Source organism: Microbulbifer agarilyticus (genome assembly GCF_019800665.1).
GTDB classification, from domain to species: domain Bacteria; phylum Pseudomonadota; class Gammaproteobacteria; order Pseudomonadales; family Cellvibrionaceae; genus Microbulbifer; species Microbulbifer agarilyticus_C.
Genome location: NZ_JAHVKO010000009.1, coordinates 1 through 57,671, shown reverse-complemented (window position 1 = coordinate 57,671; position 57,671 = coordinate 1). Strand labels below are relative to the sequence as shown.

At 56.7% G+C, this 57,671-nt stretch carries 47 protein-coding genes, 1 tRNA gene and 1 other RNA gene; 35 read left to right on the top strand and 14 right to left on the bottom strand.

All coding sequences use genetic code 11. The annotated features are described in order from the left end of the window. The first annotated feature begins 394 nt into the window (after positions 1–394). From KUV22_RS16850 to KUV22_RS16835, 4 genes are all read left to right on the top strand, one after another. Positions 395–871: a LabA-like NYN domain-containing protein gene (locus KUV22_RS16850; RefSeq protein WP_222232947.1), complete on the top strand. Its 477-nt coding sequence runs from the start codon at positions 395–397 to the stop codon at positions 869–871. A 76-nt stretch (positions 872–947) separates the two neighbouring features. Next, positions 948–1,682 carry a hypothetical protein gene (locus KUV22_RS16845; protein WP_222232946.1) on the top strand — a complete coding sequence of 245 codons (735 nt, stop codon included), beginning with the start codon at positions 948–950 and terminating at the stop codon, positions 1,680–1,682. Between the two features lie 100 nt (positions 1,683–1,782). Then, entirely contained in the window at positions 1,783–2,307 is a 525-nt protein-coding gene (locus KUV22_RS16840; RefSeq protein ID WP_222232945.1) for a GNAT family N-acetyltransferase, read from the top strand. A gap of 433 nt (positions 2,308–2,740) precedes the next feature. After that, the gene (locus KUV22_RS16835) at positions 2,741–3,064 is read left to right on the top strand and encodes a hypothetical protein (protein ID WP_222232944.1); all 324 of its coding nucleotides are present in this window, start codon (positions 2,741–2,743) and stop codon (positions 3,062–3,064) included. 119 nt (positions 3,065–3,183) lie between these two features. Here KUV22_RS16835 and mnmH read toward each other — a convergent pair whose 3' ends face one another. Beyond that, positions 3,184–4,296, bottom strand: coding sequence for a tRNA 2-selenouridine(34) synthase MnmH (gene mnmH, locus KUV22_RS16830; protein ID WP_222232943.1), 1,113 nt, complete (start codon positions 4,294–4,296; stop codon positions 3,184–3,186). Further along, positions 4,293–5,360, bottom strand: a complete 1,068-nt coding sequence (gene selD, locus KUV22_RS16825; protein ID WP_222232942.1) for a selenide, water dikinase SelD — start codon at positions 5,358–5,360, stop codon at positions 4,293–4,295. Before selD ends, mnmH begins: the two co-directional genes overlap by 4 nt. A gap of 214 nt (positions 5,361–5,574) precedes the next feature. Between selD and KUV22_RS16820 the strand changes: the two genes are divergently transcribed. After that, entirely contained in the window at positions 5,575–7,662 is a 2,088-nt protein-coding gene (locus KUV22_RS16820; protein ID WP_222232941.1) for a protein-disulfide reductase DsbD family protein, read from the top strand. 49 nt (positions 7,663–7,711) lie between these two features. Then, complete coding sequence (locus KUV22_RS16815; RefSeq protein WP_261319667.1) at positions 7,712–8,329, top strand: thioredoxin family protein; 618 nt, start codon at positions 7,712–7,714, stop codon at positions 8,327–8,329. A 121-nt stretch (positions 8,330–8,450) separates the two neighbouring features. Here the strand turns inward: KUV22_RS16815 and bioA are convergent, their stop codons facing one another. The 3 genes from bioA to KUV22_RS16800 form a co-directional block, all read right to left on the bottom strand. After that, positions 8,451–9,722, bottom strand: coding sequence for an adenosylmethionine--8-amino-7-oxononanoate transaminase (gene bioA / locus KUV22_RS16810; RefSeq protein ID WP_222232940.1), 1,272 nt, complete (start codon positions 9,720–9,722; stop codon positions 8,451–8,453). Between the two features lie 195 nt (positions 9,723–9,917). Further along, positions 9,918–12,371, bottom strand: coding sequence for an ABC transporter permease (locus KUV22_RS16805; protein ID WP_222232939.1), 2,454 nt, complete (start codon positions 12,369–12,371; stop codon positions 9,918–9,920). Further along, on the bottom strand, positions 12,371–13,111 hold the full coding sequence (locus KUV22_RS16800) for an ABC transporter ATP-binding protein (RefSeq protein ID WP_222232938.1): 741 nt from the start codon (positions 13,109–13,111) through the stop codon (positions 12,371–12,373). Before KUV22_RS16800 ends, KUV22_RS16805 begins: the two co-directional genes overlap by 1 nt. Positions 13,112–13,168: 57 nt before the next feature. Here KUV22_RS16800 and KUV22_RS16795 point away from each other — a divergent pair, with 57 nt between their 5' ends. The 4 genes from KUV22_RS16795 (at position 13,169) to KUV22_RS16780 (ending at position 17,933) form a co-directional block, all read left to right on the top strand. Further along, the gene (locus tag KUV22_RS16795) at positions 13,169–13,870 is read left to right on the top strand and encodes an arylesterase (RefSeq protein ID WP_261319666.1); all 702 of its coding nucleotides are present in this window, start codon (positions 13,169–13,171) and stop codon (positions 13,868–13,870) included. Between the two features lie 261 nt (positions 13,871–14,131). Then, positions 14,132–15,088 carry a tRNA 2-thiocytidine(32) synthetase TtcA gene (gene ttcA, locus KUV22_RS16790; RefSeq protein ID WP_222232937.1) on the top strand — a complete coding sequence of 319 codons (957 nt, stop codon included), beginning with the start codon at positions 14,132–14,134 and terminating at the stop codon, positions 15,086–15,088. Between the two features lie 790 nt (positions 15,089–15,878). Next, positions 15,879–17,354 (top strand): sodium/proline symporter PutP, encoded by a 1,476-nt coding sequence (gene putP, locus KUV22_RS16785; protein WP_222232936.1) that lies wholly within the window; start codon positions 15,879–15,881, stop codon positions 17,352–17,354. A 66-nt stretch (positions 17,355–17,420) separates the two neighbouring features. Next, complete coding sequence (locus KUV22_RS16780; protein ID WP_222232935.1) at positions 17,421–17,933, top strand: macro domain-containing protein; 513 nt, start codon at positions 17,421–17,423, stop codon at positions 17,931–17,933. A gap of 163 nt (positions 17,934–18,096) precedes the next feature. Here the strand turns inward: KUV22_RS16780 and KUV22_RS16775 are convergent, their stop codons facing one another. Together KUV22_RS16775 and KUV22_RS16770 are read right to left on the bottom strand one after the other, a co-directional pair. Then, entirely contained in the window at positions 18,097–18,738 is a 642-nt protein-coding gene (locus KUV22_RS16775; protein WP_222232934.1) for a nucleotidyltransferase, read from the bottom strand. A gap of 13 nt (positions 18,739–18,751) precedes the next feature. Beyond that, a complete protein-coding gene (locus tag KUV22_RS16770) occupies positions 18,752–19,195 on the bottom strand; it encodes an HD domain-containing protein (RefSeq protein WP_222232933.1) in 444 nt (147 codons plus the stop codon). A 203-nt stretch (positions 19,196–19,398) separates the two neighbouring features. On the opposite strand from KUV22_RS16770, the gene KUV22_RS16765 reads away from it, so the two are divergent. Then, positions 19,399–19,863, top strand: a complete 465-nt coding sequence (locus KUV22_RS16765) for an Mpo1 family 2-hydroxy fatty acid dioxygenase (RefSeq protein WP_222232932.1) — start codon at positions 19,399–19,401, stop codon at positions 19,861–19,863. Between the two features lie 75 nt (positions 19,864–19,938). Here KUV22_RS16765 and KUV22_RS16760 read toward each other — a convergent pair whose 3' ends face one another. Further along, positions 19,939–20,424 (bottom strand): Lrp/AsnC ligand binding domain-containing protein, encoded by a 486-nt coding sequence (locus KUV22_RS16760; RefSeq protein ID WP_222232931.1) that lies wholly within the window; start codon positions 20,422–20,424, stop codon positions 19,939–19,941. A 252-nt stretch (positions 20,425–20,676) separates the two neighbouring features. Between KUV22_RS16760 and ald the strand changes: the two genes are divergently transcribed. Then, the gene (gene ald, locus KUV22_RS16755) at positions 20,677–21,822 is read left to right on the top strand and encodes an alanine dehydrogenase (protein ID WP_222232930.1); all 1,146 of its coding nucleotides are present in this window, start codon (positions 20,677–20,679) and stop codon (positions 21,820–21,822) included. A 236-nt stretch (positions 21,823–22,058) separates the two neighbouring features. Here ald and KUV22_RS16750 read toward each other — a convergent pair whose 3' ends face one another. Together KUV22_RS16750 and KUV22_RS16745 are read right to left on the bottom strand one after the other, a co-directional pair. Beyond that, positions 22,059–22,775 (bottom strand): 16S rRNA (uracil(1498)-N(3))-methyltransferase, encoded by a 717-nt coding sequence (locus KUV22_RS16750; RefSeq protein ID WP_222232929.1) that lies wholly within the window; start codon positions 22,773–22,775, stop codon positions 22,059–22,061. A 4-nt stretch (positions 22,776–22,779) separates the two neighbouring features. Then, complete coding sequence (locus KUV22_RS16745) at positions 22,780–23,634, bottom strand: 6-carboxytetrahydropterin synthase (protein WP_222232928.1); 855 nt, start codon at positions 23,632–23,634, stop codon at positions 22,780–22,782. A 315-nt stretch (positions 23,635–23,949) separates the two neighbouring features. Here KUV22_RS16745 and ffs point away from each other — a divergent pair. The 3 genes from ffs to KUV22_RS16730 all read left to right on the top strand — a co-directional run bounded on the left by ffs (position 23,950) and on the right by KUV22_RS16730 (position 26,972). Then, positions 23,950–24,046: signal recognition particle sRNA small type (gene ffs, locus KUV22_RS16740), an RNA gene on the top strand. A 269-nt stretch (positions 24,047–24,315) separates the two neighbouring features. Continuing rightward, the gene (locus KUV22_RS16735; RefSeq protein ID WP_222232927.1) at positions 24,316–26,253 is read left to right on the top strand and encodes a M2 family metallopeptidase; all 1,938 of its coding nucleotides are present in this window, start codon (positions 24,316–24,318) and stop codon (positions 26,251–26,253) included. A 248-nt stretch (positions 26,254–26,501) separates the two neighbouring features. Next, entirely contained in the window at positions 26,502–26,972 is a 471-nt protein-coding gene (locus tag KUV22_RS16730) for a Dps family protein (RefSeq protein ID WP_222232926.1), read from the top strand. 71 nt (positions 26,973–27,043) lie between these two features. On the opposite strand, the gene KUV22_RS16725 is transcribed toward KUV22_RS16730, so the two are convergent. Next, the gene (locus KUV22_RS16725; protein ID WP_222232925.1) at positions 27,044–27,958 is read right to left on the bottom strand and encodes a LysR family transcriptional regulator; all 915 of its coding nucleotides are present in this window, start codon (positions 27,956–27,958) and stop codon (positions 27,044–27,046) included. A 275-nt stretch (positions 27,959–28,233) separates the two neighbouring features. On the opposite strand from KUV22_RS16725, the gene KUV22_RS16720 reads away from it, so the two are divergent. Then, on the top strand, positions 28,234–30,207 hold the full coding sequence (locus KUV22_RS16720) for an acetoacetate--CoA ligase (protein ID WP_222232924.1): 1,974 nt from the start codon (positions 28,234–28,236) through the stop codon (positions 30,205–30,207). Positions 30,208–30,365: 158 nt separating this feature from the next. Here the strand turns inward: KUV22_RS16720 and KUV22_RS16715 are convergent, their stop codons facing one another. Further along, a complete protein-coding gene (locus KUV22_RS16715; RefSeq protein WP_222232923.1) occupies positions 30,366–30,521 on the bottom strand; it encodes a DUF3149 domain-containing protein in 156 nt (51 codons plus the stop codon). A 341-nt stretch (positions 30,522–30,862) separates the two neighbouring features. On the opposite strand from KUV22_RS16715, the gene KUV22_RS16710 reads away from it, so the two are divergent. From KUV22_RS16710 to KUV22_RS16695, 4 genes are all read left to right on the top strand, one after another. Continuing rightward, on the top strand, positions 30,863–31,249 hold the full coding sequence (locus KUV22_RS16710; protein WP_222232922.1) for a hypothetical protein: 387 nt from the start codon (positions 30,863–30,865) through the stop codon (positions 31,247–31,249). 254 nt (positions 31,250–31,503) lie between these two features. After that, the gene (locus tag KUV22_RS16705; protein WP_261319662.1) at positions 31,504–33,249 is read left to right on the top strand and encodes an autotransporter assembly complex protein TamA; all 1,746 of its coding nucleotides are present in this window, start codon (positions 31,504–31,506) and stop codon (positions 33,247–33,249) included. A gap of 3 nt (positions 33,250–33,252) precedes the next feature. Next, complete coding sequence (locus tag KUV22_RS16700) at positions 33,253–37,233, top strand: translocation/assembly module TamB domain-containing protein (protein ID WP_222232920.1); 3,981 nt, start codon at positions 33,253–33,255, stop codon at positions 37,231–37,233. Positions 37,234–37,279: 46 nt separating this feature from the next. Next, positions 37,280–37,945: a nucleotidyltransferase family protein gene (locus KUV22_RS16695; RefSeq protein WP_222232919.1), complete on the top strand. Its 666-nt coding sequence runs from the start codon at positions 37,280–37,282 to the stop codon at positions 37,943–37,945. Here the strand turns inward: KUV22_RS16695 and KUV22_RS16690 are convergent. Beyond that, on the bottom strand, positions 37,836–38,720 hold the full coding sequence (locus KUV22_RS16690) for a M90 family metallopeptidase (protein ID WP_222232918.1): 885 nt from the start codon (positions 38,718–38,720) through the stop codon (positions 37,836–37,838). The genes KUV22_RS16695 and KUV22_RS16690 overlap by 110 nt on opposite strands. Positions 38,721–38,850: 130 nt before the next feature. On the opposite strand from KUV22_RS16690, the gene KUV22_RS16685 reads away from it, so the two are divergent. The 15 genes from KUV22_RS16685 (at position 38,851) to KUV22_RS16615 (ending at position 57,200) form a co-directional block, all read left to right on the top strand. Then, positions 38,851–40,554, top strand: a complete 1,704-nt coding sequence (locus tag KUV22_RS16685; RefSeq protein WP_222232917.1) for a hypothetical protein — start codon at positions 38,851–38,853, stop codon at positions 40,552–40,554. Between the two features lie 61 nt (positions 40,555–40,615). Beyond that, positions 40,616–41,992 (top strand): SLC13 family permease, encoded by a 1,377-nt coding sequence (locus tag KUV22_RS16680; protein WP_222232916.1) that lies wholly within the window; start codon positions 40,616–40,618, stop codon positions 41,990–41,992. 209 nt (positions 41,993–42,201) lie between these two features. Continuing rightward, positions 42,202–44,364 (top strand): prolyl oligopeptidase family serine peptidase, encoded by a 2,163-nt coding sequence (locus KUV22_RS16675; protein WP_315857569.1) that lies wholly within the window; start codon positions 42,202–42,204, stop codon positions 44,362–44,364. Positions 44,365–44,506: 142 nt separating this feature from the next. Then, on the top strand, positions 44,507–45,448 hold the full coding sequence (locus KUV22_RS16670; protein ID WP_222232915.1) for a MaoC family dehydratase: 942 nt from the start codon (positions 44,507–44,509) through the stop codon (positions 45,446–45,448). 78 nt (positions 45,449–45,526) lie between these two features. Beyond that, positions 45,527–46,057, top strand: coding sequence for a CinA family protein (locus KUV22_RS16665; protein ID WP_222232914.1), 531 nt, complete (start codon positions 45,527–45,529; stop codon positions 46,055–46,057). A 177-nt stretch (positions 46,058–46,234) separates the two neighbouring features. Further along, positions 46,235–47,266 (top strand): recombinase RecA, encoded by a 1,032-nt coding sequence (gene recA / locus KUV22_RS16660; RefSeq protein WP_222232913.1) that lies wholly within the window; start codon positions 46,235–46,237, stop codon positions 47,264–47,266. 26 nt (positions 47,267–47,292) lie between these two features. Next, entirely contained in the window at positions 47,293–47,799 is a 507-nt protein-coding gene (locus KUV22_RS16655) for a regulatory protein RecX (RefSeq protein WP_222232912.1), read from the top strand. A gap of 205 nt (positions 47,800–48,004) precedes the next feature. After that, the gene (locus KUV22_RS16650; RefSeq protein ID WP_222232911.1) at positions 48,005–50,059 is read left to right on the top strand and encodes an amidohydrolase family protein; all 2,055 of its coding nucleotides are present in this window, start codon (positions 48,005–48,007) and stop codon (positions 50,057–50,059) included. A 25-nt stretch (positions 50,060–50,084) separates the two neighbouring features. Beyond that, positions 50,085–51,563, top strand: coding sequence for a glycerol kinase GlpK (gene glpK / locus KUV22_RS16645; protein ID WP_222232910.1), 1,479 nt, complete (start codon positions 50,085–50,087; stop codon positions 51,561–51,563). A gap of 177 nt (positions 51,564–51,740) precedes the next feature. Then, positions 51,741–51,926, top strand: a complete 186-nt coding sequence (locus tag KUV22_RS16640) for a Trm112 family protein (protein ID WP_010131836.1) — start codon at positions 51,741–51,743, stop codon at positions 51,924–51,926. 92 nt (positions 51,927–52,018) lie between these two features. Then, positions 52,019–52,381, top strand: coding sequence for a histidine triad nucleotide-binding protein (locus KUV22_RS16635; protein WP_222232909.1), 363 nt, complete (start codon positions 52,019–52,021; stop codon positions 52,379–52,381). A gap of 68 nt (positions 52,382–52,449) precedes the next feature. Continuing rightward, entirely contained in the window at positions 52,450–55,062 is a 2,613-nt protein-coding gene (gene alaS, locus KUV22_RS16630; RefSeq protein WP_222232908.1) for an alanine--tRNA ligase, read from the top strand. Between the two features lie 156 nt (positions 55,063–55,218). Then, the gene (locus KUV22_RS16625) at positions 55,219–56,457 is read left to right on the top strand and encodes an aspartate kinase (RefSeq protein WP_222232907.1); all 1,239 of its coding nucleotides are present in this window, start codon (positions 55,219–55,221) and stop codon (positions 56,455–56,457) included. Between the two features lie 215 nt (positions 56,458–56,672). After that, a complete protein-coding gene (gene csrA, locus KUV22_RS16620) occupies positions 56,673–56,867 on the top strand; it encodes a carbon storage regulator CsrA (RefSeq protein WP_010131831.1) in 195 nt (64 codons plus the stop codon). Between the two features lie 243 nt (positions 56,868–57,110). Then, positions 57,111–57,200, top strand: a tRNA-Ser gene (locus tag KUV22_RS16615). Positions 57,201–57,440: 240 nt separating this feature from the next. Here KUV22_RS16615 and KUV22_RS16610 read toward each other — a convergent pair. Beyond that, a partial coding sequence (locus KUV22_RS16610; RefSeq protein WP_222232906.1) for a hypothetical protein occupies positions 57,441–57,671 on the bottom strand: 231 nt, incomplete at its 5' end.

Sequence of the window (57,671 nt, the reverse complement as noted above, 5' to 3'; positions counted from 1 at the left end):
TGGAAGCTTTGGAGCGCGGCCGCCTTTCACAGTTACTGTGGTTAAAAAGGAGTTGGGATTTGCATCTACATGTGCGGATGCGGAGCACAATTGGCATCTATGTTGGGAGAGAAGAGCAGTTGATAGAGGCCTGCTAACGGAGCAGGAATTGAGAGATCTAGGTTACCCAATTTCTGCCAACTCTCCTCAATTCGAAATGAGCCCCTCATATCTGGAGAGGTTTCTAGAGCTGCTTCAAAAGCGCGGAGTGCAGGTCAAGTATGCGTAACCCCCAGCTATCACGCATAACAAGCGGTTGTAATCGCGCGAAAGACGCGGCTGGGACGGCCTTCGCTACGCTCCAGCCGCCCCTAAACCGAGCGTTATGCATTACCTACCTGAGAGCTACGTATCGATGGAATCAGTATCAATATTGGTAGACGTACAAAACGTTTATTACACGACCAGGCAAACATATGGTCAAAATTTCGACTACAACAAGTTTTGGTCCAAGGTTACGGGCAACCGGAAGATCGTGCATGCTACGGCTTATGCCATTGATCGTTCAGATGAAAAGCAAAAGCAGTTTCAAAATATACTCCGCGCAATTGGCTTTGAGGTTAAATTAAAGCCCTACATTCAAAGGTCTGATGGCTCTGCAAAGGGCGATTGGGATGTAGGGATTACGTTGGATGCAATGGAATATGCGAAATCAAGCGATACAATCGTTCTCGTATCAGGAGACGGTGACTTTGATTTGCTGGTAGAAAGAATTATCGCGACCCATAATTCCTCTGTTGAAGTTTATGGAGTCGAGGCCTTAACTGCCAAATCATTAATGTCTGCTGCCACCACGTTCATTCCAATAGGGCCAGACTTACTTCTAAATTGAAATCCGAATACATAAAATACGTAAAGACATCGACGCTTCGGGCCTAGGGCTCGTCCTTAATAATAAGGAATTTGAAATGGAGCAGGTTCAGAAAGGGGGTGTGGTTGGAAGTAAGGACAGTGCAGTCGTAGGCTTTGAGAGGGGGCCTATATATGGAAAATTTTCCATATTTTTGCTGGGCGTTATTTTTATAACAGTAATGCCTCATTACTCTAAGATTTCAAGTCCGTCTGAAGCCGTATCCCTTAATTTTATTGTACACGCTGCCCTGTATTTGGGGTGGTACATTTTACTCAGTGTGCAATGTAACTTTGTGCAATCGGGAAGGCTAAATTTTCATAGAAAGCTTGGCTATGCGAGTATCGTTTTCTTTGTCTTGCTCCAGGTTAGCGGCATCGAAATGTTAATCGATGTAATGCGCAGTAATAATCAGTTCAAGCTGAGCCTCATATGGGGAATACTGCATACAATACTATTCTTTTCCGCGTTTTATCTTGCGGCTCTAATTGCTAGAAAAGATGTTCATGCACATAAACGTCTTATGCTTCTGGCATCATTAAGCATGATTTCTGCCTCCGTGACTCGCGTTGCCTATCTGCCAGGCGTTCCGATTGATGGAACCGCTCTCGTTTTACTCAGCACATATGGATTGTTGGTTGCCCCTGTGTTGATGGATCGTTTCAAGTTTGGTGCTGTGCACCCGGTTTTTAAATGGGGTATTCCGCTCTACATCAGTACCCAGATAATTTGTATCGCTATAATGCCAGGGACCGAGCTGGGCAAGTTGATTGCATTCCCCTTCTCTTCATGAGTAGCGGGAATGTTGGATGACCTGAATGTGTGTATTGGTTTTAGATTATGAGTGATATGACTTCTCGTCTATTCATGTTTTGTGTCACTAAGAGTTATGCATGGAAGTTAGATTGGTCGCTATTGATGACGCCGCTCGGTTATCCAAGTTCTATGAGGCAAACGAGACGCATCTGCAAGCTTGGGAGCCGAGTAAGTCAGAGGGTCACCATTCTGAAGCTGCCTGGAAGGCGCGATTGCAAGAGTGGTGCTCCCCAGTCGAAGACGTCAATTCATTTCACTTCATTTCAATCGAGCCCGGCAGCGATGAAGTCGTTGCTATGTGCTCGCTCACGAATGTCGTAAAAGGCCCGTTCAGGGCATGTTATATGGGGTACGCGGTTGATCATCGATACGAGGGTAGAGGTGTCATGAAGGCACTTTGTCAGCGCGTCATCGATTATGCGTTTACGGACCTGTCGTTAAATCGAGTTATGGCAAACTACATGCCGAGAAACGACAGGTCGGCGATGCTCCTCAAGAGCCTTGGTTTTGTCAAAGAGGGTGAGGCGAAGCGGTATTTGAAAATTAATGGGGTTTGGGAAGATCACATTCTAACGTCACTGCTGAATCCAGCGAGTACCTGACAGGGGCGGATAAGCCTGTGTTGGATCCGTCGAGATTAATTTTGAAAATTTTTTGGCTATGTATATTGCCTGTAGCTGTGCTGTATCAGGCGGCTTGGTATTTATACTTTCAGTATGCACCCAGATCTTTCTGGGTTGATGGGGCGTCACATCAGGTCATCGCGGCAAAGTTGATCGGGGAGCTGGTTCTATACTCGGTCGCAGTTTGGCTCGTTGCAGGGTACCGTTCACCTAAATACCGCCTTTTTAATTGGCTGACCTGCCTTATTATACTGTTGGTAATCGGGCTCACGGTACGGGCTCTAATTAGCGAACTTGCTTATTTGTGAAAATCAGGCGTGAGGAATCCGTACCTTGAGGTCACTGAGCTATTTGGCATTATCGCTGCTGTTCAGGCCTGTGTTTGTCAGGGGTAAGGAGTGGAGTCGGTACTATGAGTCAACAAGCGTTTATTGGTCCTTTAATGCTCATTCTTCTAGGCGCGATTCCACTTATAGCATTTGGCTATGCGATAGCTGTTAAGAAGAAGTATCACTTGATTGTTGGCTGGAAAGAGGGTGATAAGCCAAAGAATCCGGAGTTGCCGGATACCGTTGGGCGGTCCCTGATTTATGCCGGTCTTGCAGTACTATTGGCGGCAGCAGGCAGCTATCTTGGGTTGATTAGCGATATTTGGCTGGTGGCGATTTGCGTGGCTGCAGGTCTGTATGTCGTTATTCGATCGGTATATGCCGGGGTCAGGTTTTCGAAGAAGTGATCTTTAAAAGGTAAAAATCACAAGGTTGCAGCTTCCGGTTGTCGAATATGGTCGGCGAATCATAGTAATACGCACTTTCGATGGGGTGAACCACCCTGCAGACCGCAAGTGAGCGGTCACTACGCGGATGCTTGCTCTCGGAGATACTCCACCACTTCCTGTTGCTTGCCGCGAAATATAATGCGCTCAGCATTTTTTTCGATTTGATAGTCGTACATCGGGTCATAGTAATCTTGTAGCAGGCTGCTAATCCAGTCCCGGTGCCGCTCGACATTGCCGCTGGTCAGCTGCTGCTCCAGAGCCTGATCCATCATTTTGGCTAGCTGCCGGTATCGTTCACCGCCGAGGCGTTTGGTGATATTGGCGAGGTTTTGCTTGAGTGACGTGGCAAATATTTCCGGGCCCTGTTCTAGGCCGTGTTCTTTGACGAATTCCGCACACAGGTCGATGACATAGTCCCTGAGGATACGCTCCACACGGTTTTCGAATGCATCATCCAGCCATACAAGCTGGTAGCTGCGCATTTGCTGGTGTAATGAAAGGGGTACCGAACAGCGACCGATCAGGCGGCTTTCGTCCTCCAGCACGAAGTGGTGCTGGCCTGTGGCGCGACGTTTTAAAAAGTCGATAGCCAGGGCATTCTCGAACCCGATCTGCGACGGTTGTGGTGTAGCGCGTTTACCAAAGGTGGATCCGCGGTGGTTTGCGTGCTTCTCGAGATCTACCGCGTTGGCGAGCACGTTGAGCACTTCGGTTTTGCCAGTGCCGGTCATTCCGCCCACGAGGGTAAACTGGCATTCACTGACGGCACTTTCTATTTCATTCAACAGGAAAGTGCGCATGGCTTTGTAGCCACCCTGTATCCGAGGGTAATCGACGCCTGCCTCATGCAGCCACTGCTGGCTAATCTGTGAGCGCAGGCCACCTCGGAAGCAAAACAGGTAGCCCTGCGGATGTTTGCGGGCGAATTCGGCCCAAGCGTTTACCCGCTCTTCTTTGGTCGCGCCGCTGACCAGCTGGTGCCCCAGCTTTATGGCGGCGTCCTGGCCCTGTTGTTTATAACAGGTGCCAACCTTTTGCCGTTCTGCGTCGGTCATCAACGGCAGGCTGGTGGCGTAGGGGAAGGAGCCCTTGTTGAATTCAAGCGGGGCACGGGTGTCGATCAGTGGCCGATCATTGAGAAAGATTTCCCGGTAGTCCGTGCTATCGGGTCTGCTGCCGGCGCCACTCATTCCACAATCACCGCAGGGCCTTGCTCTGCACCCTCAGGGTGTGGCGCTACCAGTTCGCCGATCGGTTGCAGTTCCAGCCCAAATTCCGCGGCCGCTGCGAGAAACTCTGCTTCCTGCTGGGGCGCAACCGCAACTAACAAACCACCGCTGGTTTGTGGGTCGGCGAGTAGCTGTTTTTGATCGTCGCTCGACAGGCTCACCCTGTGCCCGTAACTGTCAAAGTTTCGACCAGTACCGCCGGGCACACAGCCCTGCTGCAGGTAGTGGTCGACCCCATTGATACGCGGCACTGCATCAAAGCGAATACGCGCGGTGAGACCACTGCCATCGGCCATTTCTACCAGGTGCCCGAGCAGGCCAAAGCCGGTAACGTCGGTCATTGCACTGACGGCGTCCATACGTGCGAAGCGGCTGCCTGGGCGGTTCAGGGTGCACATGAGGTCGCGCGCAGTGCCGGCATCTTCGGGGCGCAGCTTTTCCTGCTTTTCAGCGGTGGTCAGGATGCCAATGCCCAGGGGTTTGGTGAGGAACAGTTTATCGCCGGCGCGCGCACTATCGTTGCGCTTCAGGCGCTGCTTTTCCACCACGCCAGTTACTGCCAAACCGAAGATGGGTTCTGGGGCATCGATGGAGTGGCCGCCTGCCAGGGGGATGCCGGCGTCGGCGCAAACCGCGCGGCCGCCGCGAATTACCTCGCGGGCTACCTCAGGCGGCAACAGATTTACCGGCCAGCCGAGGATGGCGATGGCCATCAGTGGGTCGGCACCCATGGCGTAGATGTCACTGATCGCATTGGTCGCGGCGATACGCCCGAAATCGTAGGGGTCATCTACGATGGGCATAAAGAAATCGGTGGTGGAAACCACGCCCAGCTGCTCATCCAGGCCGTATACGGCCGCGTCGTCCCGGGAGTGGTTGCCAACCCATAGGTTCGGGTCCATTTGCGGCGCATCGCTATCGGCGAGAATCTTGTCGAGCACCGCAGGCGAGATCTTGCAGCCGCAACCAGCGCCGTGGCTGTACTGGGTGAGACGTACTGGGGTTGATGGTGTGGAATCGCTCATGGGGGCTCCGGGAATTGCGTGGCGGCAATTTTACCAGCCGCGGCCTACGGAAGCATGTGTCGCCGTTGAACTTCTCATCTTGGTCCTTTCTTAGACGCCTTCTGTCGAGACTGAGCGTCAGGGACTTGCGGAGGTGTGGGCAATCCATTTAGATAGTTGGTCAGTATAAAAAGGATCCGGTCCGCCGGATTACCACGGCAAGTTGGAGTCGCATTTGTTGCTTTCGATTTTTAACCGCACTGTTTTTCTGGCCTCTGTACTGCTGATGGCCTGTTGGAGCGGTTTGTCTGCTGCTCAGGAAACCGCCAGTGGCGACCACGTCAAGGTGCGCTGGCTGGTGCCCGATACCTTCGGCCCGGGTGCCGAAACCATTGGTTTTTACTTTGAGGTAGACCCTGGCTGGCACGTGTACTGGCGCAATGCCGGGGATTCCGGTGCCGCGCCGCGCTTTGATTTTGCCGGTGCCACCGGCGAGGTGGGGCCTATCCAGTGGCCTTTCCCGGTGCGCCTGCCCATCGAGCACCTGACCAACCTCGGCTACGAGGGCGATGTCGCCTATTTGTTTGAGGTGACCCCGGACGCTGCGGCGATGGATATTGTGGTGAACCTGGAGTGGCTGGTGTGCAAGGTGGATTGCATTCCCGGTTACGGCATCATGACCCTGTCGCGGCCCGTGGACGAAGCTGCGAGCTGGCAGCCACAGGATGTGCAGCTGCGCGATCGCTTCCTGGCGATGGTCCCGGCTGAGGCCACTGCAGAGAACTTTCTCTGGCAGGTAGCGGCGGTCGCCGCTTCGCCACAGGCGGGCACCCTTCAGTTTGAGCTGGCGCCGCGAGAAGCAGGAGTGGAGTTATCCACACCGGATGTTTTCCCCCTCGACGGCGGATTGCTGACGGCAAAAGCGCCAGAGGTGGCGCAGGCTGGTGAAAACATCCGCTATACCTTTGAGCGGGTTCCCGGCGCACCTATGCCACCGTCCACCGGCTTTGTGGTGAGTGACGGCGAGCGGGCCTGGCAGCTGGACGATCAAGAAATTCAGGCCGGTGCGGCGAGTGCGGCTGGTGCTGCCGTAACTATGGCTTCCGCGACAGGGCCAGCGAGTACTCAGCCGTTGTGGCTGCTGATTCTGGCCGCCATTGCCGGCGGTGCAATCCTGAACCTGATGCCGTGCGTATTCCCGGTACTTTCGATCAAGCTGTTCAGTTTGGCCGGGCACGACGGACAGGCTGCGCATCGCGTGAAGGAAGGGCTGCGCTATGCTGCTGGGGTGCTGGTGACCTTTGCCGCACTCGGTGCACTGTTGCTGGTGTTGCGCGCAGGCGGTTCTGCCATTGGCTGGGGTTTCCAGCTGCAATCGGCGCCGGTGGTGCTCGGGTTGATTCTGTTGTTCTGGGTGATGGCATTGTCCTTCAGTGGCCTGTATGAATTTGGCCATCACCTGATGAATGTGGCGGGGCGCAGCCGCGGCGGCAGTTTTGCCACCGGCGTGCTGGCGGTGTTTGTCGCAGCCCCCTGTACCGGTCCCTTTATGGGCGCGGCCCTGGGCGCCGCTACCTTGTTGCCGGCATACAGTGCCATGGCGATCTTCCTCGGCCTGGGTATCGGCCTGGCGTTGCCATTTGTGCTGCTGTGTGTGTTCCCGGCGCTGCTGAACCGCTTACCTGCGCCGGGCCCATGGATGGAAACTCTGCGCCAGGCCTTGGCCTTCCCACTGTACGCAACAGTGATCTGGCTGCTGTGGGTGCTGGGGCGTTTGGTGGGCGAGAGTGGCTGGCTAATCGGCGCGATGCTGATGCTGGTGATCGTGTTTGCCTTCTGGTTAGGGCGCCACGGGTTCCGCGGTAGCCGCTGGCTGGCCTGGGGATTGGTGCTGGCAGCGCTCGTGGCAAGCTTCAGCGCGGCCAACCGCCTGCAGGAGCAGGGCGTTGCCAATGGTAGCGTGCAGCAGCAGGAGGCAGCGGCAGGCTGGCAGCCTTATGACCGCAATGCCATTGCGCAGGCGCTGGCCAGTGGGCAGGCGGTATTTATTGATTACACCGCAGCCTGGTGTATTACCTGTCAGGTGAACAAAAAACTGGTGCTGGATACGGCAGAAGTTGCAGATCTATTCCGCGATAACGATGTCTATATGGTGCGCGCCGACTGGACCAATCAGGACCCGGAAATTACCCGCGCGCTGGGTGAGCTGGGGCGCAATTCGGTACCTGTGTATGCCTGGTACCCGGCGGGTGAGCGGACGCCGGTACTGCTGCCGCAAATTTTGCAGGTCAGCATGATTAAAGATTTATTTAGTGAGAAGTAACCCAGAACACTGTAACCAAAGAGGATGCACTGTCGTGATGAAACAAGGTATGCGTAGTAAACGTTCGATTGCTAAATTCCTGGGCAGCGCCGTGCTGTTTGCTCTGCCAACCCTGGCCATGGCGGCCGCGGTACCGGGTGAGAAAGCCCCGGCATTTAGTGAAGTGGATGCTGCCGGCAAAACCCACAACCTGAAGGACTATGAGGGCCAGTGGCTGGTGCTGGAGTGGTTTAACAAAGACTGCCCCTACGTAAAAAAGCACTACGGTAGCGGCAACATGCAGGCACTGCAGAAAAAGTATGCCGACGCGGATATCAATTGGCTGACCGTGATTTCTTCTGCGAAGGGAAAGCAGGGTTATCTGGAGCCGGCCGAGGCGCTGGACGTGGCGAAGAACCACAAGCTGCAAGCCAGCGCGCCGTTCCTGCTCGATAGCGATGGCAGTATGGGCCGTGCCTATGGCGCCAAGACCACGCCGCATATGTTTATCATCAATCCGAAAGGTGAAGTAGTGTACGCCGGTGCCATCGATGATAACGATTCAGCGAACCCGGCAGTGATCCCGGACTCCGCCAACTACGTTGCGGCAGCTCTGGATGCGTCACTGGCAGGCAAGGCCATTGAGGTAGCTTCCTCGCGTGCGTATGGCTGCAGTGTGAAATATTGATTTACCGCCGTAGCTCGTAGCTAGAAAAAAGGCGCTGCCGGATTCCGGGAGCGCCTTTTTTATGCGGATTTTATGCGGATTTTATGCGGATTTTATGCGGACTAAATGTTTGCGGCGCGGCTTACAGTGCGGAAAGCGATTTGTTCATGGCGTCGGTCAACTGCGTGAGGTCTTCTGAACTGATCACGTAAGGCGGCATGGTGTAAACCAGCTTGCCGAACGGGCGCAACCACACGCCCTGCTCGATCAGGCTCTCTTGCAACGTCTTGTTATCCACAGGCTGTTTCATTTCCACCACGCCAATTGCGCCGAGTGTGCGCACGTCGGCAACGCCTGGTGCATCTTTTAACGGCGCGAGCTCATTTTGCAGCTGTTGTTCAATGTCGCTGACGCGCCGCTTCCAGTCGCTTTTAAGCAGCAGGTCGATATTTGCATTGGCCACGGCGCAGGCCATGGGGTTACCCATAAACGTGGGGCCGTGCATAAATACGCCGGCTTCTCCGGTGCAAATGCCGTTGGCGACTTTGTCGGTGCACACGGTGGCGGCCAGGGTGAGTACACCACCGGTCAGGGTTTTACCCAGGGTGAGGATGTCGGGTGAGATCTCTGCGTGTTCACAGGCAAACAGTTTGCCGGTGCGGCCGAAGCCGGTGGCAATTTCGTCGGCGATCAGCAGTACATCGTACTGGTCGCACAGTGCGCGGACGCGTTGCAGGTATTCTGGCGAATAGAAACGCATGCCGCCTGCGCCCTGCACGATGGGTTCGAGAATGACGGCCGCGAGGTTCTCATGATTCTGTTCAATCAGCTGTTGAATTTCTGCAGTGTCACTGTCGGCACATTGCTCGCCGAATTTTGGTGTTGGTGCGGGAGCAAACAGGTGCTGCGGTAGCAGCTTGGCAAACATATGGTGCATGCCGGTGACCGGGTCGCAGATGGCCATGGCACCGAAGGTGTCGCCGTGGTAGCCGTTGCGCAGTGCCAGTAATTTACTTTTTTCTGGCTTGCCCTGGGAGTGCCAGTATTGCAGGGCCATTTTGATGGCGACTTCGACGGAGACGGAACCGGAGTCTGACAGGAAGACTTTTTGCAGTGGCTCCGGGGTGAGCGCCACGAGCTTTTTACACAGTTCGATTGCGGGCTCGTGGGTAAGGCCACCAAACATGACGTGGCTCATTTTTTCCATCTGGGCCTGTATGGCGGCGTTCAGTTCGGGAACATTGTAGCCGTGCAGGGTGCTCCACCAGGAACTCATTCCATCGATTAATCCGCGGCCGTCTTCCAGATAAATGCGGACGCCTTCGGCGCGAGCGATGGGGTAGACGGGTGGTGGGTTGATCAGGGACGAGTAGGGGTGCCAGACGTGCTGCTTGTCGAATTCGAGATCAATCATATTGCGGTAGGGGTTCTTTAAACCTTTCGGTGGCGGTGAGACCCCGGGTGTTCGTTTTCGGAACCGCTGTGAATACATCCCTGTAAGCTGCGTCGGCGACGTCCATGTCGCCGACGCTTCCGAAAACGAACACCCGGAGCCTCACCTTCAATTCTGGCTAATGCGTTTTTAATCCGAGCGCTGTTGCCTTTGCGATCAAGCCAATTCGCGCAAGACCTTAAGCGGAGGCTGACTGACTGCACTTCTACATGCCAGCGTGCCCGCAGTACCGACCAGCAATGCGCCGGCCAGTGGTCCAATCACCCATAGCCCCGGATGGAACTGGAAGGGCATGTCGAATACCCGTTGGGTGAGCACAGCCAGTGTGGCTTCGGTGCCGATGGATGCCAGCAGTCCAGCGGCAACGCCGAGCAGGCCAAACTCGATCATCAGGCTGCGAATCAGCAGCTGGCGACGGCCGCCCAGTGTGCGGATTACCGCGGCTTCCTGCAAGCGCTCGGCGATACTGGCGCGCACGCCGGCAACCAGTACCAGTACGCCGGCAACCAGCATCAGTGCGAGTACGGATTCCACTGCAATGGCCACCTGGCCGATGGTTTCGCGGATGTTTTCGAGAATCTTATCCAGTTCGATGATGCTGACACTGGGGAAGTTTTTCACCAGTTCGTTGACGAACAGTTTGTCTTCCGGCGGCAGGTAGAAGCTCTGGATGTAGGTGGCCGGGAAGGTGTCCAGGCTGCCGGGGGCAAACAGCATAAAGAAGTTGGGGCGCATGCTGTTCCAGTCGAGTGTGCGCAGGCTGGTGATGGTGGCTTCGGTTTCGAGGCCGCCAATGGAGAATCGCAGCACGTCGCCCAAGCTCAGGCCCAGTCGCGCGGCGACTTCCACTTCTACGGATACGCCTTCGTTCAGGTCTTCGCTCCACCATTCACCGGCAACAATTTTATTGTCCGCAGGAACTGTATCTGTCCAGCTCAGGTTGAGCTCGCGGCGGATTGAGCCGTCTTTCTGGTCGCGTTCGTTCACCGGGGTGCCGTTCACCGCGATCAGGCGGCCGCGCACCATGGGGTAGAACTCGGTGCCCTCGAGGTTTTTGCCTTCAACTTTTTGCTTTACGCCGTCCAGTTCGTAGGGCGCGATATTGACCAGGAAATGGTTGGGGGCGTTTTCCGGCAACTGCATCTGCCATTCGTCGATCAGTGCGGTGCGCGCGTAGAACATGGCGAGCATGGCCAGCAGGCCGGTGCCGAAGGCGGCAATCAGCAGGGTATTGAAGCCGGCGCGGCGCTGCAGGCTGCCGAGCGCAATGCGCCAGCTACCGCCCAAGGAGGCGAGGCGACCGCGTACCAGCAGTCGGTTCACCACGGCAGCACCGGCAATCAGCAGGCCGAGACCGGCGAGCAGGGCAAGGGTGATGGCGAGGCTGCCGGACAACCACCAGATCAGCAGTAACATCGATAGCGGGCCGGGAATCAGGCCGAGCCATTCGCGTTTGTCCGGGTTGCTCCAGTCCTGACGCAGGGTCTGCATGGGATCGGTCTGGGCCAGGCGGAACAGTGGCGGCATAGCGAATCCGATTACACAGGCGACGCCGGTAGCGAGGCCAACCCACAGCGGCTGAATACCACTGGGGGGCGGCGCAACCGGGAAGAAGCCTTCCAGCAGGTTGACTGCCTGGGACTGAATCAGCGAGCCGATGGCCAGGCCGATGGCGGTGGCAATCAGTGCGAGCGCGGTCATCTGGCCGATATAAATACCGAGGATCTTATTTTTGCCGGCACCGAGGCTTTTCATCACTGCCACATAGTTGGCGTGGCGCAGGCTGTAGCGGCGCGCGGCGAGGCCCACGGCAACGCTGGCGAGTAGCACCGCGAGGCTGGCGGCGAGGAACAGGAAACTCTCGGCGCGATCCAGGGTGCGTGCGACGCGTGGCTGGCCTTCTTCCAGGTCAATAACGCGCTGGTGTTCGGTGAGCTGCGGTTTCAGCCAGTTGAAGTAGCTGTTGAGCGCGGCGTCATCGCCGGAAAACAGGTAGCGATAGGTCACGCGGCTGCCGGGCTGCAGGATATTGGTTTCTGCGAGATCCGACTGGTGCATCATCAGGCGCGCGCCCATGGAGAAGAGGCTGGCGCCGCGATCCGGCTCGTGGTCGAGGATGCCGGTAATCGCAAAGTCACCATCGCCCAGCTGTAGCTGGTCGCCGATTTGCAGGTCCATCAGCGGCAGCAAACGGGCTTCCAGCCACACCTCGCCGGGAGCCGGGCCCTGTTGTACTGTGCGCGGTTCATCGCTGGCGTTGCCGCGCATTTCCAGGTGGCCAACCAGCGGGTAGTCGTCGGTGACGGCTTTCACCGAGGCAAACTGGAATTCATCGCCGGCGGACAGCATCGAGGCAAACACGGTGGTTTGTGCCTGCTCCAGACCCAGTTCGTCGGCTTTGCTCAACCATTCCTGTGGCACCACCTTGCTGCTCTGCACTACCCGTTCTGCCGCCAGAAAGCTTTGCGACTGGATGTACATGGCGCGGGTGAGGCGATCGGAGAAGTGCGCGATCGCGGTTACGCAGCTAACGGCGAGGACCAGGGCGGTGGCGATCAGGGCCAGTTCGCCCCCGCGCCAGTCGCGGCCCAGTAGTTTCAGCGGCAGCATCAGACAGACACCTCCGCCTGGTCGCCCAGGTAGTTGTCGGGAATGTCGGCGGTGGTGATTTCGCCGGCGGCCATACGCAGGTGCGCGCCGCAGCGCTCCGCCAGGCGCTGTTCGTGAGTGACCAATACCAGCGTGGTGTTGGTCTCTTCATTCAGTTTGAACAGCAGGTCAATCACCTTTTCGCCGTTGTGGGCATCCAGGCTGCCGGTGGGTTCGTCGGCGAACAAAATACCGTTATCGGCGGTCGAAGAGTCATTGGCGATACTGCAGAACGCTCTGGCGATGGCGACGCGCTGCTGTTCGCCGCCGGAGAGCTGGCGCGGATAGTGGTGCAAGCGGTGACCGAGACCAACGCGCTCAAGGAACTCCTGCGCACGCTTGCCGGCGTTGCGTTCACCGCGCAGTTCACTGGGCAGCATGACGTTTTCCTGTGCGGTGAGACCGGGCAGCAGCTGGAAGGTCTGGAACACGAAGCCGACACAGCGGGCGCGCAGCGCCGCACGCTGTTCTTCGTCCATGGCGGTGATTTCTTGGCCGGCCAGCCAGATCTTGCCTTCGGTGGGGCGGTCGAGCCCGGCCAGCAGGCCCAGCAGCGTCGATTTGCCGGAACCGGAGGCACCGGTGATGGCTAGGCTCTGGCCGGTGGGGAGTTGCAAGGAAATGTCGTTTAGCAGGGTCAGTGGGCCCTCACTTGTGCTGACTCGGTGGTGTAGGTTTTCGGCTTTTAGCATCACTGACATGGCAAGTCCCTGGAATTTCTGCAAAATGCGCTTTAGATGAATAGTGGAGAGTATGACATGGCGGCGGTTTTTTTCCGGAGTCTTGTGCCCGGTTTCATCTCGCGTGGCCTGCTGTTGATCGTTTTAGTTTACGCGGCAGCAGTCAAAGCGGATGAGCGAGGTGCGATTGAGACAGGCACTTTGTTGGTGCTTGGAGACAGTATTAGCGCGGCCTACGGCATTGATGAGCGCGATGGCTGGGTGCAGCTGTTGCGCGACCGCCTGGCGGAGCAGGATCTGGCGGTGAAGGTGGTGAATGCCAGTGTGAGCGGCGAGACTTCTGCGGGCGGCCTGGCGCGTTTGCCGCGACTGTTGAGTGAGCACGGGCCTGACTGGCTGGTGCTGGAGCTGGGTGGTAACGATGGTTTGCGCGGTTATCCGCCGCGGATGCTGAAGCAGAACCTGGTGCGCATGGTGGAGATGGCGCGGGAGCAGGGTGCCGAGGTGCTGCTGCTGGGTATGCAAATGCCACCGAATTACGGCAAGGCGTATACCAAGGCGTTTGCCGAAGTTTTTCCGAAGGTAGCGGCGGAGCAGAAGGTGCCGCTGGTGCCGTTCTTTCTGGAGACGGTGGCGTTGCTAGATGGTGCTATGCAGACCGATGGTATCCATCCCACAGCGAAAGCACAGCCTGCGCTACTGGACCATGTGTGGCCCTGCCTGGAAATTCTCTTGAAGGGCAATGTGGACACGCGGTCCGATAGTTTGTGCACTTCTTGATCGGAAAGCGTACAATCGCGGCCTGATTTTCGTCGGGCCCTGCTTTGGTAGTGGGGCTCCGTAGATGGTTCCGGGGCGGCACTGCCACCGGGGAAGCCACTGCGGGACACGCTACGAGTTCATCCATGAACGCTCGGCTGTGGCCATCCCTGGCCACAGACGGTCCCGCACTGGCTTCCCCGGTGTCAGCGCCTGCGCATGCAAGTATTCACTTCTGTCTGTTCCCCGGGTAATACCGCACGTTATTTTCGAGATTTACCGATGTCTGACCTGGAAAACCGCCGCGACCGGCTGGAATTCAACAAGCTGCAAAAGCGCCTGCGCCGCAATGTGGGCAAGGCGATCGCCGACTTCAATATGATTGAAGAGGGCGACAAGGTGATGGTGTGCCTGTCCGGTGGTAAGGATTCCTACGCGATGCTGGAAATCCTGATGAACCTGCAGAAGACCGCGCCGGTGCACTTTGAGCTGGTGGCGGTGAATATGGATCAGAAGCAGCCGGGCTTCCCCGAGCACATCCTGCCGGAGTACCTGCAGTCCATCGGCGTGCCGTATCACATCGTAAACAAAGACACCTACAGTGTGGTGAAGGAAGTGGTGCCGGAAGGCAAAACGACCTGTGGCCTGTGTTCGCGCTTGCGCCGTGGCACTTTGTACGGTTTTGCCGAAGAAATCGGTGCGACCAAGGTGGCGCTCGGTCACCACAAGGACGACATTGTTGAAACGCTGTTTTTGAATATGTTTTATGGTGGCCGCCTGAAAGCGATGCCGCCGAAACTGCGCGCAGACGACGGCCGTAATATTGTGATTCGCCCGCTGGCGTATTGCCGCGAGACGGACCTAATTGCCTTTGCCGACCACAAGCAGTTCCCGATTATTCCGTGCAACCTGTGTGGTAGTCAGGAAAACCTGCAGCGTCAGGCGATCAAGGGCATGCTGAATGAGTGGGATAAGAAATATCCCGGTCGCAGCGACAACATTTTTGCTGCGTTAACCCGGGTATCTCCATCCCAGTTGGCGGATCGCGATCTGTACGATTTTGAGAGCCTGGAACTGGACCGCTCTAAACCCGCGCCTGCGGTGGACGCGCGCGCGATTGAGCAGTATGTGGATTCCTGGATTCCTGAAGACGCTCGCGATGAGGAGCCGGAAGTTTCTCCAGCAGCTTCTCAGGAGGAGCCGGCGCAGCCGCTGTATATTGAGGCGCGGAATCTGTAGGCGATTCGTCCTCGATCAGTAGCGTATCGGTTTTTTGAGCAGCCGCGGTTTGTACCGCGGCTGTTTCGTTTTCGGGTTCCGGTTCTAGTTCTGGTAGGGCATTTTCTGAAGGTCTAACCAGCTTGGCGTAGCTGTCGACGAAGTCCCGCAAGCGGGCGCTGGGGCCGTGGTGAAAGTGTTTTTTCCACAGTTTGGCCATGCGCGGTAAATCGGAGGTTTCCACGCGTTCGACGCCTGCCGCGCGATAAATCAGCCATGCGATGGCGGTGGCATAGCGCAAGTTGGTGGCGAGTTCCGTGTGGGGGTGCTGCAAAAAGTCGCGCTGGCTGGCGAGGCCGCGCACCTTGGAGGCGAGCGGCGGAAAGTTGATCAGATATTTATCCCAGATCTGGCGGTGCGTGCTCGGCAGAATCTGGAAAATACCCATGCCGTGGCGACGCCCCTGCTTGAGGTGAAAGCCGAGCTGGGATTCCTGAGCGGCGGTGCCCAGCAACAACGCTTCCATCCCGGGGGACCAGGCACGAAGCTGCTTTAATGTGGGACGAACGACGAATAAACGCAGTTCATCCAGGCAAATACCCATAGTGTTTAATTTTTCCCTGTGTACTCAGTCTGAAACCACCGTCCGTGGTAGTTTGCACAAGCTGTACATATCCATGGTTTAGTTTGCGGATTGAGTAACCGCCAGTGAATGGGTAGATTTACGCGCAATAAAGACCAATAACGACGGAATCAGCCTAATCTTTCACCAAATAAGGCTGGATCTGCCAAATCTGACGGGGAATTCCACATGTCTGGACAATGGCTTGTCGCCCTTACCTTCATTGCTTATCTGGTTCTCATTCTTGCGATCGGTGTCTACGCCTACCGTCGTACCAAGGATGCGAGCGATTACTTTCTCGGTGGGCGTTCCCTACCGCCAGCGGTGGCGGCGCTGAGCGCCGGTGCCTCCGATATGAGTGGCTGGTTGCTGCTCGGGTTGCCCGGTGCGGCTTATGCCAGTGGCCTGTCTTCCGCGTGGATCGCGTTTGGTCTGTTCGGCGGAATTGTGCTGAGCTGGACCATCATGGCGCGGCGCCTGCGCATATACAGTTTTGCGCTGGATGATGCGTTGACGGTGCCGTCTTATCTGCATCGGCGTTTCGATCTGAATACGCCGTGGCTGCGCACCGTGTGTGCGTTTTTCATTTTGCTGTTTTTCCTTTTCTACGTGGCGTCTGGATTGATTGCCGGCGGCAAGCTGTTTGAAACGGTGTTCGGCTGGGATTACCAGTGGGCGGTGGTGATCGGTGCGATCGCGGTGATCTCGTACACCCTGTTTGGTGGCTTTCTCGCGGTGTCCTGGACCGATGTGTTTCAGGGACTGTTGATGAGCCTGGCGCTGCTGATCGTGCCCATCATGATTATTTCCGACGAGGGCGGAGTAGGTGGAGCCTGGGCGCAGATGCAGGCGCAACACCCGGAATTGATGCACCTGATGGTGGACAAGTCTGGAACAGCACTGGGTTTGGCCGCAATTCTGAGCTCACTGGCTTGGGGGCTGGGGTATTTCGGCCAGCCGCATATCCTGGCGCGCTTCAAGGCGTTGCGTCATCCGGATGATATGCCGGCGGCGGCGACGGTTGCTGCAATTTGGTCGCTCGCGGGTTTCCTTGGTGCCCTGAGTGTTGGCCTGTTTGGGCATTTGGAACTTACCCAGGCGCTGCCCGATGGCGAGCGTATTTTTATGGCCTTGGTGGAAGCCCTGTTCCATCCGCTGATTGCCGGCATTCTGCTCGCGGCAATTCTGTCGGCGATTATGAGTACCGCAGACTCGCAGTTGCTGGTGTCCTCCGCGGCCCTGGCGGAGGATATCTACCACGTCTGGTTCGGTAAGAAGGTTTCCTCTGAGCATCTGGTAGTCGTGGGCCGCTGGGCGGTGGTGGCGCTGTCGCTGATTGCGATCGGTGTGGCCATGGACCCGGATTCCAAAGTGCTGGATGTGGTCGCCTATGCCTGGGCTGGCCTCGGGGCTGCGTTTGGTCCTGCAGTACTCATTAGCTTGTATTGGTCGCGTATGACCGGCGCGGGTGCCATCGCCGGGGTGCTTGTTGGAGGTATAACCGTATTGGTTTGGAAACACCTCTCTGGTGGCATCTTCGATATATACGAGCTTTTACCGGGTTTTGTCCTCTCCGCAGCTGCTATTGTTTTAGTAAGTGCCGTGACGCATTGCCCCGAAGGAATTTCAACGCGCCACCGTCAAATACTGGGGCAAAAGCAGTAGTTCGATTGCGGTACAAGTGCAACGTTGCACTTATTGATCGGTGGTGCCGCGGCTGGAGTAGTTAGAGTGATCGAAGTACACCTCGGTGATATCACTCGGTTGCATGTGGATGTAATCGTCAATGCAGCCAACCAGAGGCTCCTGGGTGGAGGCGGCGTCGATGGCGCCATACATCGCGCGGCCGGTCCGGCACTACTGGAGGCCTGCCGTGTTATCGGCGGGTGTCCGGTTGGCGAAGTACGCGCCACGCAAGGTTACGGTCTTCCGGTCAAACGCATTTATCACACGGTAGGACCCGTGTGGCGCGGCGGTAATTTGGGCGAGCCAGAGCTACTGGCCAGTTGTTATCGTCAGTGCCTCAATCTCGCTCGCCGTGAAAACGCCCACTCGCTCGCCTTTCCCGCCATCAGTTGCGGTGTTTATGACTATCCCCCTGAACTCGCTGTCGAAGTTGCCGTGGAGCAGGCACAGCAGCACCTCGACCGCGACGGCGGTCCACGCCATGTGATTTTCTGTTGCTTTGACGAAGATATGGCCGAGTTGTATCGCATGCAGCTGGATGCCTGCGTGCGTCGTTAGCCATGACTGCCAAGCTGAATTAGTCAGTGAGCTTGCCAATTCTCTCTGGACCTTCTTCTCAGCGTGATGCCCGGCTTTGCCGGGCTGCACATGTTTCTTGGCGGTACCTCTCGGTACCGTTTTTCCCTCCGGTTCTTACTCTTTAAGAAGCTAACTCATCGGACTATTCCAGTTGGCCATCTTGTCGAAGGTAGTCTTCCCAGTGTTCATCTGTAATCAATTGGCGAACCTTGCCTGCGTTCAATCGTCGTATTGGTTTGCCGTCGGTACTCGATCTGCCAACCACGCGTATTTCCCGCTCAGGGTAGATAGATAGCTCCACAGGAAACTCGAAGTCTAGGTGGATGTGTTGGTACTCGATCAATTTGCCGTTTGCACGAATACACACTGTATCGCGATCAAACTGCCAGTCGAGAGCATGCAAATGATGTTCAAGTACCTCAATTTCATCGGTAAAAACATGTAGGTCGATATCACTTCCTTTCCGGATCCGACCGGTACTTACTGAGCCAATTAGGCGAGGGGAGAAGGGCTGCAGTCGCTCCATTACCTCTAGTGCGAGTAAACGCATACGAAATAGCAGTTGTTGGTGGCTTGCAGGATCTGCTGCTTGTCCGAGCGCATGGACTGCGTCAGAAATTTCGCCGTTTGAGGGCAAATACTTCGGGTTGTATTTGTACTGTTTACCAATGATGCGCCTGGCGGCGATACGTTTTGCATCGAAGTACTGGTTTACTCCTTCATGCACCATTAGGCGGGCTGCCTCCTGTTTGATCAGGTGGCGGAATCTTTCTTCCTTTTTCATGAATCAGGCGACGTTAGGCCGCGATTAGGGAATCGTAAGGCTTTAAAATTGTGAGTGCCTCTTCGGGAGTGATGACGTTTGCCTTCGGGTCTCTTCCCTCTACGTCGAATCGGCGGAGTTGTTGCAGTCGAGAGAAGCGGGGCTGGCCCACGTACTTGTGCCGGGTGTGCCGTGGGGCTCTCATTAGATCTAAATGGTGTTGTACAAGCCAAATTACTTCGTCACACACAACTCCGCCCAGCATTTCTGCCCCAATTCGTTCGTGACCGCGGGTATCTACTGCTTTGCCAACATCGTGCAATAGTGCGGCTGTCCAGAGAATTGGGCTGGTTGAGTTTCGGTAGGCTAGATCGAAGGTTTGGAGTGAGTGAAATAGGGCGTCGCCCTCTGGATGATACTTTGGGTTTTGCTGGACGCCATCGAGGTCGTCGAGCAGGGATAGGAGATAATCGTACAAAAGGTGTCCAGTCGGTGCTGGCTGTCAGGAGTTGAAGCCTGAGCTGTGTGTCAGGCGATTGGAGTTTAGATCACCGAAGTATGCTGGGCAAAATATTTGCCTGCACTTCTTACAGCTCTCCCTGTGACCGTTTGGTCTCATTGAGTTCTGATGTACCATCTCTGAAAAGCCAATCCTTATAACAACCAAGGCGAGGGAAAACGATGCGTACAGCACAGCAATGGTTCAGCGAATACGGCGAGAGCCATCAGAACTCCACCAACAAGGCCATCCACTGGATCGCAGTGCCGGTCATTTACTTCACCGTTGTGGGCCTGCTTTGGGCCATACCCCAGCCGGATTGGATGGCAGCGCTGCCCTGGTTGAACTGGGCGGTGGTGGCGATGGTGCCCGCCATGCTGTTTTATGTGCTGATGTCATTCCCGGTGGCACTGGGCATGATCGCACTTTCACTGATTTGCTTAGGTATTTGCAGCGGGCTGGAAAGAGCCGGTCTGAGCGTGCTCTGGTGGTCTGTGGGACTGTTTGTGGTGATGTGGGTGTTCCAGTTTATCGGTCACCATATCGAGGGCAAAAAGCCGTCTTTCTTTAAAGATCTGCAGTTCCTGTTGATTGGCCCTGCGTGGGTAATCGGTTTCCTGTATCGCAAGCTCGGCATCAAGTACTGAGTTTTGCCGGCGAGCACCGCGGTCAACCGGGTGCTCGCTTGCCGTCTCCTCGACTTTCTCTCTTCCGTTTGTCGTTTACCGGTTGTAGTGCACCGGTACCTCCAACGTCTCTTTTACCTCTTCCATAACCACGTAGCTGGTACATTCCTGTACTTCCGGCAGTGTCAGAAGGGTTTCCCCATAGAATTTTCGGTACGCGCCCATATCGGCCACCCGGGCTTTGATCAGGTAGTCAAAGCTGCCCGAGACCAGATAGCATTCCTGCACCTCCGGTAGCTCCGCAACGGCGTTGCGAAATGCTTCAAAGGCATCCTGGGCGGAGCGATTCAGGCGGATTTGCACGAACACCACCAGCGCGGCATCCAGGTACTCCGGATTGATCAGCGTGGTGTAGCCCTGAATCACCCCATCACTTTCCATCTTCTTGACCCGCTCGACGCAAGGGGTCGCCGTAAGGCCGACCTGACGGGCCAGTTCTGCGTAGCTGGTGCGACCGTCTTTCTGCAGTACACGCAGAATATTGCGGTCAATGGTGCTGAGTTCGCCGGCGCGTCTCTTCATCTGAATCTCTCGAAAATTGCCCGATCTTGCCTGCTGCGGCACGGGAACTAGGTGGGCTTGACTTGGCCACTGGTTAAAAAGTGGTTCTGGCTGGCTGAAAAGTAGCCTTTCATCAGTTTTTGCAGTGGATTCCACTAATCATAATTAAATAAGTATAAAAATCCACTTCATATAGGTGCCTATACTGCGGGAATCCAACAAGAACGTAATGCGCACTCGCTGGCGCTGACAGAGTAATTGAGGAGATTCGCTATGTTGATCGGTGTCCCAAAAGAGATTAAGAACCACGAATACCGCATTGGCCTGACGCCTTCGAGTGTTCGCGAACTGATTGGTCATGGTCACGAAGTGATCGTGCAGAAAGACGGTGGTGCTTCCATCGGCTTTACTGATGAAATGTATGTACATGCCGGCGCCAAGATCATCGATACTCCGGAAGAGATCTTTGCCACTGCCGACATGATCGTGAAGGTAAAAGAGCCTCAGCCGCACGAGTGCGAAATGCTGCGTCCTGGCCAGCTGCTGTACACCTACCTGCACCTCGCCCCAGACCCCAAGCAGACCGAACTGCTGGTGAAGTCCGGTGCAACCTGTATTGCTTACGAAACCGTAACCGACCGTTTTGGCGCACTGCCGCTGCTGGCTCCGATGTCTGAAGTTGCCGGCCGTATGTCCGTGCAATGTGGCGCACACCACCTGGAAAAAGCTCAGGGTGGCCTGGGTGTGCTGCTGGGCGGCGTACCGGGTGTAGCTCCGGCCAAAGTACTGATTATCGGTGGTGGTGTAGTAGGTACCAACGCAGCCAAGATGGCGCTGGGTATGGGTGCCGACGTAACCATTCTGGATCGCTCCCTGCCGCGTCTGCGTCAGCTGGACGACATTTTCGGTGGCGCGGTACGTACCGAGTACTCTACCGATGACGCGATTGAATCCCACGCGCTGGAAGCGGACCTGGTTGTAGGTGCGGTTCTGATTCCGGGCGCTGCTGCGCCGAAACTGCTGACCCGCGACATCATCAGCCGCATGAAGAAAGGCGCGGTTGTGGTAGACGTGGCGATTGACCAGGGCGGTTGTTTCGAAACCTCCAAGGCAACCACGCATCAGGAGCCGACCTACGTAGTCGATGGCGTTGTGCACTACTGTGTTGCCAACATGCCGGGCGGCGTTGCGCGTACCTCCACCATGGCACTGAACAACGCAACTCTGCCGTTCGCGGTTGCTCTGGCGAACAAGGGTGCCAAACAGGCGCTGCTGGACGACGCCAACCTGCTGGAAGGCCTGAACGTGCACGCCGGTATGGTGACTTACAAGGCTGTTGCCGACGTACTGGGCTACGAATACGTAGATCCGAAGCTGGCACTGCAGAAGTCTGCCGTTGACGCAGGTGTTGCCGCCTAAGCCAATTTGTTCATCGTCACGTGATGGAAATGACTGGAACGGGGCGCGAGATTTCAAATTAGGGAAGTCTCTGCCTCGCTCCGCAAATGGTTCTCTTCTGGGGCTGCTTCACGCCCCGCTCTGTGAGACCCCGGCAGTTTTGTCACTGCCGTTATGGCCGCGCTGATTAGCGCGGCTTTTTTATGCCCGTAAGTTGAGGATTGAGAGCTGAGGTGGGGCGTTTGCCCGCTGTAATACTAGCGAGCGGGAAACAGGCGGCTCAGCAGTACCGGCAAAGCGGTTTCGACACGCAAAATGCGCGGCCCCAGGTGAACCGACTGAAACCCGGCTTCCTGCAGCTTTTCCACTTCATAGGGGATAAACCCGCCCTCGGGGCCGACGGCGAGCGTCGTTTGCTGCTCGATATCCACCGGGCAGGGCGCGTCCGTCACCGGGTGTGCAACCAGCTTGAGAGACTGATTGGCGATTTCGGGGAGTTCGTCTTCGACGAAGGGCTTGAAGCGCTTGCGTAATTGTATTTCCGGCATGGCGGTATCCACGGCCTGCTCGAGCCCGAGCACACACTGTTCCCGCAGCTTTTCTTCAGCCAGCCAGGGGCTTTGCCAGTAGGACTTTTCTACGCGGTAGGCGTTGATCAGATAGAGCTTTTTTACCCCCAGTGCGGTGGCGTGCTGAATCGTACGCTTGAGCATTTTGGGGCGGGGCAGGGCGAGAATCAGGGTCAGTGGCAGTGCCGCCGGAGGTTCTGCCACAAGTGACACCGTCATGGCGATGTGATTTTCGCTGCGCTCGGTGATTTCGCCTGCACCGATTTGACCATTCACCACGCCAACTTTCAGGCGGTCGCCAACTTCGGCACGCTGTACTTCCACCATATGCTGGAAGCGACGGCCGCGCAGCATCACCTGGCTGGAGGATTGAAAATCCTCGGGCTCCAGTAAGATCAGATTCATGGGGTTAGCGCCCGGCGAACGCTACCGCGCCTTTGCCGATGCCTTCATAGGCGCGCACGGTAATTTGTTTGCCGGCGTTTTCCGCCGCGAGTACATCGGCGATGTACTGCGCGAGCTGCTCCACAGTGGTGTCGCAGTCGAGAATCTCACAGCGGTTCGCTGGAATCGTCAGAGTAAAATCACCCTGTTGAGCCTTGTAAGCAAAGTGCAATTGTGTGGTTTGGCCCTGCGTATCCTCGCCGGTGAGGTCCTCTCTGGTGCCGAGGTAGATGTCCGCCCAGCGTTCCGCCCACTGGGATTCCAGCGCAGGGCTGCGCTCGCTATCGATGTCGATGCGAATGCGGGAACGGTGGCCGTGGGCAATACGCTGACAGTTACCATCGTGCTTTTTCAGGCCGTGACTGTAGTGGTAGAACGGACTGTCGATGGGCTCTACGCTAAAGCTCAGGCTGAGTTTGTCCACGCTGGTGGGGAAAATCCCATCCAGTTCATTTACACACCAGGCCGCTACCGACTCCGGGGTGATGGACTCCACCGCAACCAGGGCGAAGGCCTGCGCCGGACCGCCCACAGTGATGTGCTCGCCGTCGGGCAGGGCCCATGTCAGCTGAATCTGCTCGCCATCCTGCTGCATGCTCAGGTGCGGTGAGCGCGTCGGTACCAGCAAGCGGTGGTCCAGCTCGTGATCCAGCCAGTTGCGCAGGGTCTTCTTGACGATGCCAAAGTCACACACCATGCCCTGGTGGTCGAGTGCACCGTCGAGGGCGGCATTGGCCAGCCAGGTTTCACCGACAACACCGCGGGTGTGGTGGAGATAGCTGAAATCCACATTGGTGAGACTGTCGACGAACAGGTGCATAGGAGACTCGGTAATTTCGCTTGAGTAATCGCTAGATTAGGGTAATCGCTGGAAATGGGCCCGGATCGGGCGCGGCATATTATAGCTTTTTTATGCACGCAATTTGACCTGTCCCTGGCACAAAATGACGCGCGGCTATCAAGGGTGAAGGCAAAGGTGAAAGCAGAGGCGAAAACAAAGCCGAAAATAGGGGCTGGAACCTGGCGGCAGGAGTCTCTATAATCGCGCCCTCTTCGAGCGCAGTGGTGTGTATTTGCGATTCTTGCAGTCACAACCGCCAGTGCTAATCTGAGTGCTCGAACGTTGTGGCGGCCCTTCCGGTCTCCTCGCAATGATCAGCTGTGAACCCCGCCAGGCCCGGAAGGGAGCAACGGTAGCAGTGACATCATGTGCCGGGGGTGTGCTGGTTGGGCTGCCTCCATTTCTCCTCCGCTCCTATCTGCTTCCCAGTCCTGCTTTCTAGCCTTGCATCCCGGTTTTCTCACCGCTTGCTACTGCAATATTTTTCTCTGTTTCTGCGGTTCTTTGGGGAATTTGGTGCCGTTGTGTTGTGCGACGCGCGCGCTGAACCTAATTCGTGGCTGGGTGTGTGCTATAAAACGACGACAATCTTTGCTTCATTCCACTCGCTTGGCCGGGTAGAGATCCCAAATAACACCATAAAATGATCCGAGGAAGTCGATGAAAAAGCTCGCGCTAATAATCGCTGCTGCCACTTTCACCCTGGCAGGCTGTGACCGTGACTCTACTGAAACCGGGGCGGCAGTCTCTGAGAGTGCCACTTCTGAAACCGTGCAGGGTGCGGCGGAAAACACAGCGGCCGCCAATGCGGAGATGAACACCGCCGACAGTAATGGGCAACCGAGCGCGGAGGATGCCAAGGCATTCCTGGCTGACGCCCAGGCCCGCCTGGAAAAAATGGCCCAGGAAGCGAGCCATGCGAGCTGGGTAGCCTCTACTTATATCAATCTGGATTCCCAGTACACCGAAGCTCTGGCGATGGAGCGCTATACCGCGCTTGCGGTCGAGCTGGCCGGAGAGGCGGCCAAGTTCGATAACGTCGATCTCGACCCCGAAACCCGCCGCATGCTGACCATGCTCAAGCAGGGCCTGGTTTTCCCCGCCCCGAATGACCCGGAAATGACCGCGGAGCTTGCGCAAATCGGTTCCAAAATGCAGGGCATGTACGGTGCCGGTAAGTACTGCCCCGAGGAAACCGCGGGACTGGATCCTACTGTCAAGGAAGAGGGCAAATGCTTCACCCTGACGGAAATGGGCCAGATGATGGCCAACAGCCGCGATCCGAAACTGCTGAAAGATCTCTGGGTTGGCTGGCGCAAGGTTGCGCCGCCGATGAAGCCTCTTTACGAACGCCAGGTTGAGATCGGTAATGCCGGTGCCAAGGATTTGGGCTACGACAACCTCAGTGTGATGTGGCGCTCCAAATACGATATGCCGGCGGACGAATTTGCCGCGGACATGGACAACCAATGGAACAAGGTGAAGCCCCTGTACAAGGCGCTCCACTGCCACGTACGCGCAAAACTGAACGAGCACTATGGCGATAAAGTAGCGCCGGCAAGCGGCAAAATTCCGGCGCACTTGCTCGGCAATATGTGGGCGCAGGAGTGGGGCAATATTTACGATATCGTCAAAGATGACGATATGGAGGCACCCTACGATCTCACCGAGCTGGTGGTAAATTCCGGCATGACCGAACAGGATATGGTGAAGACTGGGGAGAAGTTTTTTACTTCACTCGGTTTTAAACCGCTACCGGATACCTTCTGGGAGCGCTCTCAGTTTGTCCAGCCAAAAGACCGCGATGTGGTTTGCCATGCGAGTGCCTGGAACCTGGATGGCCAGGACGATATCCGCATCAAGATGTGCATCAACAAGACCGGCGAAGACCTGATCACCGTCCACCACGAGTTGGGGCACAACTTCTACCAGCGCATCTACAACCAGCAGCCGTTCCTGTACAAAGAGGGCGCCAATGACGGCTTCCACGAGGCGGTGGGGGATACCATCGCGTTGTCTATCACGCCCAAGTACCTGAAAGAAATCGGCCTGATGGATGAGATCCCCGGTGAAGACAAGGATCTCGGTTATCTGATGCAGCAGGCACTGGATAAGATTGCATTCCTGCCGTTCGGTCTGCTGGTGGATAAATGGCGCTGGCAGGTGTTCAACGGCGAAGTTGCCCCCGGTGATTACAACAAGGCGTGGTGGCAACTGCGTGAAGAGTATCAGGGCATTACCCCGCCGGTAGAGCGCAGCGAAGCGAACTTCGATCCGGGTGCCAAGTACCATATTCCAGGAAACACGCCATACGCCCGCTACTTTTTAGCGCGTATTCAGCAGTTCCAGTTCCACCGCGCGCTCTGCGAGGCCGCCGGTGAAACCGGACCGCTGCACCGCTGCTCCATTTACAAAAATAAAGCGGCCGGAGAAAAGCTGCGCAACATGTTGGCCATGGGCGCAAGCAAGCCGTGGCCGGATGCCATGGAGGCGCTCACCGGTGAGCGCGAACTGGATGCCACGGCGATTGTGGATTATTTCCAACCGCTGATGGTGTATCTGGAAGAGCAAAATAAAGATCGCGACTGTGGTTGGTAATCGGCAGTACGCGCTGGTCTCTCCTGTTGCCTGACTCTATTGCCTAGCCCTATTGGCCGCTTAGAAATTGCCAATGGGGTTAGGGGTTTGAATCAGAATTTGTGACCTTAGAATGAGTCAAGATTTGTTGTAAGTCGGGTGGGGTGCTTTTGCCTGCAATCTATCCGGCCCGGTAACCGCGATCGTTCATTCGAAGCGCTTTACCGGCTTAAACGGAATGTAATCGATTCACACAAACGAGGTTGCTAATGAGCAATATTGATATCGGTATCGGTGAAAAGGATCGCGAAAAAGTAGCAGAGGGTTTGAAACGCCTTTTGGCAGATTCCTACACGCTTTATCTGCAAACCCATAACTTTCACTGGAATGTTACCGGGCGCCTGTTCAGGGAACTGCACCTGATGTTCGAGGAGCATTACACCGAATTGGCGACAGCGGTGGACGACATCGCGGAGCGCATTCGTACGCTGGACGTCATCGCCCCCGCTACCTATAAAGCGTTTGCGGAACTGAGCTCGGTTAAGGAGGTAGAAGACGTACCTGCAGCAGAGGAGATGGTACGAATCCTTACCCAGGGGCACGAACAGGTGGTGAAAACCTGCCGCGATGTATTGAAGGCCGCGCAGGATGCGGATGATGAATCCACTGCGGCGCTGGTCAGCGACCGTATGCGTGTGCATGAGAAAACCGCGTGGATGTTGCGCGCCACCTCGCAGTGACCTCTGTACGTTTTCGAAAAACCGGCCTATGGCCGGTTTTTTTATGTCTGCGGTTTATGTGCTTGTGCGGACTAATCTGCGCTCGGTCGCTGGTGTTCGCTTAACGCAATGGATACAAACGCCTGGGCCGGCGCCGAGAGTGCGCCCACTTCCCGCGCAAGAATGCCCACCGGGTGGCAGACCACCGGCTCTGCGAGTGGTTTGCATACCAGCCCATAGGATTGCATCTGTCCGATACACAGGCTGGGTGCGGCACTGACGCCGAGCCCGCTTTTTACCAGCCGGCCGATGGTGCTGAGTTGGTAGGCTTCACATAGTAATCGCGGGGCCGCGTCGCCGGCGGCTCCGCTTTGCGAGAACGCGGCGTCGGTCCAGCGGCGAACTGCCGACCCCCGGTTCATTGCGATAAATGGCTCCCGTGCCAGATCTTGCCAGCGCACCAGGTCGTTGTTTTCCAGCGGGTGCCCTTTGGGTAGCACGGCGACAAACCGATCATCGCCGATGGGCGTAAATGTGAGACTGCCGAGATCATCTGGACGAAAGCTGAACCCTAGCTCGGCGCGGCCTTCCTGCACGGCGCTGATTACCCGTTCCATCACAATATCCTCCAGCACGATATTGATATCCGGATAGCGTTGGTGGAACTCGCGCAGTAGTTCCGGCATGTGATTCAAGGCAAAGGCAGGGATGGCGGCAATCGACAGTTGCCCCTGCTGCAGGCGGAAGCGTTGCTGCACTGCGTCCAGGGTGTTATCCCAGTTGTGCAGCAGCTGCTGTGCGCGTTCGACAAAGGCGGCGCCCTCCGGTGTAAGTACAAGCTGGCGACCATCGCGACTGAACAGGGTGCCACCCAGGGATTCCTCCAGGCTGCGGATTGCAATGGATATGGCCGGCTGCGACACATGCAGCTGGGCGCTTGCTTCCGCCAGGCTGTGGGTTGTGGCCACGGCGACGAATGCGCGCAGTTGTTTGATGGTCGTGCTCATGGGTAGCCGGGCTTACGTCAAATATAAGTAAAATTTAATAAATATTAATAAGTTTAAATTAGTTTAAAGTGTTAGACCAAGGCATGATTGTGTACATGGCGAGACCGCGAATAATGGTCAACCATTCATACGGGCGCTGAAAGCGCGCGCGAGCTTCGCAATACAGCCCTGTAACTTAACCCCGTATCTTGGCCCCGTATCAAGGCCCCGAACCCACACCTGTGGATAGGGGTGAAGCAGAACGTCGGAATAGAACAACGAGAGAAACCGCCGCAATGAGTAATCCCGTGCAACCCCTTTGGCAGCCCACCGCAGAAGCGATTGCCGCTACGCAGATGGACCAGTTTCGCCGTCAGGTAAACGAACTGCACCAGCAGTCGCTGCCGGATTACCACGCCCTGCATCAGTGGTCTGTGGATAACCGCGAAGCCTTCTGGAACCAGCTGTGGGACTTTGGCGAGGTGATCGCCAGTGAGCGCGGTGACCGCGTCCTGGGTAAAGACACCATGCCCGGTGCGGAATGGTTCCCCGACGCGCGCCTGAACTTTGCCGAGAACTTGCTGCGCTTCCGCGACGACAAGGCGGCGCTGGTTGAGCGCCTGGAAAATGGTCGTCGCCGCGAGCTGAGCTATGGCGAGCTGTTTGCCGAGGTGGAGAAGCTGGCTGCGGCGCTGGCCAATGCGGGTGTGGGCAAGGGGGATCGTGTTGCTGGCTTTATGCCGAATATTATCGATACCGCGGTGGCCATGCTTGCCACCACCAGCCTGGGTGCCATCTGGACCTCCTGCTCGCCGGACTTTGGTATCAACGGTGTGCTGGACCGCTTCGGCCAGGTGGGCCCCAAGGTACTGTTTGCCTGTGAGGGCTATTTCTACAACGGCAAAACCATCGATTCGCTGCCGCGTCTTGAGCAGATCGTCGACCAGATCGAATCAATCCAGCAGCTGGTAGTGGTGCCGGTGGCCCGCTCGCCAGAGCAAACAGAAGCTGATATTTCCGGTTTGGATCGCGCAGTCAGCCTGCGCGCATTTGTGGAAAACGCGCCCGCGCGACCACTTACCTTCGAGCAGACCGAGTTTAATCACCCGCTGTACATCATGTACTCCTCTGGTACCACCGGTGTGCCCAAGTGCATTGTGCATGGGGTGGGTGGCACACTGCTGCAACACATTAAAGAGCATCGCCTGCACACCGATATTTCCCGCAACGACACGCTGTTCTACTTCACCACCTGTGGCTGGATGATGTGGAACTGGCTGATTAGCGGACTGGCTTGTGGCGCGACCCTGGTGCTGTACGATGGTTCGCCGTTCTACCCGGCGGCTGAGTGCCTGTGGGACATGGCCGATGAAGAAAGCATCAGTGTGTTTGGCACCAGCGCCAAATATATTGCCGCACTGGAGAAGGCCGGGTACAAACCCCGCGAGAGCCACAAGCTGGAGCGCCTGCGCGCGGTGTTGTCCACCGGCTCACCGCTGGCCCACGAAGGCTTCCGCTACGTGTATCGCGACATCAAATCCGACCTGTGCCTGAGCTCGATCTCTGGCGGCACCGATATCATTTCCTGTTTTGCGCTGGGCAACCCGACGTTGCCGGTTTACCCGGGGGAACTGCAGTGCCGCGGCCTGGGTATGGCGGTACAGGTGTGGAGTGACGACGGCAAGCCGGTGCTGGAAGAGAAGGGCGAGTTGGTATGTGCGACTTCCTTCCCCTGTATGCCGATCGGCTTCTGGAACGACCCGGATGGGAGTAAGTACCACGGCGCTTACTTTGACAGCTGGCCGGGTGTCTGGGCCCACGGTGACTATGCAGAAATCACCGAGCACGGCGGCGTGATTATTTACGGGCGTTCCGATGCGGTGCTGAACCCCGGTGGCGTGCGTATCGGCACCGCGGAAATCTACCGTCAGGTGGAGAAGGTCGAAGAGGTACTGGATAGCATCTGTATTGGCCAGGAGTGGCGCGACGATGTGCGTGTGGTGTTGTTCGTGGTGTTGCGCGAGGGGCTCACGCTGGATGACGACCTGATCCAGAAAATCCGTACCACCATCCGCGCCAATACCACGCCGCGCCATGTACCGGCAAAGGTGATTCAGGTGGCGGATATCCCGCGCACCATCAGTGGCAAGATTGTCGAGCTGGCAGTGCGCAACGTGGTGCACGGTAAGCCGGTAAAAAATCAGGAAGCGCTGGCGAACCCGGAAGCACTCAAACTCTACGAAGATCTTGAGGCGCTGGCCGGCGAGTAACTGAGATCGGCGAGATATGTGAGATAGGCGAGGCAAGCGAACAAGGAGGCGCACTATACAGCGTTCTCTCCGCTAGCCGAATTTCAAACAGCACGTTGCCGGGCTAAAGGATATTGGCCCGGCATTTTTTTGCTGGTCATGAGCAGGCAGGTATGGGATCAGGCCGCTTGCTGTTCCGCCTGCTGCGCGAGTTCCTGATCCATTTTGCGAAACGCCATACGGGTGAAGTAACCGCCCATCAGGCACACAAAACCGATAATGCCGAGGCTCAGTAGGCCAGAAAAGCTGGTGAACAGGTCGATCAGTGCGTCCATTTTCTACTCCTATTGCATTGCTGCTCTCTCTTGATTGATTCCAGTGTATGCAGGTGCCCAAACGGGTACTTGATTTGGATCAACCGCCCCGCAGGTTCCGGTTTTTACTGCTCTTTTGGGCGGGCATCGCAACAAACCCCTGAAATAACCCATCCACGCAGTGAATTCTCCCGCCGCGATGCACCGTGGATTCTTAGTTTTCGTGTCTCCTCGGTATCGGCTCTTTCGCTGCCCGCGTATTCAGCCAGGGCTTGCCCCGGACATGTCTGATCCGCCAAACTGCGCTACCCTGTGGGGTAGTGATTCCCCGCTAATAAACCATAAATTCACGGAAGATCTGCATGATTACCTATCTGTATTGGGCCGCAGTGATCGCACTGGTGGTCTTGAGCTTGTTTGCCGGTGGGCGCCTGGGCAGCCTCAGCAAAGGCGCGATTGTCGCAGCCATCATTTTTCTGGTGGGTTGGCTCGCCTATTACTTCCATTTCGAGCAGGTATTTGTAAAGCGCTTTGGCGGCGTGATGTATATCAGCGTGCCGTCTGGGCAGCGGCATCTCGGGGCCACCTGGAAGGATGACAACCTGTGGGTTGAGAATTACGACCCCGAATCCAATGAGTGTATTTTTACCGAGTACTCCAAAGGCAACCTGCTGGAAGGCCGTGTGGTTATCAAAAATTGCAATCCATTGATCGAGGCGAAAGAGCGCCCGACGATCCCTGCCCGCTAGAAAATGTATGTGGCGGTGTTTGGAGAGTATTGAAAGGGGAGGACTCATCGCCCGGGGCAGGATGCGCCCGGGTATTAAATAGTTAGGTTGCGGTAAACACCGCAGACGCCGTTGAGACGGAAGCAACTTTTTTCGTTTCGCGGCGTCGCAGTAGGAGTGGTTAGCAAACGGATTTGGTCTTGCGCGATTCTCTTCCCGCTCGCGGAGCGGCATTTTTTCGATACATCTCTGTTGTTCTGTTGTCGGCACTTTTTTTGTTGCCGCACCCCACTGCTGCACTCCCGTTTTTTGACCGTCTTCCCAAGTTCAAAGTGCGTGTGCTGGAAAACGCCGAACTGCAGGAGTGGTTGAAAGATCAACTCAACGAGCAGCGTAAATCCAGTAGCGTACTCAAGTCTTACGACGATCCTCAGGATGTGGCGCGCTATGAGCGCGGCACCCTGGAAAAGTTGCTGCGCTCCCGGGGCTATTACGACGGTCGGGTTCGACAAACGGTCGACAATGGCGAGATTTTGTATCGGGTGGTCCCGGGGCAGGTATTTCGAATCAAGTCGCTGGAAATCGATATGCCCGCCAGGCTTAAACCCGATTTTCCGGGTGTCGGGCTACAGGTAGGTGACCCTTTGGAGGCGGTTAAGGTCACCGAGGGCGTCAAGAAAATAGAAACCTACCTGGCGGAAAATGCGTGTCTGCTCGAACTGGATGTGGACTACAAAGCCACGGTTATCCACAGCGAACACGCCGCACGCCTGGAGTACCGGGTTGCGCCCAGCCCAGAGGTCCGCATCGGGCAGCTGTATGTGGAAGGCGTCACCAGTATTAACGAGCCCTACCTGCGCAAGCGCCTGCAGTTATCGACGGGCGATTGTTTCAATCGCGCAAAACTCGATGCCGCCAAATTGCGGCTGTTGCGCACCAACCTGATTGCAGGGGTGAATACCGAGGTCTCAGAGCCCTATGACGGTACGGTTGATATCACCTTCCTGCTGACCGAGCGCAAACACCGCACCGTGCGTCTCGGCGTGGGGTATACCTCCGACGAGGGCGCTGGTGTTTCTGCCGGATGGGAGCACCGCAATATCCTCGGCCGCGGGGAAAAGATCGAGGTAGAAACCCGCGTCAACGAGGTCAAACAGTCGATCAAGACCGAAATCCTGGTGCCGCGTTTCTTCCGTGACGATCAGAACTTCTCGGCCAAGGCCGAAGCGTCCAATGAAGAGCGCGACTCCTACGACGCCGAGTCCGTCACCATCGGCGGCACCATCTCTCGCCGGCATACCAAGCACCGCACCTTCAGTATCGGCAGTGAGCTGAAATTCAGTGAGGTGCAGGAGGAGGGCGAGGAAAGTGAAAACTACAATCTGCTGTCGTTCCCTCTCGGCCTGAAGATCGATACCACCGATAACCTGCTGGATGCCCGCCGCGGCGCCACCGTCGCGTTTGAGGTGAAGCCCTATTTTGACCTCCGCAATAGCGGCACCCGCTTCGTCAAAAATACGCTGGTCGCCACCGGCTATCTCACCGGCGACGACGTGCGTTTTGACCCGACGCTCGCGTTGCGCATTAAGGCCGGTGTCATCAATGGTATCGACAACCTGGAGATACCCGCTGATGAACGTTTTTATGCGGGCGGTGGCGGCTCGGTGCGGGGCTACAGCTATCAGGCGCTTGGCCCGCGTCGTCTGATCCCATCGACGGTGGCGGGAGAACCCCCAACGCTTTCTGACCCTATCGGTGGCCGGGCGCTCAGTGAAATTTCACTCGAGGGGCGGTTTCGTTTTACCGAGTCCTGGGGTGGGGTGCTGTTTGTGGATGGCGGTAATGCCTATGAAGACCCGCAGCCAAGCTTTGACGACCTCTTCTGGGGCGTCGGGCTGGGGGTACGTTACATGACCTCGTTTGCCCCATTACGGTTTGATATTGCCTTCCCTCTGGATCGCCGCGATGGTCTTGATGACAGCAGTTACCAGATCTACGTCAGCCTCGGGCAGGCGTTCTGAGCCATGGTGGATTCACGCCCCGCCAAACCAGCGCGCAGGCAACGATTGCGGCCCTGGCGCAACCGGCCCCGCCTGACTCTGCTGGCGGTCTTGCTACTACTACCACTGTGCTTTGCACTGATCTTTCTCGGCTCGGAAAAGGGACGGGAAACCTTAACCCACGCCGGTCTTGCCGCTGCCCGCCATTACTTGCCCGATCTGGAAATTCATCAAGAGGGGATGCGCAGCCCGCAGTGGGGCAAGTGGTATTTTGAATTACTGCGGGTGCGCTACAAGGAGCGCACCTTGCTCGAGGGACAGCAGCTTACGCTGCATGTCGACCTGTGGGCGCCGCTGCGTAAGCAAATACATATACCGGAAGTAACGGCCGAGAAGCTGCTGTTTGATAACACGGTGCTGCAGGCGTACCTGCAACAGCACGCCGGGGAAGATGAAGAAAAAGCACCACCGCAAAGCGGCGAAATTTCCATTCCTGCGATCTGGCTGGAGAAGCTGGCGATCAATCGCCTGACGATTATCGACGAGGCCGTTGCGGGATTGCCCACCGTACGGGTGGATGGACGGGCAAGTTATCAATGGCCCGGAGAGCCGTCGGCGCTGTCGTTGGAGATCGCCGAGCATCAGGAGCATCAGCTGCACCTGCGTCTCGATGGGCAGATGATATCGGAGCAACAGTACCGGTTAACGCTGTCTGCCAGTGAGTTATCCGGCGGCTTCCTCGGGCGCTCCCTGCACCTCCCAGACGGGGAAGCGCTGGATGCGAAAGGTCGTGTGCTATTGCAGGTGCGCGACGAAAACAATGCGCAGGTTACGGTGGAGCAGTTTTCCTTGCCGCTGGTGAATCATCGCTTTGCCCTGCAGGGGACCGCGGAGCTGGCCCTGTCACCCTGGTCGGTCGCCACTCGCGATCTCACTTTGCGTGTGGACGATACGTTCCATACCGTACGCGGCGAGGTCGACGCTGAGTCTGTTGATTTGAAGGTCCGGTTAAATCGCTTGCCGGTCGCCATTTCACAGCCATTTCAGAATTTTCTCGAAGGGGGCTGGCTGTCGGCCAAGCTCGATATTCAGGGGCCCCTGAAGTTGCCGAATGCCAATGGCACGCTGGAATTGCGCTCTACCTTTCAATCCCAGCCGCTTCGCTTCAATGGTGAAGTGGAAACCATTGAGGACGACATTCATATCCGCAGTGCCCAATTATCACTCGCGGATGCCAAAGCAGCCGTCGCGGGTGTAGTGGACGTTAAAGGTAAATCCATTGATGTAAAGGCGTCCCTCGAACAGCTGTCGGTTGACGAGGTGCGCGAAATACTCGGGGGAATCGAGCAGACGCAAAGTGTGCAGATTCCTGAGGATATTGCCGGTACCGTCGAGCAGTTGCGTGTTACCGCCAAAGGCCCGTGGGACAACCCGAATCTCGCCGTGGAAGTCACCAGCGCACTGCAGTATCGAAGCTTTGAGGTAAACGCACAGGCACACGCCAGCGGCAACCTGGAAAGCTTTGCCGTACAGGACCTGCTGCTGGAAGGCGAAGGACTCCGCGTAAGCGGCAGTGGCGAAGTGGCGGTGCAGAGTAAGACGTTGCAGTTGCAGCTGGATGTCGCAGCGCGGGGTCTGCAACCGGCGGAACAGTTTAATGTGCCCGTTGATCCCGGTACCCGAGTTGACCTGGATGCGGTGGTGTCGGTAACCGGCCCCTGGGACAACCCCAAAATGTCTGCCCGTATTATGTCCGACGGCGAGTATCGAGATTACCGCTACCGTCTCAGAGGCGGTGCCGCGGGTAATCTGGATGCGATTACCTTCGACCGTTTGCGTCTCGATCTGTTTAGCAGTAGCGCGGGACTACCGCACCGCTCCAATCAACAGTCCCTGCGCGCGGGTGAGGTAATCGATCCGGACGAAGAGTATCCATTGCGCCAATCTGCCGAGCGGGTAGTGGGTACCCGGGCGTTAGCGCGGGACGCAGAGCGCGCCCGCGCAGAAGGCAGCGCCTGGCTGGAACTAAACGGCGTGTTGGAGCCGAAAGCGCAGCAGGTCAATGGCAGTGTTGCCGGGCGCAACATTCCCATTGGCCTGGCGGAACTGGTGGGGGTGTCGTTGCCACTTTCCCTGAGTGGTGAATTGAGTCTGGACGGCAACTTTACCGGCCCGTTTACGTCGTTGGAAGCCAGTGTCAATGTGCTGGGTATGGGCGAGTTTCAGGGGGAGCCCTGGCAGGCGCAGGGCGATGTGAGTTATGGGCAAGCGGCCATCACCTTGTCCGAAGTGAAGCTGCTCTGGGCCGATCGCAACCAGCTCAATATCGATGGTGCCATGAGCGCCTCCGGGCTCGATCTACAGGTGAATGCGCAGGCGGTGCTGGCGGATTTCAATACATGGTTAAACGCGGATATCAGCGATACCGGTGAGCTGTCCCTGCGCGCTACCGCATCCGGTACACCGCGCAATCCGGACCTTTCCGGGGAACTGCGGATTACCGGGCAGGCGCCGGCTTTGCAGGACGATGCGCTGGTACAGGTGCCGGTGATTCTTTCGTTGAGTTGGGAAACCGTTGCGAAAGATCTGAAGTTGCAATTGGGTGCTAGCCACGGAAGTCGCCAGGCGGCCAACGCCCGGGCTTCGCTCGCTATTGCTCCGATTCTTACGCAACTATTTAGCGAGCAACCAGCGGCAGAACGCCCGCCACTGCCCATTGACTTCAAGGCAGGCGGCAGTGCCGACCTGGCGGCGTTGAGTGTGCTGTATGACCCGGAGATTCATACCTTGCGGGGCAACCTGAATTTTGATCTGTCTGCCAGGGGCACCAGTCGCAAGCCCAATCTGCGCGGCAATATCAATCTGCGCGAGGGTTACTACGAACACCGCCCCAGTAACACGCGTTTGCGGCGTGTTGTGTTTATTGCGGAGCTGACCCCAGGGGCCTGGCGGATTGTCGAGGCTAGTGCACGCGACCGGGATCGCGGGCGTGTGGAATTGACCGGGGCCGCCCGTTTTAACTCCCCGGAGCCGGCGACACTGGATTTCACTTTGTCCGCACGCAGGGCGCGTTTGCTTAACATGCCGGGTGCCAAAGGGGCGATTAATGGCGATCTGCGGCTTTCTGGCAGTACCGAAGATGCCTTGCTGGCGGGCACCATCAACCTGCGGCCATTGACCGTACAGGTAGAGCACTTTATCGGCAGCAGTGTGCCGGAAATTGATGTGATCGAGGTGGAAGTCGATGGCGGGGAAGACGCATCCACAGGGTCCCGTCTGCTGGAAAACATCGGTTTGCAGATTGAGGTCGTGCTGGACCAGCAATCTGTCGTCAGGGGCCTGGGGTTGGATTCTCAGCTCAAAGGGGAGGTGGACATCAGCGGCACCGCGGCGAGCCCGGAAGCGGCGGGTACCATCACCATCGTGCGCGGTAAGTTCGATTTGCTGGGTAAGAAGTTTGATTTGCAGGAAGGTGAGGTGCAGTTTGAAAACAATGTGGCGGCGATTTATGTAAAAGGCGTACACACCTATACCGACGGCGAGATTACCGCAGAAATATCCGGCACCACGGATGACCCAAAAATCGAATTCAGCTCGAACCCGGCAGCCGCCCAGGATGAAATTTTTGCCCAGCTCTTGTTTGGCAAGTCGTTGACCGATATTTCCCCGCTGCAAGCGGTGCGTCTGGTTAGCGTGGTGCGTGCTCTGCAGACTGGTGGCACCGGTTTCGACCCGCTGGCAAGTACCCGCGATCTGGTGGGGCTGGATACGCTGGACTTCGATTCGGAGGCAACGGATGAGGGGGATCAATACTCCCTGAGTCTCGGTAAATACATCACCAGCCGTATCTATCTTGAGTTACAGCGCAGTACCGACCCGCTCAATCCCTGGCAGGCGGAAATGCAAATTGAGCTGCGCAAGAATTTGCGCCTCGACATCAAATCCTCCGACGGTAGCGAAAGCGGTGCCGGAAGTGTGGAGCTTCAGTGGAAGAAGGACTACTGACCAGCTATATAAACTGAACTCTAAAAAAAGCGATGCGAGAAAGATAATGGAATATTCAATCGTGGTTTTGGCCGCCGGTTACTCTCATCGATTTGGTACCGACAAGCGCCTGGCGAGTATTCATGGGGAACCCATGATATTGCGCACCTTGCAGACGGCGCTGGATGCTGCCGACAAGTTCGACCACGCGGCGGTGCAGGTGGTACTGCGCGCACGGGATTCTGTCCTTGCCAATGGCCTGAAAAAACTCCCTGTCAAAGTCATCCATGCACCGGTGTGGCCGGTGAGCATTGGTACCAGCCTGGCGCACGTCGTTGAGCAGTTACAGCGGTCTGGCGCCAACCCCAAGGCGGTACTGGTGTGTTTGGGGGATATGCCGTTTGTGGAGCCGGAAACTCTCACCACGCTGATGCAGGCTGCGGAAGAAGACCGTATCTGCGTGCCGGTGTGCGCGGGTACCCGCGGTTACCCGATTGCCATCGGCCGCAAGTACCTCTCCGCACTGTCCCGTTTGCGCAATACCGGTATGGAAAAGGTGCTGCGTATATTTGCCGATGCGGTGGTGGATGTGGAAGTTGCGGACCCCGCGATCAATTGTGATATCAACCGTCCGGACGATTTCCACGCAGCAATGCGGCCGGATCTGTTCGGAAAAATTTTTGCATCTCCCGATACAGTGCCGGATGCGCCGATTCCATCGCCGTCGGAATAATAAAAAACGCCTCCGTCGCGACCGCAAAGAACTCTGCAGGTGACTGGGCACCGTAGGTGTCCAGTACCGAGGGTTTTTCCCCAAGCGCCACCGCGGTTTCACTCGCCGCCAGCTCTGCGCCAGCGTGCAGTGTTTGGATTCGCTGGCGCAACTCGGTAAATGCCTCACGCATTACCGGCGCCCAGGTCTTGCCATCGGCGCTGTTCTCAAAGGGTGGGCGTCCGTCCACATAGCCATCTTCTTCATCCAGCTTGTGTGCGAACTCGTGGATCGCCACATTGTGGCCGCTTTGTGGGCTCTGCATTCCATCGACCAAGTCTCCCCAGGACAACACCACCGGGCCCCGGTAGTGGGCTTCGCCGGCGCGCGCGCTCATGTGCGACGACTGCACATGTCCATCGTGGCGGGTTTCCCTGGCGACATACGCATCCGGATACACCAGTACTGTTTTCAGATCGGGATAGCAGTTGTTGGGGCGCTCCAGTAACAGCAAACAGGCGTGAGCGGCGATGGTTACGCGGATGTCCTCCGTGATTACCTGCCCATTGCAGCCGACAAATTCCTTATCGCGCAGGAACAGGCTGATGTTTTCCTTCAGCTCCTGCTGTCTGTCTGCAGGTAAATAGCGAAACAAGGCCAGACGGTCCGCCAGAATACGTTCCTGCCTGGTACTTAGGGGGCGCGAGCGCAGGTAATTGCGACGCCAGCGCTGCCACAGGAAGGGCACCACCCACGCCAGTACGGCGATGAGAATTATGACGAGAAAAGCATCCACACGAAGTTCCTGCCTGTTGCCTGAGTTACCGGGTCGATTATTGACCTGAGGTGAAATTCTGCGACCATGTTGCCCGCCTCTCGCTTGCAGAGAAGGATAACAACAGGGTGCTTAGGGAATTTATTGGGGCATGGATACAAGGATTCAAACTGCAGACGCCGGTACGGCCGCGAAACTGGCTTCGACCGGGGAGCACTGTACCCCCGCAGAGGGTGCACAACTCGATCGCTATATGATTGTGCCGCACGGATACGGCGAGGGCGATTCGGGGCAGGTCTGGGTGGCTGACTTTAATGATCCAGAGCCTGCGCCAGACGTGCAAAGCGGGGCTGCGGTCACATCAGAATCGCGTTACTGGCTGCGGGTCGAGCCCGCCGACGGTGCCGCTGCGACCGTTGCGCGGGAATCAATCCGGCGGGATGTCCCGATAGTATTTGATCGCTCTGCCCCGGGCATAGCGTTTACCCTGGTAAATCTCGCCTTGCTACCGGGGGTGCACTACCGCCTGTCGTTGTGGGGGCTACATGAATCCTCTCATGCGCTTGCCCATGCGGAGTGCCGTGGGCGCCCGCGCACGCTCGAAGGCGGCTTCAATGTTTGGTATGGAACCTGTTTTTATGGCGACGCGGACGGCGGCGCCTTGAGCAAAGCGATGGAAGCGTTACCTGCGGCGTATCGCCCCCAGGTGTCCTTTCTCGGCGGTGACCAGGTTTATCTGGATACAGCATTTTCCAACACTGGCTGGGGTGCCAGCGTCATTCGCGGCTTTAGCAGCCGCAACTTTTCCCCGCTGGGTTTCCGCTCCCGCGCCAAAATTCGCCGCAAGCTTAACGCTGTATTTACCACCGAATACCTGCGCAACTGGCGGCGCGGCTTGCGCACCAAGCTGCAGCAGGGTTTCCACTATTTCCTCGCCGGCGACCACGAATTCTGGAACGACTTCCCGAATCCGCCCGGTTTCCTGCCCACGCTCTGGTCGCGCAAGGTGCGTGATACCTGGCAGAGCTGTGCGCGGGACCTGTTCGACGCATACCAGCTGCCATCGGGGGCATGTTCCAGCCAGTTCGACGTGGCCGATGCATTGAAGTTCTTCGTGCTGGATACGCGTTTACAGCGCGCCCGCGGGCAGGATGCCAACTTTACCGATCCCCAGACCTTTGCTGCGGCCACCACCTGGCTCAGAGAGCTGGATCGCCCCGGGGTGCTGGTGTTGCCGGCGCCGCTGCTGACGCGCTGGCAGTTCCGCGACGGTGGCCTGCTCAAATCACTGCGGGTAAAGCTGGGATTGGGGGATCATTCATTGGCGGATACCGGGCAGTACCAGAATCTGGTACGGGCCATACGCGATTGTCCGCAGGACCTGTTGATCCTCGCAGGTGATGTGCATTTCAGTCGTCTCGCCCGTTTTGACCTGGGGGGCAAGCAGGTGGTGGAGGTGGTGTCTTCGCCGCTGGCCTGCCTTCCCAGCGCCGTTGCCGGCGCAGATCAGACTCTTGCGGTTTTCCCTGATCGCCCGACCGATCATATCCGTGCTGAGGTGGAGTACCTGCAGGCGGGCAGCGCCATTGGTGACGGTGGCAAGCGTTCCACAAACAGCTGCAACAACAATTTTGTTACCCTGCGTTTCGAGCCCGGTACTGTCGACGGCGATGTGCGCGTGCAGATTTTGTGCTGGAACATCACCGGCTGCGACGCACAGCAGGCGCCTTCGGTGGATTGGGAAATGCAGAATTTGGTGCTGCGCAAACGATCGGCTGCAAAGTCGGAGACTGTTCCAGCGATCGCTCCCAAAGATCCTGCAGCACAGACCGAAGAAATAAGTGAGCCCTGTTAGTAAAGCGGGCGTATAAGGTGAGCGCCGATAGCAGAGCGTGGCGAAAACGGAAAATAAAAAAATGAATGTGCAGAAATCCTTTGTAATGCTGTTGGGGCCCTTGTTCGCCGGAGCCTTCTATTTTGTGTTGTCGGCGGCGGGTATGGCGTATCTGCCTGCGGTAACCGCGGCCATTACCCTGTTGACCGTCATCTGGTGGGTGACGGAAGCCATGCCGATTCCGGCCACATCGCTGGTGCCATTTGTATTGCTGCCCCTGTTTGGGGTGTTGGACCACAAGGGGGTGGCCGCTTCGCTGGGCAGTCATGTGATCCTGTTGCTGATGGGGGCTTTTATCCTCTCCAAAGCGCTGGAGAAAAGCGGTGCTCACGAACGACTCGCACTTTATATGCTGCGTGTGGTGGGTCTTACCAGCGGGCGGCGACTGGTGCTGGGCTTTATGCTCGCGGCGGGCCTGTTGAGCATGTGGATTTCCAATACCGCCACCACCTTGATGATGCTGCCCATCGCCCTCGCGATTGCCTCGCGCACCGACAACCACCGGCTCACGGTTGCCCTGATTCTGGGTATTGCCTACGCGGCGAGTCTCGGCGGCGTGGGCAGCCCGTTGGGCACACCGCCCAACGTGATCTTTATGGGCATTTACGAGGAAGTGACCGGCCGGGAGTTCAGTTTTGCCCGTTGGATGAAGATCGGATTGCCGGTGGTGTTGATCACCCTGCCGCTGATGGCGTTGTGGCTCACCCGCGGGATTCATCTGCACAAGTCCCTCGAGGCTCCCAGTGTTGGCCCGTGGCGTCCGGAAGAGGCGCGCACCCTGGCGGTGTTCGGGGTGGCCATTTTGTTTTGGGTAACCCGCAATGAGCCGTTTGGTGGTTGGAGCGATTTACTGGGTGTTCCTGATGCTGGCGATAGCACCGTTGCGCTGGCGGCGGTGGTGTTGATGTTCCTGATTCCAAATGGCAAAGGCGGGCGACTACTGGATTGGCAGACTGCCGAGAGTATTCCCTGGGGCATGCTGCTGCTGTTTGCTGGGGGTATCGCCATCGCCAAAGGTTTCTCGGCATCAGGCTTGAGCGACATGATGGGGCAAGGGCTGAACTTCCTCACCGCCATGCCGCTGTGGTTGATGATGATTCTGCTCTGCCTGTCGGTCACCTTCCTTACCGAGATTACCAGCAATACGGCTACCGCCACGCTGTTGATGCCGATCCTCGCGGTAGTCGCTACCAGTGCCGGGTTTGATCCCATGGTGCTGATGATTCCCGCAGCCATGTGTGCCAGCTGCGCCTTTATGCTGCCAGTGGCGACGGCACCCAATGCCATTGCTTACGGCACGGGCAAATTGCGCATTCAGGAGATGGTTCGGGAGGGGGCGGTACTCAGTGTGCTGGCTTCGCTGATCATCGCCGGCGTCTGCTGGGTAATGTTGGTTTAGATTTGTAGCAAAATAATTGATGGCCTTTGAGGTATAGGTGGTTGAAAAAACCTTAAATCTTCAGTTTTTCCGGAGAATGGTTTGCGGGGTGCTGCTGAGTACCAATTCCTTGATTCGCCCGCGGGAATTCGGTTTCCTAGACGGTCTGGTTACGTGCTCGCTTCATTGCGTGCTTAATAATTCATTCACCAGCCGAAGGAATCTCAAACGTGAAAAAAATAACCATCTTGGCGGCCGCCGGCGTATTGGCAGCCTGCTCGGGAGAGTCCCAGGACGTCGCTAAAGAGGCTGAAACGACCCAGCCCGTTGCCGCAGTGGCATTGGCCTACCCGGAAACCCGCATGGGCGAAGTGGTGGACAGCTATTTTGATACCGAGGTGGCGGACCCTTATCGATGGTTAGAAGACGACCGCAGTGCCGAGACCGAGGCCTGGGTGAAAGAACAGAACGCGGTAACCTTTGGCTATCTGGACCAGATTCCTTATCGGGATACCCTAAAGCAGCGCCTTGAAGCCCTGTGGAACTACGAAAAAGTGGGCTCGCCGTTCAAGGAAGGCGATTACACCTATTTCTATCGCAACGATGGTTTGCAGAACCAGTATGTGGTGTGGCGCAACAAGGGCGACGGCGAAGCGGAAATTTTCCTCGACCCGAATACCTTCAGTGAAGACGGCACCACCTCCCTGGCGACCCTGAAATTTTCCAAAGATGGCAGCATCGCCGCGTACTCCGTATCCGAGGGTGGCAGTGACTGGCGCAAGATCTTCATCATCGATGCCGAGACCAAGGAAATCCTTGAGCAGCCGCTGGTCGACGTGAAGTTCTCCGGTATTTCCTGGAAAGGGAATGAAGGCTTTTACTACTCCAGCTACGACAAGCCCGATGGCAGTGAGCTGTCGGCAAAAACCGATCAGCACAAACTGTACTACCACAAGCTGGGCCAGCCTCAATCAGAAGACACGCTGGTATTCGGCGGTACCGACGAAGAAAAGCGTCGCTACGTCTCCGGTGTAGTGACCGAAGATGATGGCTTCCTGGTAATTTCCGGGGCGACCTCCACTTCAGGCAATGACCTGTTTATCCGCGATCTCACCAAAGCGGATGCGCCACTGGTACCGGTGCTTACCGATTTCGACTCCGACACCTATGTGATCGACAATCAGGGCAGCAAGCTGTTCCTGGTGACCAACCGCGAAGCGCCGAACAAGAAAGTAGTCACCGTGGACGCCGCCAACCCGGCGCCTGCGAATTGGCAGGACTTTATCGGTGAAACCGAAAATGTACTGACGGCGTCCACCGGCGGTGGCTATTTCTTCGCCGAGTACATGGTCGATGCACTGTCCAAAATTTACCAGTACGACTACGACGGTGAAAAAGTACGTGAAATTGCCCTGCCGGGGCCGGGTAGTGCCTCCTCCCTGGGCGGCAAGCGTGAAGATACCACCTTGTACTACTCCTTCACTAACTACAAAACGCCTTCCACGATTTTCGCGTTTGATGTAGCCGAGGGTGAATCTTCTGTATACCGGGAATCCGGTGCTCAGTTCGATCCGTCTGCCTATGAGTCTCAGCAGGTGTTCTACACCTCCAAAGACGGCACCCGTGTGCCCATGCTGATTACCCACAAGAAAGGCCTGGAACTGAACGGTAAAAACCCGACCATCCTGTACGGCTATGGCGGCTTCAACATCAGCCTGACGCCGTCATTCAGCATTACCAATGCGGTGTGGATGGAGCTTGGTGGTGTCTACGCAGTGCCTAACCTGCGCGGTGGTGGTGAGTACGGCAAGCGCTGGCACGACGCCGGTACCAAGCTGCAGAAGCAGAACGTATTCGATGACTTTATCGCCGCCGGTGAATTCCTGATCGATCAGGGCTACACCTCCAGCGATTATCTGGCGATTCGCGGTGGCTCCAACGGCGGCCTGCTGGTGGGTGCGGTAATGACTCAGCGTCCCGAGCTGGTTCAGGTTGCGCTGCCTGCCGTCGGCGTGATGGATATGTTGCGTTACCACACCTTTACCGCTGGCGCCGGTTGGGCCTACGACTACGGCACCGCGGAAGAGAGTGAAGAAATGTTCCAGTACCTGAAAGGGTATTCCCCGGTACACAACGTGCAGCAAGGCACCGAATATCCAGCGACCCTGGTAACCACTGCTGATCACGATGACCGTGTTGTGCCGGCGCATTCCTTCAAGTTCGCCGCCGAGCTGCAGAGCAAGCAGGCAGGCGCTGCACCGACCCTGATCCGTATCGAAACCAATGCTGGCCATGGTGCCGGTACCCCGGTCTCGAAGATCATCGAGCAGTACGCGGACATCTTCGGCTTTACCCTGTTCAATATGGGTATCTCCGAGCTGCCGGAGAGCTGATCGTCTGGCTACCTGTCATCGTTTCGGCATCTATGACAGGTAGCATTTGGCAAGTAGCCTAATGAGCCGGGCAGAGTGGCGTGACCGAATGGTCTCTAGCTAGCCACTCCGGCCCGGGTTATTATCTGGAGCCATCAGATTTATGCCGAGATTTATCCCTGTGCCCAAGGCAAACCACAGATCTTCTCCCCTTCATATCGAGCTCAATGCCCGTCCGGCGGTACTGCCGTTGTACTTCCGCGCTCTGACCGCGCGTAAAAAGCGTACTACCCAGGCACACAATTCCTCCGTTCTGGCCAGCGTTAGCCTGCGTGAGCAGCGGGTGGATCGCGAGCGCGTGCGCGCCTACTGCGATGTATGTGGCTTTGCCGCGGGGACTGATCTGCCGGCAACTTACCCGTTTGTGCTGGCCATGCCCCTGCACCTAAAGCTGCTGGTCTCCGATGCCTTTACCTTTCCGGTCCTCGGCATGGTGCATCTGCGCAACCAGATTACCCAGCACCGGCCTATCCAGGTTGAGGAACCCATGGATATCCACTGCGATTTGCTGGCACCGGTGCCGGTAAAGCGCGGCTATGAGTTTGCCCTGGTGACCCGGGTGAAGGTGGGGGATGAGCTGGTATGGGAGTGCGAGAGCGCCATGCTGGTACGCGGTAAGCACGCCGACAAAGACGCCCCGAAACACGCGAACCTGGCGCCATTCCCTCAGGATATGCCCGATATGGCGGAGGCTTCGAGCATCCCCTGGTCCATTTCCGAGGCGGCCGGGCGCAGTTATGCCAAAGTCTCCGGCGATTGGAACCCCATTCACCTGTTTGCCTCGTCGGCGCGCCTGTTCGGGTTCTCCAGCGCGATCGTGCACGGCATGTGGACCAAGGCTGCATGTCTCGCTGCCCTGGAATCTGAAGCGGGTGAGCGGGGTTTGCCGGCGGCCTTCCGCATGAGTGTGGAGTTCAAGCGCCCGGTGTTACTGCCTGCGTCGGCGCAATTCCTCTACACTCGAGGCGACGGCGGTACCGGTTTCCGGGTCCAGGATCAGAGCGGCAAGACCCTGTACCTCAATGGCCAGTTGCAACCTCTGTAGCCGCTATTACCCCGGGGAAATCTACCTGAGCCCCAATTTGCACTCCGCTTGTTCAGTGCGTTCGGAAAAGGATATCTGGTGAAAGACAGCACAGCACAGCAACTATCTCTGGCCAAAAACCTGGCGACCGACCTGGGCGCGGAATTGACCCGCCTGGAGTGGAAGGTGACAACTGCTGAATCCTGTACCGGCGGCGCCATTGCCGCGGCAATTACGTCTGTTGCGGGTTCCTCTGGATGGTTTGATGGTGCGCTGGTGTCATACGCCGACCGTATCAAGCGCGGCTTTCTTGGCGTTGATCAGGGTGCCCTGGACACCGATGGCGCGGTGAGTGAAACGGTTGTACGGCAGATGGCGGTGGGGGTGCTGAATCGCCTTGATGCCAACATCTCCGTCGCGGTCAGCGGTATTGCCGGGCCCGATGGGGGCAGTGAAGAAAAGCCCGTTGGTACCGTATGGATCGCCTGGGCCCATGGCGAGGGGCAGGAGCCGCTGGAAGTAAAGGCCCTGTGCATGCAGTTTGGCGGCAGTCGCGCAGAAGTTCAGGCGCAGACCGTGGTAACGGCACTGGAGGGGCTGCTGGCGATCACGAAAAGCCATACCGACTGACCAGAGTTGGCACCGTTGTTTCATTGTTTCCGCACAAAATTTAGCCGCTTCGAAACGAATACCGATCATTCCCGATTACTGGTTGCTTATACAGTAATTTTTCTCTAAGCTCCTTCCCCAATAGCAGTATCAATTGCAGTATTTCTCACCAACTTTCAGGTACACATGGGAAGGGTCATGGATTCCAATAAAGACAAGGCTTTACAGGCGGCGCTGTCTCAGATCGAGCGTCAGTTCGGCAAAGGCACCGTTATGCGCATGGGAGACAAGGAGCGCGAGCGTATCCCTGCAATCTCCACCGGTTCCCTGGGACTGGACGTAGCCTTGGGTATTGGAGGCCTGCCACGTGGACGTATCGTCGAGATCTACGGCCCGGAATCTTCCGGTAAAACCACCCTGACCCTGCAGGTGATCGCGGAAGCGCAGCGCAATGGCGGTACCTGTGCATTCGTCGATGCGGAACACGCGCTGGACCCGATTTACGCGGAAAAGCTCGGCGTAAACGTAGACGAGTTGATCGTATCCCAGCCGGACACCGGTGAGCAGGCGCTGGAAGTGGCCGACATGCTGGTGCGCTCCGGCGCGGTAGACGTATTGATTGTCGACTCCGTAGCGGCACTGACGCCGCGTGCGGAAATCGAAGGCGAAATGGGTGATTCTCACGTTGGTCTGCAAGCCCGTCTGATGTCCCAGGCCCTGCGTAAACTCACAGGTAACATCAAAAACACCAATACCCTGTGCGTGTTTATTAACCAGATCCGTATGAAGATCGGTGTGATGTTCGGCTCCCCGGAAACCACCACCGGTGGTAACGCACTCAAGTTCTACTCCTCTGTACGCCTGGATATCCGTCGTATCGGTGCCGTAAAAGAGGGCGATGAGGTGGTTGGTAACGAGACCCGTGTTAAAGTGGTAAAGAACAAGGTTGCGCCGCCTTTCAAGCAGACCGAGTTCCAGATCATGTACGGCCAGGGTATTAACCTGATTGGTGAAATTATCGACTACGGCGTGAAGCTGGGACTGGTGGATAAAGCCGGTGCTTGGTACAGCTACAAGGGCGATAAGATTGGCCAGGGTAAAGCCAATGCGGTGAAATTCCTCAAGGAAAATGTGGATATCCGCAATGAAATTGAAGGCCTGCTACGTTCCCAGCTGCTCGGCGATATGACGCCGGTCGCTGAAGACGCCGAGGAAGTATCAGAGGGCTGATTTTAGTCCCTGTATCATTTACTTCAGTGTTTTCCACTCCCGACCCCGCCCAGGCGCTGTTCACCGCAGCGCTTGAGCTGCTATCCCGACGCGATCACTCGCGTCGGGAGCTCACTCAAAAGCTCTCGCCAAAATTCCCCGATGCGGATTTTTCAGCCCTGTTCCTGCGGCTGGAAGAACTTAACTATCAATCCGACCAGCGCTTTGCGGAGATGTTTGCCCGCTCTCGGGTACAGCGTGGCCACGGCCCCCTGCGTATTCGCCAGGATCTACAGCAGCGGGGTATCCCCAGCAGTATGGCCACAAGCGCGATCGATACCCTCGACACAGATTGGTTCGAACTGGCTTACTCCGTGTTACAACGCAAGTTTGCCAGTCGCGGTGCTGTGGTAAGCCTGAAACGTGAGCAGCAGATGCGCGAGCGTGCGCGGCGTCAACGCTTTCTGGCCTACCGCGGCTTCTCGGCAGATGCCATCGGTTATGCGCTGGATACCTTAGAGCGCGAAGCTCGATGCGGTGATGGCCTGATCTGAACCGGTATACACCTGTAGCCATGCCGGAAAGCCGCACCCATCTCGGTTGAATGCTCTCTAAGTTCCGCCAGGCCGACCTTTTCGAGCCACATTGACTCGCCAAAATGCCAAATACATACTTTGGTAACCATCGGGCGACCCGCAACGGGTCAGCCAAAAAATGATTATGCAATGCTGTCCCAATAACGATTACAAAGGACTTTCCATGCGCACATTAACCACCTGCCTATTCCTGCTCGCTCTATTTGGCTGTTCAAAGCCTGCAGATGAAGTGGGGAGCACGAAAGAAAACAAAACGGAAGAAACCTTTTCTGTCATGTTTGGTGGTACGACAGTGGGAGATATGGCCGTCGTTCGTACCGGTAATCAGCTGCAGATCGATTTTGGCTTCAGCAACAATGGCCGTGGTGCGAGTAGTCAGGAAACGCTCGTGTTGGGTGAAGGCAGCGTGCCCACCGAGTGGAAAATCACCGGCAAAACCACTTTTGGTAATGCGGTGGATGAGGAATATGTGCGTACTGAAAGTACCGCACGCTGGCGTTCCGCATCCGGTGAGGGGCAAGCAGATGTAACCGCAAACCCGATCTATATTGCACAAAACGCCAGTCCTTACTCTCTGTTTTTGTATACCCAAGCGGTACTGGAATCCGGCCGGGATAGCTATCCGGCCCTGCCGGCGGGTGATCTGGTTGTGACACCCAAGCGGGAGCTGCAATTAAAAGGCGAAAGTAAAGAACTCAGTGCCACCATGTACGCGGTGGGCGGCATCGATATGGATCCACAATACCTAGTGCTGGATGAGCAGCAGGAACTCATTGCAATTGTGTCCCCGCGGGCAGCATTTATTCGCCAGGGATTGGAGGGCGAAGAAAAGCGCTTGCGAGAGCTGGCTGCATCACTGAATGCCGCCAGGTTTGAAGAAATTGCCAGCCGGGTTACCCATCAGTACCAACAGCCGGTGCGGGTAAACAATGTCCGCGTCTTCGACCCGAAGGCACTTGGGCTCACTCAGCCCGTGTCCGTGTTGGTTAAAGAGGGAGTCATCGTGGCAATTGACGATGTCCAGACCGAGCAAAACCCGGGCGAAGTCACGATTGATGGCGAGGGCGGCGCCCTGGTGGCCGGTCTCTATGAAATGCACGGCCATATGAGTGACAACGATGCGCTGCTAAACGTGATTGCCGGTGTGACCTCCGTACGCGATATGGGTAATGAGTCGGATGTACTGGAGTCACTGATTGAAAAAATCGATAGTGGACAATTGATTGGTCCCCGCATCATCAAGAGTGGTTTTATCGAAGGCGTTAGTGAGTACAGTAATTCAACCGGTGAATTGGCCCCCACCAAAGAAGACGCTTTGCAGCTAGTGCGTGATTACGCCGCCAAAGATGGCTACATGCAGATCAAAATTTACAGCTCGATGAATGGCGAGTGGATCCCGGATATTGCCAAAGAAGCACACAAACTGGGTTTGCGGGTTGCCGGTCATATTCCAGCGTTTTATACCGCCGATCAGATGATTGAGGCTGGCTACAATGAGATCACCCACATTAACCAGTTGATGTTGGGGTGGGTGCTGACCCCAGAAGAGGACACGCGCACCTTGTTCCGCATTACCGGGATGAAGCGTTTTGTCGACCTGGATTTAACCAGCGATAAAGTGGCCAAGACCCTGGAGATGATGGTTGCAAACGACATTGCGCTTGATCCAACCACGGTGATTCACGAGCTTGGCATGACTTCAAGAAATGGAATCACTCGCCAGGGCGCGCTGGATTACATCGAGAATATGCCGGTGAGCGTGCAGCGTCGCGCCAAGGTCGCCATGCTGAATGTGGCAGATGACGCGGAAGACCAGGCATACAAAGCGGCTTATCAAAAAATCATCGATACTCTGGCACTGATGCATCAAAAGGGTATCTTGCTGGTACCGGGCACCGATTTCGGTGGCGCTTTTGAACAACACCGTGAGCTGGAGCTGTTCCAGGAATTTGGTATGAGTGCTGCGGAAGCATTAAAGCGTGGCACCTATGATATGGCAGAGTATCTGGGGCATGCCGATACTCTGGGCAGTATTGAAGTGGGCAAACAGGCAGACTTCTTCCTGGTGCCTGGCGACCCTACTCAGGATCTAAAAGCAATAAAAACCATCTCGATGGTGACCACCAATGGCAAGTTTTTCTATCCAACGGAAGTGTATCCGGAGTTTGGAGTCAAGCCATTTACCCGTGTGCCTGTGGTAAAAGAGGCGTCACTTTAATAGAGGACAACGGCAAGGAGCGCCCATGATTCTCTCTATTGACCAGGGTACCACCGGTACCACGGCTTTCGTCTTCGACCGCGACGGCAACCTGCGCGGGCGCAGTTACTCGGAGTTCTCCCAGTACTACCCGCAACCGGGCTGGGTGGAGCACGATGCCAGTGAAATCTGGCAGGTCACCCTCAAGGTGTGTGCCGCCGCCATCAAGCGGGCGGGTATCGAACCTTCGGATCTCTCTGCGCTGGGTATTACCAACCAGCGCGAAACAACGGTGCTGTGGGATCGCGCCACCGGCGAGCCGGTGCATCGGGCGATCGTGTGGCAGTGTCGCCGCTCTGCGAGTATTTGCCGGGAGTTGCGCAATGCCGGCGCCGAGTCGATGGTGCGGGCCAAAACCGGGTTGCTGCTGGATGCTTATTTCTCCGCCAGCAAGCTGCGCTGGATCTTTCGCGAGTCACCGGAGCTCCATCGCCGGGCAGAAGCTGGAGAACTCTGCTTCGGCACCATCGATAGCTGGCTTATCTGGTGCTTTACCGGTGGACGCCAGCATCTCACCGACCACACCAACGCCTGCCGTACCTTGCTCTACGATCTCGATCGCCGCCAGTGGGACAGGGAGTTGCTGCGGATGTTTGATTGCCCGGCCGCGATCCTGCCGGAGATCCGGCCTTCCGCGGGCAGTTTTGGTACCACCGATCCGTCCGCATTTCTCGGCGCGTCGGTACCCATCGCCGGGGTAGCCGGTGACCAGCAGGCGGCGCTCTACGGGCAGGGCTGTTTCGAACCCGGCACCATGAAGAACACCTACGGTACCGGTTGTTTTTTGCTTGCCAGCGCCGGTCAGGAGCGACCGCTGGTGCCGGAGGGCATGCTGACCACCATCGGCTGCGATGCCAAGGGCATGCCCCAATTTGTGATTGAGGGCGCCGTGTTCAATGCCGGTGCGGCGGTGCAATGGTTGCGGGATGATCTCGGCATCATCCACCAGGCGGCGGAATCTGAAAAAATGGCGCAGGAAATCCCCAATACACGGGGGGTCTATATGGTGCCGGCCTTCAGTGGACTGGGTGCCCCCTATTGGGATGCCGATGCGCGCGGTGCCATATTTGGCCTATCACGGGGCGCCGGGCGGGCTGAAATTGTCCGCGCGACACTCGAGTCCATCGCCTATCAGAGTCACGAACTGGCTGAACTGATGGCGCGCACCCTTGGGGTTGAACTCGAATGTTTGCGAGTCGACGGCGGTGCGAGCGCCAACAACTTCCTGATGCAGTTCCAGGCAGATATTTCCGACCTGCGGATTGAGCGCCCCCGCCAGATCGAGTCCACCGCGGTTGGGGCGGCATTGCTCGCCGGAATTGGGGCGGGAATCTGGCAAAGTGAGGCGCTACCGGCGTCACTACAGGATATAGAGCAGGATTTCCTGCCGCAGATGTCTGCCCAGACACGCCAGGACCTTCTCGCCGGGTGGCGCAACGCCGTCTCCGCTTGCCGCCACTTCTAGGCATCTCGCCACCGTCTCTTCTCCCGCCGGTAGACTGCGCGGGGGATTTCTCCCCTCAGTCGTGAAAACACCGAAAAAGCGTTGTACCATACGCGGTCATTTTTGGCCCTCCAAGGCCCCGGAGAGTCCCGTGAGTCGGGTTCTGGGGCGCCATCCGAGTGTTATTCCGAGATAGAAATGGACAAGAAATTACTGAGTTTGTTGGTTTGCCCCGTCAGCAAGGCCCCTCTTGAATATCACGAAGAAACCCAGGAGCTGGTGTGCAAGGCGAGTGGCCTGGCGTACCCGATTCGCGATGGTATTCCAGTGATGCTGGAGTCTGAAGCCCGTCCTCTTACGACGGACGAGAAGCTAGCCAAGTAACAAAGTGATGACCGCCTGGGCAATATTGGCGGGGTTTGCGCCGGATTCTGGCGCAGTGTGGAGATGCCAAGGAAGAGCAGGGCGGGACGAATATGGAAGACGTCAGTGTATTCAGCCGGATTATTGCCGGAGAGCTGCCGGCAAGGCGGCTGTACGAAGACGAACACTGTATCGTCATTGAGGACCGGGCGCCGCAGGCGCCAACCCATCTGCTGATCATTCCCCGTAAACCGCTGGTGAGCGTGGCAGACGCAGGCGAGGAAGATGTACCACTGCTCGGTCATCTTATGTGGGTAGCATCGTTAATGGCCAAGCGCCTGCAGCTGGAAGATGGCTTTCGGCTGGTGGTCAACAATGGCCGCGGTGCTGGCCAGACGGTGTTTCACTTACACATACATTTACTCGCGCAGCGCAAGCTGCCCGAGGCAGGACTCGCTAAAGACCTGCGAGACTGATTGAATAGTTGGCTCCGGAGCGATCCAGGACCGACAAGAATTTACTGACGATTTGGAAGCAGCCTGTAATGAAGAGTGCACAGATACGCGAAGCATTTCTAAACTATTTCGCCGAGCAGGGACACACCCGTGTGCCCTCCAGCTCACTGGTGCCGGGTAACGATCCGACTCTGCTGTTCACTAATGCGGGCATGGTGCAGTTCAAAGATACCTTCCTGGGGCAGGAATCTCGCCCATACGTTCGCGCCGCCAGCTCCCAGCGCTGTGTGCGCGCCGGTGGTAAGCACAACGACCTGGAAAACGTGGGCTACACCGCGCGTCACCACACCTTCTTTGAAATGCTGGGTAACTTCAGCTTCGGTGATTACTTCAAGCGCGAAGCGATCAAGTTTGCCTGGGAGTTCCTGACCAAGGAATTGAAGCTTCCGGAAGAGCGCCTGTGGGTGACCGTGCACATCAGCGATGATGAAGCAGCGGATATCTGGCTGAAAGAAATGGGTGTAAGTGCCGAGCGCTTCTCTCGCCTCGACGAAGACAACTTCTGGCAGATGGGTGATACCGGCCCGTGTGGTCCCAGCTCCGAGATCTTCTACGACCACGGCGCAGATGTGCCCGGTGGTCCCCCCGGATCCGAAAATGACGACCTCGACCGTTATATCGAGATCTGGAACCTGGTATTTATGCAGTTCGAACGCTCCGCCGACGGCGAACTGCATCCGCTGCCCAAGCCCTCCGTGGATACCGGCATGGGCCTCGAGCGTATCGCGGCAGTAATGCAGGGCGTGCACTCCAACTATGAGATTGACCTGTTCCAGGCACTGTTGAATGCCGCGGGCAAGGTCGTTGGCTGCTCCGACACCGAAGAGAAGTCCTTGCGTGTAATCGCGGACCACATTCGCTCCTGCTCCTTCCTTATTGCCGACGGCGTAATGCCGTCCAACGAAGGTCGCGGCTTCGTATTGCGCCGGATTATTCGCCGCGCGGTGCGCCACGGACACAAGCTGGGGCACAAAGACATTTTCTTCTACAAACTGGTCGCCGCACTGGTTGCGGAAATGGGCGATGCCTACCCCGAGCTGAAAGAAAAGCAGTCGGTAATTGAAAACGCCCTGCGCAAGGAAGAAGAGCAGTTCGCCAAGACCCTGGATAAGGGCCTGGCGCTGCTTGACGAAGCATTGGCTTCGCTCGAAGGTACGGAAATTCCGGGTGAGCTGGTGTTTACCCTGCACGATACCTACGGTTTCCCCACCGATCTGACCCAAGACATTGCCCGCGAACGTGGCCTGACTCTGGACATGGCGGGCTATGAAAAAGCCATGAATGCCCAGCGTGAGCGCGCCCGCGCAGCGGGTAAGTTCAAGCAGGATTACACCGACACCGTCGAGCTGGACGGGGCCACCGAGTTCCTCGGTTACGACCGCGTCACCGAACAGGGCAATGTGGTTGCCATTATCAAAGACGGCGAGCTGGTCGATCGCATTGAAGAAGGCGAGTCTGCGGCTATCGTGCTCGACCGTACCCCGTTTTATGCGGAATCCGGTGGTCAGGTAGGTGACAGTGGTTACCTGCAGTCCGAGTCGGGCCGCTTCGAAGTGGCCGACTGTGTTAAGCACGGGGCCAACCACCTGCACCAGGGCAAGTTGCTCTCCGGCAGTCTGGCCGTCGATGAAGCGGTAACGGCAGAAGTTGCCGGCGATGTGCGCCAGTCCACCGCGCTGAACCATTCCGCCACGCACCTGCTGCATGCTGCATTGCGCAAAGTACTGGGTGAGCACGTGACCCAGAAGGGCTCCCTGGTGGATTCCGAGCGTCTGCGTTTCGACTTTTCTCATCCGGAAGCAGTGACCAGCAAACAGCTGCGTGCGATTGAAGCGCTGGTAAATAGCCAGATCCGTGCAAACACCGCGGTGGAAACGGAAGAGACGGATATCGAAACCGCGAAAGCCAAAGGTGCAATGGCACTGTTTGGCGAAAAGTACGGTGACTCCGTGCGCGTGTTGACCATGGGTGAACGCACCGATGGTGGCGCTTTCTCGGTGGAATTGTGTGGCGGTACCCACGTCGAGCGCACCGGTGATATCGGCCTGCTGCGCATTGTTGCAGAAAGCGGAATCGCCTCCGGTCAGCGTCGTATTGAAGCAGTCACCGGCGCCCACGCACTGGCACTGTTTGATCTGGCCCAGCAGCGTCTTGATCACGCGGCAGCACTGCTTAAAGCGCGTCCGGAAAATCTCGGTGAGAAGGTTGAACAGCTGATCGCCAGTAATCGCAAGCTGGAAAAAGATCTGGCCAGCATGAAGACCCGTCTCGCCAGTGGTGCAGGCGGTGACCTGACCAGCCAGGCGGTAGAAGTTGCGGGCGTTAAATTGCTGGCAGCCTCTATTGATGGCGCCGATGCGAAGTCGCTGCGGGATCTGGCCGACCAGCTGAAAAACAAATTGGGCAGCGGTGTGCTGCTGCTCGCCGCACCGGGTGAAGAGAAGGTTGCTCTGGTAGCCGTTGTAACCAAGGACCTTACGGGCCGACTGGCGGCCGGTGATTTGATGCGTTTTGCCGCGGGCGAGCTGGGCGGTAAGGGCGGTGGTCGCCCAGATATGGCGCAGGGCGGTGGCACCGATGTGGCTGCATTGCCGGCGCTGATTAAAGCGATCCCGGAGTGGGTGAAAAACAATATCAAATGAAACTAACAGCCGATTATTCCGGAGTTCGCAGGCTTGCCGAATTTTTTCTGGGGTAGTTTCTGTGTTTTCAGTTGATTTGCCCGCGGTTTGGTGATTAAGTGCGCGGCACCCGCGGATTTGGTACCGCGTAGCAAGGTAGTAAGGAACACTAGAACGATGAGTTTGTTCGTACAGAAATACGGCGGCACTTCAGTAGGCTCCATCGAGCGTATTGAGGCGGTTGCCGACAAAGTGGCCGGCTTCAAAGCCCAGGGTCACGATATGGTTGTTGTTCTTTCCGCGATGAGCGGTGAGACCAACCGCCTGATTGGCCTGGCGAGCCAGATTCAGGAAAACCCTGACCCCCGGGAGATGGACGTACTGGTATCCACTGGCGAGCAGGTGACCATTGCCCTGTTGAGCATGGCACTGAAGAAGCGCGGTTACGATGCGTGCTCCTACACTGGCGGTCAGGTAAAAATTCTTACGGACAATGCACACACCAAAGCGCGAATTCAAAGTATCGATGTAGAGCGTATGCGTCGGGATCTCGACTCCGGCAAGGTTGTCGTAGTCGCGGGTTTCCAGGGTGTGGATGACGAAGGCAACATCACTACCCTGGGACGTGGTGGTTCCGATACCACTGGCGTCGCCTTGGCCGCAGCCCTGGACGCGACCGAGTGCCAGATCTATACCGACGTTGATGGTGTTTACACTACCGATCCGCGGGTTGTAGACAGTGCTCGCCGACTGGACCGCATCACCTTTGAAGAAATGCTGGAAATGGCGAGCCTGGGCTCCAAGGTTTTACAAATTCGTGCGGTTGAGTTCGCTGGTAAATACAAAGTACCGCTGCGGGTCCTCTCTACGTTTGATGAGGGTAACGGCACACTGATTAGTCTGGATGAGGAAGACAACGATATGGAACAGCCTGTAGTCTCCGGCATTGCGTTCAACCGTGACGAGGCAAAACTGACAATCCGCGGTGTACCCGATACCCCCGGCGTTGCCTGTCGTATCCTGGGCCCGGTTGGTGCGGCCAATATCGAAGTTGACGTGATCGTTCAGAATATCAGCGCCATTGACGGCACTACTGACTTTACCTTCACCGTACACCGCAATGATGCGGGCAAGGCGCTGGGCGTACTCCAGCGTGTAGCCGATGAGTTGGGCGCTCGTGAAGTTATCTCGGATGACAATATCGCCAAGGTATCCATCGTGGGTGTCGGTATGCGCTCCCACGCCAACGTAGCATCACGCATGTTCGAAGCGTTGGGTCAGGACAATATCAACATTCAGATGATCACCACCTCCGAAATCAAGATCTCGGTCATTATCGATGAGCGCTATCTCGAACTGGCGGTGCGTGCGTTGCACAGCGCTTTTGAACTGTCTGAGCCCAAGATTACCGAATAACTATAACCAAATTGAAGGATCTCCCAGGCAACCATAACAATTCGGTTGCTTGGCGTGCGGTACTACCTATTGAGATTTTCCGCGTCTGGACGATACTGAATAAAGTGACGGACAAGATTCTCGGTTTGCGGCCTTCTCGGGTTATTATGATCCAAGGTGCGGACCAGGGATAACCGGTCGTACCAAATCACAGGATGATCAAGGAGATGTAGGTAATGTTAATTTTAACCCGCCGTATCGGTGAAACACTGATGGTTGGTGACAATGTGACGGTTACCGTATTGGGTGTGAAAGGCAACCAGGTACGTATCGGAGTCAACGCGCCAAAGGAAGTAGCGGTACACCGCGAAGAGATTTACCAGCGGATCCAGCGTGAAAAGCAATCCTCCAGTGAGGGGAGTGCCGACTGAGAGCTGGTGTATTCAGCGCAGTTTGCTGACGAAAAAAGGGTCGCCAAGCGGCCTTTTTTTGTGCCTGTATGATTTGTGAGCGCTTGTGAAGAAATCGCAAAAAGTTATTGATTCCCCATTGATTTTTGCCTCGCCGTTGGTATGATGCCGCTCACTTTCAGGAGCAAGACCAACTGTCCAAAAGCACAGTTGTGGAATGCTTAAGTCCAGAAGCGTTTGATCGCTCTGAACGAAAAACTGATTGGTGAGGTGGCCGAGTGGCTGAAGGCGCGCCCCTGCTAAGGGCGTATGGGTTAACACTCATCGAGGGTTCGAATCCCTCCCTCACCGCCATATTTAAAACACTCTCAATTGAGGGTGTTTTTTTATGTGTGAAGGTTGTGTTTTTGGCCTTCACACAAGCGACACTGGAGTGGTGTCGAGGCGGCAAAAAAGTTTTTTAAAAACTGCTTGCCAGCCAATGATCTGCTCCGTATAGTTCGCGCCCTCGCTGCCAAGGCGGTAACGCAAACGGCGGTGAGAAGGTAAGTTAACCTTTTGATTTTCAACGAGTTTTTCTCGCAAAAATGAATTTCAAAAAGCGCTTGCCAAGGTCGAAGCGGTCGCTATAATGCGCGCCACTTCAACGGAGTCACCACGGTTTAGTCGGTGCTTTTGTTGAGGGTTCGACGGGGCTCCAGGCAGTCCCCCAGCACTGAAAATCAGGTCATTTATTTGCCGGTTTCCAGTGCTGAAAAAAGCTCTAAAAAAGAGCTTGCCAAACGAGATTGGCGCCATATAATGCGCGTCCTTCTCGGGGTCACC

Coding starts and splice junctions, on each gene's coding strand:
- KUV22_RS16625 (WP_222232907.1), top strand. CDS start 55,219: ATGAGTTTGTTCGTACAGAAATACGGCGGCACTTCAGTAGGCTCCATC.
- KUV22_RS16700 (WP_222232920.1), top strand. CDS start 33,253: ATGGTGGATTCACGCCCCGCCAAACCAGCGCGCAGGCAACGATTGCGG.
- KUV22_RS16715 (WP_222232923.1), bottom strand. CDS start 30,521: ATGGACGCACTGATCGACCTGTTCACCAGCTTTTCTGGCCTACTGAGC.
- KUV22_RS16840 (WP_222232945.1), top strand. CDS start 1,783: ATGGAAGTTAGATTGGTCGCTATTGATGACGCCGCTCGGTTATCCAAG.
- KUV22_RS16695 (WP_222232919.1), top strand. CDS start 37,280: ATGGAATATTCAATCGTGGTTTTGGCCGCCGGTTACTCTCATCGATTT.
- bioA (WP_222232940.1), bottom strand. CDS start 9,722: ATGATTGATCTCGAATTCGACAAGCAGCACGTCTGGCACCCCTACTCG.
- KUV22_RS16815 (WP_261319667.1), top strand. CDS start 7,712: ATGCGTAGTAAACGTTCGATTGCTAAATTCCTGGGCAGCGCCGTGCTG.
- KUV22_RS16680 (WP_222232916.1), top strand. CDS start 40,616: ATGAATGTGCAGAAATCCTTTGTAATGCTGTTGGGGCCCTTGTTCGCC.
- KUV22_RS16795 (WP_261319666.1), top strand. CDS start 13,169: ATGGCGGCGGTTTTTTTCCGGAGTCTTGTGCCCGGTTTCATCTCGCGT.
- KUV22_RS16640 (WP_010131836.1), top strand. CDS start 51,741: ATGGACAAGAAATTACTGAGTTTGTTGGTTTGCCCCGTCAGCAAGGCC.
- KUV22_RS16670 (WP_222232915.1), top strand. CDS start 44,507: ATGCCGAGATTTATCCCTGTGCCCAAGGCAAACCACAGATCTTCTCCC.
- KUV22_RS16750 (WP_222232929.1), bottom strand. CDS start 22,775: ATGAATCTGATCTTACTGGAGCCCGAGGATTTTCAATCCTCCAGCCAG.
- ttcA (WP_222232937.1), top strand. CDS start 14,132: ATGTCTGACCTGGAAAACCGCCGCGACCGGCTGGAATTCAACAAGCTG.
- csrA (WP_010131831.1), top strand. CDS start 56,673: ATGTTAATTTTAACCCGCCGTATCGGTGAAACACTGATGGTTGGTGAC.
- KUV22_RS16800 (WP_222232938.1), bottom strand. CDS start 13,111: ATGTCAGTGATGCTAAAAGCCGAAAACCTACACCACCGAGTCAGCACA.
- KUV22_RS16710 (WP_222232922.1), top strand. CDS start 30,863: ATGATTACCTATCTGTATTGGGCCGCAGTGATCGCACTGGTGGTCTTG.
- recA (WP_222232913.1), top strand. CDS start 46,235: ATGGATTCCAATAAAGACAAGGCTTTACAGGCGGCGCTGTCTCAGATC.
- KUV22_RS16850 (WP_222232947.1), top strand. CDS start 395: ATGGAATCAGTATCAATATTGGTAGACGTACAAAACGTTTATTACACG.
- mnmH (WP_222232943.1), bottom strand. CDS start 4,296: ATGAGTGGCGCCGGCAGCAGACCCGATAGCACGGACTACCGGGAAATC.
- KUV22_RS16845 (WP_222232946.1), top strand. CDS start 948: ATGGAGCAGGTTCAGAAAGGGGGTGTGGTTGGAAGTAAGGACAGTGCA.
- KUV22_RS16765 (WP_222232932.1), top strand. CDS start 19,399: ATGCGTACAGCACAGCAATGGTTCAGCGAATACGGCGAGAGCCATCAG.
- KUV22_RS16730 (WP_222232926.1), top strand. CDS start 26,502: ATGAGCAATATTGATATCGGTATCGGTGAAAAGGATCGCGAAAAAGTA.
- KUV22_RS16720 (WP_222232924.1), top strand. CDS start 28,234: ATGAGTAATCCCGTGCAACCCCTTTGGCAGCCCACCGCAGAAGCGATT.
- KUV22_RS16775 (WP_222232934.1), bottom strand. CDS start 18,738: ATGAAAAAGGAAGAAAGATTCCGCCACCTGATCAAACAGGAGGCAGCC.
- KUV22_RS16635 (WP_222232909.1), top strand. CDS start 52,019: ATGGAAGACGTCAGTGTATTCAGCCGGATTATTGCCGGAGAGCTGCCG.
- KUV22_RS16760 (WP_222232931.1), bottom strand. CDS start 20,424: ATGAAGAGACGCGCCGGCGAACTCAGCACCATTGACCGCAATATTCTG.
- KUV22_RS16650 (WP_222232911.1), top strand. CDS start 48,005: ATGCGCACATTAACCACCTGCCTATTCCTGCTCGCTCTATTTGGCTGT.
- glpK (WP_222232910.1), top strand. CDS start 50,085: ATGATTCTCTCTATTGACCAGGGTACCACCGGTACCACGGCTTTCGTC.
- KUV22_RS16725 (WP_222232925.1), bottom strand. CDS start 27,958: ATGAGCACGACCATCAAACAACTGCGCGCATTCGTCGCCGTGGCCACA.
- KUV22_RS16745 (WP_222232928.1), bottom strand. CDS start 23,634: ATGCACCTGTTCGTCGACAGTCTCACCAATGTGGATTTCAGCTATCTC.
- putP (WP_222232936.1), top strand. CDS start 15,879: ATGTCTGGACAATGGCTTGTCGCCCTTACCTTCATTGCTTATCTGGTT.
- KUV22_RS16835 (WP_222232944.1), top strand. CDS start 2,741: ATGAGTCAACAAGCGTTTATTGGTCCTTTAATGCTCATTCTTCTAGGC.
- alaS (WP_222232908.1), top strand. CDS start 52,450: ATGAAGAGTGCACAGATACGCGAAGCATTTCTAAACTATTTCGCCGAG.
- KUV22_RS16735 (WP_222232927.1), top strand. CDS start 24,316: ATGAAAAAGCTCGCGCTAATAATCGCTGCTGCCACTTTCACCCTGGCA.
- KUV22_RS16685 (WP_222232917.1), top strand. CDS start 38,851: ATGGATACAAGGATTCAAACTGCAGACGCCGGTACGGCCGCGAAACTG.
- selD (WP_222232942.1), bottom strand. CDS start 5,360: ATGAGCGATTCCACACCATCAACCCCAGTACGTCTCACCCAGTACAGC.
- KUV22_RS16805 (WP_222232939.1), bottom strand. CDS start 12,371: ATGCTGCCGCTGAAACTACTGGGCCGCGACTGGCGCGGGGGCGAACTG.
- ald (WP_222232930.1), top strand. CDS start 20,677: ATGTTGATCGGTGTCCCAAAAGAGATTAAGAACCACGAATACCGCATT.